The organism is Brucella anthropi, from assembly GCF_046630315.1.
GTDB classification, from domain to species: Bacteria; Pseudomonadota; Alphaproteobacteria; order Rhizobiales; family Rhizobiaceae; genus Brucella; species Brucella anthropi_A.
This window is the reverse complement of record NZ_LQBD01000001.1, coordinates 1-57,671: the sequence shown is the minus strand read 5'-3', so window position 1 is coordinate 57,671 and position 57,671 is coordinate 1. Positions and strand designations below refer to the sequence as shown.

The window sequence follows — 57,671 nt, the reverse complement described above, 5'->3', positions numbered from 1 at the left end:
TATGGATCGGGGTATTCTCCTTTGTTTATCTGTTGGGAGTTATGGGATGAGCGCACAAAGCCAACACCAGGCGGCACAGCCGGGCGCGCACGACACCCACGGTTCCGGTGCGGATGAGATTCACGCCACTTTCGGCGGCTACATGACAGGTTTCGTCCTGTCGGTCATACTCACGGCTATTCCATTCTGGCTTGTCATGGGCGATGTCCTGGCCAGCAAGCAGCTGACCGCCGTGCTCGTCATGGGCATCGGTGCTGTGCAGATCGTGGTTCACATGATCTATTTCCTGCATATGAATCCGCGTTCCGAAAGCGGCTGGACGCTGATGGCGTTGATCTTCACGCTCATCATCGTCGGCATCGCGCTCGCGGGTTCGCTCTGGGTCATGCATCATCTTAACGAGAACATGATGCCCATGTCACCCGAGATGATGAAAAACATGCCTTAGGTGTTCAGTCCCGGCCTCTGATGGATTGGATCGATGATGAATCGATCTGGCTCTGAAGTCCGTGTTTCGGATGAACTCGTAGGGTATGAGCCACTCGCGGCGCTCGTCGCGACTGATGATGATCTGGACACCGCAACCATCGGCCTAGAATATCAAATGGATCACCTACAGCTTTTCGAGCCGAAAGTGCGAAGCGCCTACGCGGGGAAATCAGTCCATTGGACTGATTTCCGGTCCCGCTTCGATGCGTCGAATAATGCGTTAAAACAAATAGATAGAGCGGTTCCGACGATACCGCTTAAACCGGAACCGCTCTAAGGAACAGCGGATAACCCGAAATGGGCACCACCATTATTTCGATTTACGTCAAAGAAGAGTACCCAAGAACGGACATTTCGATCCCGCGCAAGGAAAGCAGGCAGGCATGCTTTCAGAAAGGCAAGCACCAGAGCCTTGACCGAAGTTGACATCGATCTAGTTAGCAATGGATTGCCATTCATTTTCTATTGATCCTTATCTGTAGTCCCGGAGGCTAAAATGCACCTGACACCGCGCGAGTTCGACAAACTCGTCATTCATATGCTGGCCGACGTCGCTCTCAAACGTAAGAACAAGGGCCTTAAACTCAATCATCCGGAGGCAGTCTCCATCCTCAGCGCCTATGTTCTGGATGGTGCCCGCGAGGGCAAGACGGTCGAAGAGGTCATGGATGGCGCGCGCAAGGTTTTGAGCGCCAATGATGTGATGGAAGGCGTTCCCGAACTCGTGCCGCTCATCCAGGTGGAGGCCGTGTTCAACGATGGAAGCCGCCTCGTCAGCCTCCATAATCCTATTACCTGATTTCCGACGTTCCAGATCAATCCGCCGCGGCATTTGCAGGAGAGCATCATGGCCAAGGAACCCACGAAAGCTGCCCATCCCCAGCCGGAACAAACAAAAAACAGCCTCAAGGCGCCTCAGCCCGTTGGCGGCTATGTTCTGGCGAAAGACCCCATCGAGATCAATCCGGGCCGCCCGCGCACGACGCTCACAGTGCGCAATACCGGCGACCGCCCCATTCAGATCGGGTCGCATTTCCATTTCTTTGAAGTCAATCGCTATCTCGAATTCGATCGCGCCGCAGCCTTTGGCCTGCGTCTGGACATTCCCGCCAACACCGCGGTTCGTTTCGAGCCCGGCGACGAGAAGGAAGTGACACTGGTTCCTTACGCGGGCAAGCGCTTCATCTTCGGCTTCAACAATCTGGTCGATGGCTGGAGCGGCGATGGCCCCACGCCCGACTATCAGCCGAACCGCGAAACCGCCATCGAGCGCGCCGAAAGGCTTGGCTTCAAGTCGCGCAAATCAGATGTCAAAAACGCCAAATAGGGCTCAACCCGGAACATATTTCGAGGCATCAGGAACATGACAAAGATTTCCCGCCAGCAATATGCCGACCTTTACGGCCCGACAATTGGGGACAAGATAAGGCTTGGCGATTCCGATCTTTATGTTGAAATCGAAAAGGATTTGCGCGCCATCTATGGCGACGAACTGCAATATGGCGGCGGCAAGACGCTGCGCGACGGCATGGGTTCGGAAAACTTCCTCACCCAGGAAGCCGGGTGCCTTGATCTGGTCATCACCAATGTCACGGTCATCGATGCGATACAGGGCGTTGTGAAAGCCGATGTGGGCATTCGCAACGGAAGAATCGTTGGCCTCGGCAAAGCCGGCAACCCCTCCACGATGGATGGCGTCACACGCGGCCTCGTCACCGGCGCGTCCACCGACGCGATATCGGGCGAGCATCTTATCCTTACCGCTGGCGGCATGGATACCCATGTTCACTATATCGCACCGCAGCAGGTGGAGGCGGCTCTCTCGAACGGCATTACCACGCTCTGGGGCGGCGGCATCGGGCCAGTGGACGGCACGAACGGCGTGACCACGACCAACGGGCCGTGGAACCTCGAAATGATGCTGCGCTCCATCGAGGGCCTGCCGATCAATTTCGGCATCCAGGGCAAGGGAAACTCCACCGGCATCGCGCCGCTGGTCGAACAGCTGGAGGCCGGTGCTGCCGGTTTCAAGGTTCATGAAGACTATGGCGCGACCCCGGCCGCCATCCGTGCCTGTCTTTCGGTTGCCGATGAATATGATGTGTCGGTGGCCGTCCACACGGATACGCTCAACGAATCCGGCTATGTCGAGGACACCATCGCCGCCTTCGACGGGCGTTCCATCCACACCTATCACAGTGAAGGCGCCGGCGGCGGCCATGCGCCCGATCTGCTGAAAGTGGTCGGCCAGAGCAATATCCTGCCAAGCTCCACAAATCCGACGCTGCCCTGCGGCCAGAACTCGGTTGCCGAGCTTTTCGACATGATCATGGTCTGCCATAATCTCAATCCGAAGATCCCGTCGGATGTTGCCTTTGCCGAAAGCCGTGTGCGCTCCGAAACGATCGTCGCCGAAAGCGTGCTGCACGACATGGGTGCCATCTCGATGATCGGCTCGGATTCGCAGGCCATGGGCCGCATCGGTGAAACCTTCCTTCGCGCCATACAGACCGCAGACGCCATGAAAAAGGCGCGCGGCCCGTTGCCGGAGGATGCACCCGGAAACGATAATTTCCGCGTGCTGCGCTATATTGCGAAAGTGACCATCAATCCGGCGCTCACTGCCGGCGTCAGCGATGTGATCGGCTCGATTGAACCTGGAAAATTCGCCGATCTGGTGCTTTGGGAGCCCGCCTTCTTCGGCGTCAAGCCCAAGCTCGTTCTCAAGGGCGGACTGGTGGCCTGGGCCAATATGGGCGATCCGAATGCATCATTGCCGACGCCGCAGCCCATGTATTACCGCCCGATGTTCGCGGCCTATGGCTCCGCGCTCCAGAAGACATCGATCACCTTCGTTTCGCGCGCGGCCTACGACAAGGGCGTTGCCGAACGCTTCGGCCTGCAACGGCTGGTGATGCCCGTCTCCGGCACCCGCGTCATCGGCAAGGCCCACATGGTCCGCAACAGCTATTTGCCGAACATCGAGGTCGATCCGCAGACCTTCGCGGTCAAGGTCGATGGGGTCCATGCGACCGTGAAGCCACCACAGTCGATTTCGCTCAACCAGCTCTATTTCTTCAGTTGATATTGAGGCCGGTGTTTTGGCCAAACGCATTGAGGAGAACCGCATGATTATCATTGAGGACATTGTCGGCAATTCGCGCGATCCACATTGGCGCGACCGGCTCGCCGGGGCCGAAATAGACTGGCTGGTGCTTGACCAGTGGGAGGCGCAGAAGAGCCGGTTGCGCAAGGCGACATCCGGCGAGATGGAGCTTGCGCTCTCGCTCGATCGCAACACGCATCTGCATGACGGCGATATCCTGTTGTGGAATGAAGATGACAGGCGTGCCGTTGTCGCTCGCGTTCATCTCAAGGAAGTCATGGTCATCGACCTTGCCTCCGTGATCGGCGAAGACGGCAATGCCGTCGTGCGCACCGTCTTCGAGCTTGGCCACGCGCTCGGCAACCAGCATTGGCCTGCGGTGGTGAAGGAAACGAAGGTGTTCGTGCCGCTGACCGTCGACCGCAAGGTCATGGCATCGGTGATGAAAACCCACAATCTCCCCGGCGTGACCTATGAGTTCATGCCTGGCGCGGATGTGATCCCCTATATGGCCCCGCACGAAGCGCGGCGGCTTTTCGGCGGCGCGGATTCCATGCCGCATTCGCATGGTCATCAGCATGGGCAGGAGCATCACGACCATGACCACGCACACGGCCACGATCACTGAGTTCAGTTCATCCTATCGCAGCCTGCCGGCTCTCCTGCATCTGTTGCAATTCGGGGATTCCGCCCTGCCGATTGGCGGGTTCTCGTTTTCCAACGGTCTGGAATCGGCAATCCAGCAAAATCTGGTTCGCGACAGGGAAACCTTGCGTGAATTCACGCTGACCGCGATGAACCAGGCCGCGACATCGGACGGGATTGCCCTTCTGTCGGCCCATCGCGCCGCCAGGACAGATGACCGGCCAGCATTGCAAATGATCGACAAGGCTGTTTTCGAACGCAAGCTCAACGAAGAAACGAGGCTCATGACCGTGCGCATGGGCCGCAAGCTCTGCGAGCTTTCGGCGGCGATCATCGATGACGAATTGAACCGCCACTGGCTGGAGCGCATCAAAAAGGCAGAAACGCCGGGCACCCATCCGGTGAGCCTCGGGCTTGCTTTCGCGGCACTCAACGTCGATGGCCGGGATGCCTTCGGCGCCCAGCAATATGGCGTCGCCACCACCATTCTCGGCGCGGCCCTGCGGCTGATGCGTGTTTCCTTCATGGATACGCAGAAAATACTGCTGGAGGCGACCGCCACCGTTGCCTCCGCTTACGAGGAAATCGCCGATGCCGGCATCGAGGACATGGCAAGCTTCGCCCCGATGGTCGACATCCTGGCGGCAGTTCACGTCAAGGGCCATGTCCGCATGTTCATGAATTAACGAGGGACCGAGATTATGAAGAAAATTCCACGTATCGGGGTCGGCGGGCCGGTTGGCTCCGGCAAGACGGCCATCATCGAAGCCGTCGTGCCGATCCTTATCAAGCTCGGCTATCGCATTCTCGTCATCACCAATGACATCGTAACCACCGAGGATGCCAAGCATGTGCAGCGCACGCTCAAGGGCGTTCTGATCGAAGACCGCATCATCGGCGTTGAAACCGGCGGCTGCCCGCATACTGCGGTTCGCGAGGACCCGAGCATGAACCTTGCCGCCGTCGAGGAAATGGAAGCCAAATTTCCCGACACCGATCTAGTTCTGCTGGAAAGCGGCGGCGATAATCTGACGCTCACCTTCAGCCCCGCGCTCATCGATTTCTTCATCTATGTGATCGACGTCGCCGCAGGCGACAAGATTCCGCGCAAGAACGGTCCCGGCATCAGCCAGTCGGATATTCTGGTCATCAACAAGACCGATCTCGCGCCCTATGTCGGCGCCAGCCTGCAAGTGATGGACGACGATTCCCGCATGATGCGCGGCAAGAAGCCGTTCGTCTTCACCAATTGCAAGACGAATGAAGGCATCGATGATCTGGTGCACCTGATCCGTGAAAACGTCCTGTTCGACACCGAGGTCCGCAAGGAGAGCGCATGATGCTTGGCAAGGCGCGGGAACTGGCAAATTATCAGGACGAGCCGGAACAATTGCCAAGCGGCTCGTTCGGCAAGAACGCCTTCCTGCGCCTTGGCTTTGAACCCCGGCCCGAGCGCACCGTGCTTGCTACGCTGCATCGCCGCGCGCCGCTGATCGTGCAGCAGGCGCTTTATTGGGATGAGGGAATGCCGAAGCTTCCCTGTGTCAGCATCATTTCCAATGCGGGCGGCATCCTGCAAGGCGACCGCTACGACATCGAAATCGACCTGGAGCCTGATACACAGGCCCATGTCACCACGCAATCGGCCACCCGCATTCAGGAAATGGACGCGAATTTCGCAACGCAGACCCAGACCATAACGCTCGGTGCGAACGCCTATCTCGAATATATCCCCCACCCCATCATTCCGCACAAACATTCCCGCTTCGTGCAGCAAACCGAAGTCAGCATCGACCCGACGGCGACGCTGATCTATTCCGAAGTCCTGATGGCGGGCCGCAAATATTACGGCAGCGGAGAACTGTTCCATTACGACCTGTTCTCATCCAGATTTCATGCCGCGCACCCGGACGGAACGTCGCTCTTCACGGAAAAATTCATCGTCGAGCCGTTTCGCGGAAATGTTTCCCGCCTTGGCGCGATGGGTTCCTTCCATGTTTTCGGCAATCTCGTTCTGCTCACGCCGAAGGTTCATGCCGACCGCCTTTTCGAGACGATCGATCCCGTATTCGACATGGAGCGGGGAATTGCCTGGGGGGCGAGCCGCCTTCCCAATGATGCCGGGCTTCTGTTCAAGGTGCTGGGCATGGAAAGCGCGCCCGTGCGCGAAGCGATCCGCAATATCTGGGGTCTCGCGCGCCAGGAAGTCACAGGCGCGAGATTGCCCGAAAATTTCCTCTGGGCCTAGGAGGCCTCCATGGCAAATGCGCCGTCAAGCTGGTCTGAAATCGTCGAAGGCAATGCCCTTATCCGCTTCATCGACATGAATCTGCGCGGTGCGGGACAGGTCATCTTTCAGAACAACCCACTGACAGGGCTGTTCTTTCTTGCCGCGATCGTCTGGGGCGCCATCGGCGCGGGACAGGCTGCCATCGCCATCGGCGCGGTGATCGCCCTTGTCGTGGCAACCGTCGTCGCCATGCTGCTGGACGCCGACAGGCTATCGCTGCGGCAGGGCATGTTTGGCTTCAACGGGGTTCTGGTGGGAGCGGCCGTGCCGACTTTCCTCGCACCTGGCCCCGCCATGTGGTTCATCCTCGTGATCGGCGCCGCGGTTTCGACGGTGGTTATGCTTGCCGTTTCCAGAGTCATGAAGACATGGGATACGCCCGCCCTCACCTTCCCCTTCGTCCTCACGACATGGTTTCTCGTCCTCGCAGCCTATTCCTTCGGGCATCTGCCGATTGCCGCGATGGGGCCACCCGCCTTGCCGCACGGCGCCGCCGCAGCACCCGTGGAATTTTCGGCAAACTGGCTCCAACTGGTTGAAGCATGGCTGAAAGGCCCGGCACAGGTCTTCCTCATCAACAATGCCGTGAGCGGCATTCTGGTGGTTGTCGGCCTGCTGGTCAGCTCCGTCTGGGCGGGCATCTTCGCCCTTCTCGGTTCAGCCGTGGCGCTTTTCCTGTCGCTGGCGCTGGGCGCAAGCCTGTCGGATATCGAAGCCGGTCTTTTCGGCTTCAGCCCCGGTCTCACCGCCGTCGGCCTCGGTTGCGTCTTCTTCCAGCCTTCCTGGCGCGTGACCCTGTTCGCCCTGCTGGGCACGGTCTTCACCGTCATCGTGCAAGGAGCAATGGACGTGGCGCTGACCCCGATCGGCATTCCCACATTCACCGCCCCGTTCGTTTTCGTCACCTGGCTTTTCCTTCTGCCTAAAGCCGAACTGGAGCCGCCCCCCCACGCCCGGGTCCCAAGCGGTGTTGTGGGCAAGCGCAAAGTCAAGCCGAACAAGACCAAGCCTGCATCCTGAACCTCTCTGTTCCTGGAGACATTCGATTGATGAAAAAACTCATTTGTTCCACCCTTTGCATGATGTGGTTTTCGACCGCCGCCTTTGCCCATTTTCAGGAACTCATTCCGTCCGAAGACGTCGTGACCGATGGCGGTCCGGTGACGCTCGACCTCATATTCACTCATCCCATGGATCGCGGTCCGGCGATGGATATGGAAAAACCGAAGCGTTTCGGTGTCAAACGCGGCGACAAGATCACCGATCTCAGCGATCGGCTTGAGGAGCGAAAGATTGACGGCAAGCGCGCATGGCGGGCAAAGGATGAGATCACCGAACCCGGCGCGTCGCTCTATTTCGTGGAACCGCAACCCTATTGGGAACCGGCTGAAAAGAAATACATCATCCATTATGCAAAGGTTCTGGTCGATGGCTTCGCCTCGGGCGAAGACTGGGATTCCATGGTCGGCCTGCCGGTCGAGATAGAGCCGCTCACGCGGCCGACCGGGCTGTGGACCGGCAATATTTTCACAGGCATCGTCCGCAAGAATGGCGAGCCGGTGCCGAATGCCGAAATCGAGGTGGAATATGTCAATGACGGCTCGGTCGAGGCTCCAAACCCGGCCTTTGTCACGCAGGTCCTGAAAGCCGATGCCGACGGCAAATTCTCCTATGCCATGCCGCGGGCCGGATGGTGGGGCTTCGCGGCGCTGACCGAGAGCGACGAGAAGATGAAGCGACCGGATGGAAGCCTTGCCCCCGTCGAGGCGGGCGGGCTGATCTGGGTCAAGGCGACCGATATGAAATAAGGCTTCCGCGGAGAGATCGATGGCGCATATACCGGACGGCCTTCTTTCCCTTCCCGTGGTGGTGGGCGGCGGCATTGCCGCCGCTGCCGCCGTGGCGGTGGCGCTTGGCCGCCTGGAAGAAGAACGCATTGCGCAAACCGCCATCCTGTCCGCCATGTTTTTCGTTGCCTCGCTTTTTGCGGTGCCGGTCGGTCCCTCCAGTGTCCATCTTCTCCTGTCGGGATTGATGGGCCTCACCATCGGGCTTGCCACATTTCCCGCCGTCATGGTCGGGCTCTTGTTGCAGACGCTGCTTTTCGGCTTCGGCGGCCTCACCACACTCGGCGTCAACACGATCAATATCGCCCTGCCGGGTGTCGTTTTCGGCTGGCTGTTCCTGCCTTTCGTGCGGCGCCTCCCGCCCTTTTCCGCAGGCGTGGTGGGCTTCGTCTGCGCCGTGCTTTCCGTGGCCGGAACAGGCTGCGGCGTGGTGCTCGCATTGGTGCTGTCTTCATCGGATTTCGTTCCCTCGGCCAGGATCATCAGCATCACCTATCTGCCGCTCATGATCGGCGAAGGTCTCATTACCGGCTTCGCCGTCGCCTTCCTGAAGCGGGTCCGGCCAGAAACTTTCGGCAGTCAGCGCCTCAACAGGAGGAACCCGACGCCATGAAAACCCTGCGTTTGCTCCTGTCGCTGATCGTCGCGACAATGTGCTTTGCCACCGCTGCCGAGGCACATAGGCTGAAGCTCTTCGCAACGGTCGAAGGTGGCACGGTTCACGGCTACGGTTTTTTCATCGGTGGAGGACGTCTCAGCGAAGCGCAACTTACCATCCGCAATGCGCAAGGTGTGGAGCTTTTCAAGGGACCTGCCAACGCGGACGGCAGTTTCAGCTTTACGCCCGCAGTGCCCTCCGATCTCGTTTTGACCATAGACGCGGGCGATGGCCACGTGGCCGAGACCCATATCGCAGCCGACCGTTTCCCCCGCGACGGCGTGCCGGGCGTGATCGGTTCTGCCAGGGCGGAAACACCCCCTGCCGCCGCGAGGGAAGCGGCTGCGCCGCCTTCACCGGAAGAACTGAGCGTCATGATTGACCGGAGCGTTGATCGCGCCGTCTCGCGCCAGATCGCGCCGCTTCTGGAAGCCTATGCCGAGGCCGACGGCCGCGCCCGCTTTTCCGATATTGTGAGCGGCATTGCCGTCATCATCGGCCTTGCAGGGCTGCTGCTCTGGGCCAAGTCACGCAGGCACACCGGCCATTCCGATCGGCAGCGTGAACCATGACGCCGGGCACGGACTTTTTTGGCCATGGTGAGGCGGACAATCCGATCGATCGTCTCCATCCGAAAACACGACTGGTAACGACGCTTGCCATCCTTATCTTTGCAACCGTCATCCACAATCCCTTCGTGCTGGCCATGTCGATGGCTGCGGCAATCGCTCTGGTCCGCACAGCCAAGGCGCCGTGGCACAGGCTGCGCCATCGGCTCCTGCATCTGGAAGGCTTCATGATTGTGCTTCTGGTTCTGCTGCCGTTTACCATGCCCGGCAGGCCGCTTCTTGAACTTGGGCCCCTCGTCGCCACGATGGAAGGCACGGTCCGCGCGCTGACTGTCGCGATCAAGGTCAATATCTGCGTTCTCTGCGTCTATGCGCTGCTTGGTTCCCTCGATCCGGTCCGCATCGGTCAGGCTGCCGAAAGCCTTGGCGTGTCGTCGAAATTCGTCCGGCTGTTTCTCGTCACCGTGCGTTATGTCGCGGTCTTCCGCGCGGAAACCAGTCGCCTGGGCGAAGCCATGCGCGTGCGCGGTTTCCGCCCGAAATCCAACATGCACACCTGGCGCACATTCGGCAATCTTGCCGGAACCATGGTGGTCCGCTCGATGGAACGTGCCGAACGGGTGGATGAGGCCATGCGCTGCCGTGGCTTTTCAGGAGCCCTGCATGGCGCGCCGGCGGGGGCGACGCAACGCTACGATGCCATTTTCGCTTCCCTGTTCTTTTGCGCCATGCTTGGCCTGCTGCTCGTGGAGTTCATCGCATGACACCCCTCCTCAGCCTTGATCAGGTGAGCGTGACGCGGGACGGCAGAAACGTCCTCGACAGGCTTTCCCTGTCGCTTGCTGCCGGCGAACGCCTTGCCCTGATCGGTGACAACGGGGTGGGGAAGACCACGCTTCTGCGGACCATCGTCGGGCTTGAACCGGCGACAGGAGAGATCACCGCCTTTGGCGTGACCTGCCGGAATGAAAATGATTTCCGCAAGATCCGCACCCGGGCCGCCTATCTGTTCCAGGACCCAGACGACCAGCTTTTTTGCCCGACCGTCATTGACGATGTGGCCTTCGGCCCGCTCAATCTGGGTCTAAGCCGGGAAGAAGCGATGGACCGCTCGCAAGCCTTGCTGCATGATCTCGGCCTCGGTCATCTGGCCAGCCGCATCACCCACCATCTTTCCGGCGGGGAAAAGCGGCTGGTGTCGCTTGCCGCCGTCCTGGCCATGCAGCCGCAGGTGCTGCTTCTCGACGAGCCCACAAATGCGCTGGACGAAACGCACCTTGAGCGAATGCTCGCCATTCTCTCCGCGCAGAAGATCGCGATGATAATCGTCTCGCACGATTGGGAAATTCTCGAGCGGCTTACCGATCGCGCGGTGGTGTTGCGCAACGGGAAACTCCTTCCCGCCATGCTGCACCGCCATTCGCAATGGACAGAACAGGTCCACCTGCACTATGTCGAGCCGGAGGGAAGCGTCCCTTGACAAGCCGCCTCACAGTCCGTTCAGTCCCCGGTGGCGTATTTCGTCACGGCGCTGGTTCGCGTCTCCAGCGCCTTGACAGCATCGGCGCTGGAGACATTCAGGCTGTGGCGCTGCGCGAGCCAGGCCGGATCATTGAGCGTCAGCCACACCTTGCCGTTTTCGTCTTCCCAGGCAAGCGCGCGAATGGGAAGATCGAGGCCGATGGTTCGCTTGTCCTGCATCAGGACCGTGCCGTTTTTCGGATTCCCGAAAATGACCAGTTCCGTCGGCTGCAAGCCCAGTCCTGCCTCCCTGGCGCCGACCGCATGATCGACACGGGTGAAAACATTCATCCCCAACGATGTCGCCTTTGCCGCCAGACGTTCGATGGTTTCAGCAACGGAGTGGCGGCTCTCAACCGTTACAAGACCGCTATCGACGATGCTTGCCATCCGGGGGTATCGCCGCAGAAAGTCTGCACTTTTTTCGCCGAACCGCATTCCGCCCAGAACCGCGACATAGCCGGCAACCACGCTCACCACGACATAGACGGCGGCGGTGAGAAAAGCCGATGCCGACGCGGAGGCCAGCACGACCGATCCGTAGGCAAAGCTGGAAAAGGTGGAGACGCCGCCCATCATGCCCGTACCGATCATGGTATGGACGTCGCCGGAATGAATGCGTCTGGCGTGAAGCGCCGTCACCAGGCCGAGGAGAAAACAGGCCACCACATTGGCCACGAGAATATCGAGCGGGAAACCGTCCGCCAGCGCCGGCACCATGAGCATGATGAATTCGCGCGTCATTGCGCCGAAAGCGCCGCCGATGAAAACCAGTACGATGATATCGAGCATGGTTTTTTCTCCCTAACCCTGCAAGCGGGCGAGCATTGCGCCCAGCCAGGCGGCAAAGAGGCCGGAGACCACCGACGCCACGAGATAGAAAACGGCCAGACCGCGCTGCCCCTTGCGGGAAAGCTTGACCGCGTCGAGCTGCATGCTGCTGAAGGTCGTATAGCCCCCAAGTATGCCGGTGAGGATACCGGCATTGAGCATCGTGCCGTAGCGGTCACGCCAGTCGATGCCGAACAGCACCGACAGATAACCGATGACGAAAGCGCCAGAAACATTGATGAGAAATGTAGCGAGGGGAAAAGCGCCGTGATGATGTTCACCGACGACCCGACCGATCCACCATCGCCCGAGAGAGCCGACACCCCCGCCCAGACCGACCCACATAACATCCAAGGGCGTCATTCCTGTCCTCTCCGATCCTGCGCGAAAACTATCGTGGAGGGGGAAGTTAGGTCAGCGCGGTCATCTCTCAAGGCCCACATCCATGGATTTGTTGCAAAATCCACACAAACAAAGCGAGCAGAAAACAGGGGTTTTTCTGGAATGTGGAACCGGATGCCTGGTGAAACATTCCCCTTCAGATTTTTCCATCGTCAGATCGCCTTATGACAATCGCTTCTGCTCGAAATATCCAGTCGCCACGGTTCAGTTAATCATTTCAGGAGAAACGGGTTGGACACATTGCTTCGCATCATTGCCGTTCTGATCGGTCTTGTCGGTCTCGTCGTCTATTTCCGCTCGATCATCCGGGTCATGCTGCTGAACTGGCGGGAGCGGGACATCGTTTCCCACTTTGCGGCTACCGCAGCAGTCACCATGATACGCCGGTTCACCGATATTGGAGCGACCTACGAACGCATCCAGCGATCGCAGGCATGGATATTCCCCGTCTTCGTGATTCTCTCGGTGGCGTTCTGGTTTCTGCTGGTCCAGATCTGCTTCACCTTCATCCTGTGGGGAACCGGCGCTGAACCGAGCATCTTCTATGCATTTACCGCCAGCGGGTCGGCGCTGAGCACGCTCGGTTTCAAAACTCCGCCCAGCTGGCTTGGCGAGTTCCTGGCCATTGTGGAAGGTGCAATGGGCCTTGCAATCGTCGTATTGCTGTTCAGCTTCGTTCCGGGCTATCTGGCGGCGGTCCAGGCGCGCGAACGCAATGTGGGCCGGCTTCATGACCGCACCCACGGGCAGCCCACATATGAAAATGTTCTGCAGGCAATGCACAGCACCGGGAAAGACCTCAATGATGCCGATACATGGGAAGAATGGGAAGAGTGGTTCCGCGGTATCTACGAAACCCATACTACAGCGCCGATATTGGTCTTCGTGCCGTCTATTTATCGCGGCGCAAACTGGGTAAGAACCTCCGCCTCCATTCTGGACACCGCATCCTTATTGATGAGCGTGCTCGATGAGAAAGAGACCTACGCCATCCGCATGTGTCGCAAGACGGGTATCGCCGCCCTTCACACCCTCTCGGAAGAATTGAGGCATTCCCTGACCCCGTCATCGCAGGCATCCGTGCAACAAACGCAAATGCTGGAGGATTCGTTCTATGCAGTCTACGAACAGCTGATTGCGATGAAAGTGAAGGTAAAGGCAGACAAGGAAACCTGCCTACGCCAGTTCATCAGCCTTAGAGATGAATATGCGACCAGCGTGAACAATATTGCCCGAATAACACTATCAGCCCCATGAAAAGTAAATCAAAGTCCATTCCGGTCTGATCCGCTCAAGGCCGCGTCTGATCAATTGCGGAATGCGTAATGGAGTTGCGTCCAGCCGCAAGCCGGGCTCCGTCCTGAATAATGACCAAAAACATTTGGGTTTCTTTTCAGAATGCTATAGCGTTTCCGCAGCTCCGTGGGAGGACGTTACGAAGCGCGGTGGGGGAAGCAGTCCATAAAAACTCCCCACCTGGCTATGGTATACGCACCATGGCAATTTTACTGGAGTGAGGAGGAAACATGCAGATCTTTAATCGGAAAACCACCGTTTCGCTGGCCGCCGCATTGGGGCTGGCCTTCGGCGCGGCGCAAGCCAAGGCCGAGGAATTTGTAAATATTCTGACCGGCGGCACCAGCGGGGTCTATTATCCGCTGGGTGTGGCGATGGAAAAAATCTATTCCGGCATTCCCGATGTGCGCCCCTCGGTCCAGGCGACGAAAGCTTCCATTGAAAATATCAATCTCATCAATAGCGGCCGCGGCGAAGTGGCCTTCACGCTGGGCGATTCCTTGCGCGATGCCTATGAAGGCAACGAAGCAGCCGGTTTCAAGAAGAAGCTCACCAATCTGAGCACGCTTGCTGCAATCTATCCGAATTACGTCCAGATCGTCGCCTCCAAGGAATCCGGCATCAAGACATTGGCCGATCTCAAGGGAAAGCGCCTTTCTGTCGGCGCTCCGAAATCGGGCACCGAACTGAATGCCCGCACCATTCTGGAGGCCGCCGGACTGTCCTATGACGATCTCGGCAAGATCGAATATCTGCCCTTTGCGGAATCCGTCGAACTGATGAAGAACCGCCAGCTGGATGCAACCCTGCAATCATCGGGGCTTGGCGTCGCCTCGCTGCGCGATCTTGCCAATTCCGTGGACATCAATGTTGTCGAGGTTCCGGCAGATGTCATCGAAAAGATTGGCGCGCCATATCAGGTCAACACGATCCCGGCCAATACCTATAGCGGACAAGACAAGGATGTCGTGACGGCCTCCGTGATCAATTACCTGATCGTCCGGCCCGACCTGGACGAAGAGCTGGTCTACCAGATGACCAAGCGGCTTTTCGAAAATCTTGACCAGCTGGCAGCCGCCCATGCGTCCGCAAAGGCGATCAAGCTCGACAAGAATACCATTGTGTCGCCTGTTCCGGTTCATCCGGGTGCGCTGCGTTACTACAAGGAAAAGGGCATCGAATAGGCTGGCGGGAAACCTGTCCGGCGATCGGCATCCGGGGCGATATTCCCGGATGCCTGCCCATTTTTCCGACAGTCGATGCCTGATCCCTCTCGATTGGATCGTTCCTGCGGCTGTTGTTTCCAAAACGCATAATCTGATGAAGGTCCGTTCATGACGCAGAACGAGAACAGCGCCGTAGAATCGGCCGAGCATATTCCCGCCTGGGGTGCTGGCGCAGGTGCAAAAATCCTGTTTGCCATTGCCGTGGCTTTTTCGGTTTTCCAGCTTTGGACTTCCGCTTATTCACCGCTGCCAAGTCAGGTGGTCCGCTCCGTTCACGTCGGATTTCTGCTTCTGCTTCTCTTCGGCCTTTACGCCAATGCAAGCACGGCCGCGGCAAAACGGGCGGCGTTCTGGCTGGCGGCCGTCGTTGCTTTCGCACTCAGCCTCTATCACTGGATTTTCTACGAAGATCTGGTGATCCGGGCGGGCGAGCCGAATACGCTCGATATCGTGATCGGCATTCTCATGGTCGCCCTCGTTTTCTGGGCCGGGAAAAAGATGATGGGCTGGACCCTGCCGCTCATCTGCGCGATCTTTCTGGCCTATGGCCTGTTCGGGCAATATCTGCCGCACCCGTTCAATCACCGCGGATATGATTTCGAGCAGGTGGTCGAGGTTCTTTTCCTGGGAACGGAGGGAATTTACGGCACGCCGATCTATGTCTCGTCGAGCTATATTTTCCTTTTCATCCTGTTCGGCGCATTTCTCGAACGCGCCGGCATGATCCAGCTCTTCAACGATATTGCCATGGGCACGGTCGGCGCGTCGCGTGGCGGTCCGGCAAAGGTGTCGGTGATCTCCTCGGCCCTGATGGGAACGATCAACGGTTCCGGCGTCGCCAATGTCGTGACGACGGGCGCCTTTACCATCCCGCTCATGAAACGGTCCGGTTTTCGCCCGGCCTTCGCGGGCGGCGTCGAAGCCGTGGCGTCGATGGGCGGCCAGATCATGCCCCCGGTCATGGGGGCCGTCGCCTTCATCATGGCGGAAACGCTTGGCCTGCCCTATGTCGAAATCGTCAAGGCGGCTATCGTTCCCGCCATTCTCTACTTCATAACCGTCTTCGTGATGGTTGATCTTGAAGCACGCCGCCTCAGGATGAAAGGGCTCAACAAGAGCGAAATGCCAAGCGCCCTCGATGCCATCAGAAAGCGCTGGTTTCTGGTTCTGCCGCTCGCCGCTTTGGTATGGCTCCTTTTCTCCGGCTATACGCCGCTTTTTGCCGGCACGGTCGGCCTCAGCCTGACCGCGCTCATCATCCTCGGCGTGCCGGTTTCCGGCTCCATGTCGATGCCGCTGCGGGTGCTGTTCTGGGTTGTGCTCGGCATCATGTCGGCGGCGGCTTTCGGCACGACGTTCAATATTTTCGGCTACAGCCTGCGCGGCATTACGCTCATCATCGGTCTTGTCGCCGTGCTGGTTGCGATAAATTTTCTGGTGCGCGGCGGCCGCGAGACATTGAATCTCTGCCTCCAAAGCCTCGCGGAAGGCGCCAAGAATGCACTGCCCGTGGGTATTGCCTGTGCCCTGGTCGGCGTCATCATCGGTGTCCTGGCGCTGACCGGCGCCGGCTCGACTTTCGCCCGTGTGATCGTCAGCGTCGGTGAGAATTCTCTGTTCTTCTCATTGATACTGACCATGCTGGCTTGTCTCGTACTCGGCATGGGCATCCCGACCATCCCAAACTACATCATCACATCCTCGATCGCCGGCCCGGCCCTTCTTCATCTCGAAGTGCCGCTTCTGGTGTCGCATATGTTCGTCTTCTATTTCGGCATCATGGCCGATCTCACACCGCCCGTTGCGCTTGCAGCTTTCGCGGCAGCGCCAATCGCGCGGGAATCCGGCATGAAGATCGGCATGCAGGCGATCCGGATCGCGGTTGCGGGGTTCGCCGTGCCCTTCATGGCGGTGTATGAGCCGGTTATCATGCTTCAGGAGGGCGGCCCGCTTGCAGAACAACTCGGCTTCTGGCCTGCCTTCGTCTATATGCTCGTCAAGGCGCTGCTCAGCATCCTTCTTTGGGGGGCTGCCGCTATCGGCCATCTTCGAACGCCGCTCAACATATGGGAACGCCTATGGGCTTTCATTGCCATCGCCCTGATGCTCGCCACCTATCCCTATAGCGATGAGCTTGGCTTTGCGGCCTGCGCCGCCTTCCTTGCCTGGCACTTCTGGAGATCGCGGCCTTCCGTCGTCGCGTCATCCAGTTGATGGCTGTCTGCATTGCAACGGCTGGCGGCGTTCTGAAAATCGCCGCCACGAGCTTTCTTCTCTCGTGGACGCACAGCGTTGAAAAAGTGCCGTGGCAGGAATTCTGGACGGTCACGGCGCAGGGGCTGGTCTTGTCCGAAGCCCGCATCAAGGGTTCCGGTGCGGGGATGGACCCGCCCGCCGACGCGGTTCTCAAGGATGGGTGGTATATCTACCATCCAAACATCCCTCCGCGCCGTGAAATTGTCCTTGCAGCCTCCGGCAAGACGACTGGAGGCTGGACTTTCTGCTCGGACCAAAAATCGGACCAAAAATGCATGGAACTGGGCAAAACGGAAGAAAAACCAATCCGCATCCTCCCGTGCAACGAGAAGAGTTCCGGTTAGAACGGCATAGCTTTATCTATTCGCATTTACGTATGTCATTATTCCTGCACAGGCAGCCCCCACCTTCAGGAAAGGGCTTCAGCTGGCATCAAGATAACGTTCTGCAATCCGCGCCCATAGTGCCGCCCCGACGGGCAGATTGTCATCGTGGAAATCATATCGCGGATTATGCAGGAAGGCGGACCCGACACCATTTCCAAGACGCAAGAAGCAACCCGGCTTGTGCTCCAGAAAATATGCAAAGTCCTCGCTTCCGGGAATAAGCGGGCAGGTCGAAACCTTGTCCTCGCCTACAAGCTCCTGTGCAACCTGCGTGGCAAAGATGGTTTCCACTTCCGAGTTCACCACCACGGGGTATCCGTGCTGATAATCGATCTGTGCCGTCGCACCGTAGGACGCGACGTGGTTTGCGACCAGATCGCATATCCGGCTTTCAAGTTGCGCGCGTACCCCAGGTGAGAAAGAGCGAATACTGACACCGAGCGTCACCTCTTCCGGAATGACATTGCTCGCCTCCCCGCCGTGGATCGTGCCGACGGTAACAACGGCAGTTTCCGTGGGGTCGATATTTCGCGAAACAACCGTCTGCAAGGCCATAACCAGAGAGGCAGCCACCATCACAGGGTCAATCGTCAGATGCGGGCGGGAAGCATGGCCGCCCTTGCCGATGACCTTGATGATTGCAGTGTCCGCCGCCGCCATCATCGGGCCGGCACGCGTGAGAAATGTCCCTTCCGGCGCCCCCGGATGATTGTGCAGGCCGAAAATCGCGTCGCATGAAAAGCGTTCGAACAGGCCGTCGGCAATCATCGCCTGGGCGCCGCTGATTTCTCCCGCCTCTTCCGCAGGCTGGAAAATGAGGTTGACCGTACCGTTGAAATTGCGCGTTCGCGCCAGATATTCCGCGGCTCCAAGCAGCATGGTTGTGTGACCATCATGCCCGCATGCATGCATCTTGCCCGGAAAGCGGCTGGCATAAGGCAGTCCCGTCGCCTCCATGATGGGCAGCGCATCCATATCGGCGCGGATCGCGATACTCCTTGATCCCTCGCCAACACGCAGCCGGCCAACGACACCGTGACCGCCGATATTGCGCGTGACCTCATAGCCCCACTGCTCCAGCTTTTCCGCTACGAATGCAGCAGTTCTCGCTTCTTCGAACGACAGTTCCGGGTTGGAATGCAGATGATGACGTATCTTGCGCAGCTCCTCGCTTCGCGGTGCGAGATCTGCAATTTGGGCCAGACTGGATGATTGGGTCATTTTATTCGCGTCCCGCCCTGAAGAGCAGAACCTCCGGACAATAATGGTTGCGGTTTCGGGCGAGACTGACCGACGGGTCAGCAGGCCATCAGATAAATCGGCTCAGGAAGCTGCGTGTTCTGGCGTTTTGCGGATTCTCCAGAACCTGCTTCGGGGTTCCCTCTTCGATCACTTTACCCCCGTCCATGAAGACGACACGGTCGGCGGCTTCCTTTGCGAAGCCGATCTCGTGCGTGACGACGATCATCGTCAGGCCCTGTTCGGCAAGTCCCCGCATTGTCGACAAGACTTCCCCGACCAGTTCGGGGTCGAGCGCGGAGGTTGGCTCGTCAAACAGCATGAGCTTCGGCCTGATGGCCAGAGCGCGGGCTATCGCGACACGTTGCTGCTGCCCGCCAGAAAGCTGGCGTGGATAGGCATTGATCTTGTGCAGCATCCCGACCTTGCCCAGCAGATCTTCCGCTGTCGCAATCGCCTCATCACGGTTATGCCCGTGCACGCCGATCGGAGCCTCGATAACATTCTGGAGGACGGTCATGTGCGGATATAGATTGAACTGCTGGAACACCATGCCGATCCGGCTGCGCTGCAAGGCGACGGCCTTGTTCGACAGCGCGATCAGACGGTCACGCCGCAGCTGATAGCCAATCTGCTCATCGTCGACGAATATCGATCCCTTATCGATGGTTTCCAGTCGATTTATGCAACGCAGGAAAGTTGACTTCCCCGATCCGGAAGGACCGAGCACCACAACAACCTCCCCCGATTGTACTTCCAGATCGATGCCTTTCAGCACCTCGATGTTGGAGAAGGCTTTGTGAACGTTGTGCGCGCGCACCAAAGCCTTTGCGCCATTGGTTGCTTGGGACATCAGGCGTTCTCCTTCGCAAGCGTTTGTGCCGCAGCACCGTCGTTTTGCACCGCTTCACCCCGCTCACCGCGGCTGTAATGGCGCTCAATCGCACTCTGGACAACATTGAGAACCGAGGTGATCAGCAAGTACCAGAGAACGGCAACGAGCAGCATCGGCACGACTTCGAAGGTGCGGTTGTAGATCGACTGGACCGAATAGAGCAGATCGGCCATGGCAATGACGCTGACCAGCGACGTTGCCTTGATCATGCTGATGAGCTGGTTTCCTGTTGGAGGAACGATCGATCGCATCGCTTGCGGGATGATGATGCGACGCAGTGCGCGCGAGCGTGTCATGCCGAAGGCGGCGGCGGTTTCCGCCTGGCCCTTGTCCACGGAAAGCAGGCCCCCGCGAATGATCTCCGCCATGTAGGCAGCCTCATTGAGCGCCAGACCCACAATTGCTGCCGTCACCGGCGTAATCAGATCATTCGTATTCCAGCTTGCAAGCGTGGGGCCGAAAGGTATCGACAACTCCACCTTCGGGAACAGCGTGGACATGTTGTACCAGAAGATCAGCTGCACCAGCAGCGGCGTTCCCCGGAAGAACCAGATGAACAGGCCGGCAAGCGAACTGGCCAATCGATCGTCGGACATGCGGGCAATGGCCAGCAGAAGGCCAAGGACCACACCGATAATCATTGCCACCACTGTCAGCCCCAACGTGATGTAGAGCCCCTGCATCACGGTCGGATCGAAGAAATAAGCGGCGACGACAGGCCACCCGAAATTGGGATTATTGGCGACTATATAGGCAAAGTTTGCCGCAATTGCGATGACAATCGCCCACAAGAACGCGCGTCCGATGGGGAAGGGTTGATGTGCGTGCGCGACGTCATGGACATCGGCCCGATCCGTGCGAAGAGGAGCCGTGCTCATTGCGGGCCCTTCCCGGCGAGATTGATGCCGACCGCGCCAATCATGTTATTCTCAAGGCCCCATTTTTTCATGATCGACGCATAGGTGCCGTTGTCTATCAGGATCTGCAACCCGTCACGCAGCACTTCACCAAGCGGCGAGCCTTTCGGCACCACGGCACCCTGGTAAAGATCGTCAAAACCGTTCTTCTGACCGACAGCCGCCAGCTCAAGCTGGCCCTTTGACTGCTGGATGAAGTAGGTCAATGGCGCCTGAGACGAGAAGAAGGCATCGGCCCGGTTGGAGCGGACCGCAAGGATCGAGGTGGGCTGGTCGGTGTAGGATTGCACCTGGATGGCATCCTTGCCTCCGGCGCTGCACTTTTCCGCCTGTTCCTTGATGACTTTTTCAGCCGATCCGCCTGCCATCACCGCGATGCGCTTTCCACAGGCAGCATCCAGCGAAACGATGCCTTCCGGATTGCCCGCCTTGACGGCAAAGACCACATATTCCCGGACCCAATCGACGAAATCATTTGCTTTCTGCCGGGATGGAAAATCTCCAATCGGACCGAAGCCAAATTGATAGCGACCGGCATTGATGCCACTGAGCAGGGCTGGCAGGCCGCCAACCGTTGCATGTTCGATCTTGATTCCCAGAAGCTGGCCCAGCGCCTCCGACATATCGGCACTTGCGCCTGACATGCTCGCCCCATCGATGATCTCGTAAGGTGGAAACGAGCCATTGTTCACAGCCACCATTTTACCCGCCTTGGCGATATCCTCAGGCAAGCGCGCCTTCAATGCTTCGTTCACCGTCTGCTGCGGAACTTTCACGTCCTCCGCCAGAGCAGCCTGTACAAAAGTACCGCAAAGCATGGCAATTGCCATTGTTACCGTTTTCATATCAACCTCCCAGATGGTTTCCGTCTTGAGTTTCAGATTTTGCTCGAGAAAAACGGAAACAATTCTTCAATAGTCAGCTTTCGCGATAGAATACCTTGAATGTACAGTTCTTCAGCGAAATCATTGATCATGTTCTTGTTCGCCGAAATGCCGCTTTCGTTCCAACTGTCCGGCAAATCACGCGAAACCCTCAGCAATTCTTCGATGATCCACGGCGTTGTTTCTGCATATTTGCGCCGCTTGGCAGTCCAGACCCGCTGGCTTTCGTCGATAAGCGCACCAAGCTCATCGGCAATCCACGGATGCTCGCGAAGAATATCAGGTTTGAGGCCGACAAGATGCATGCCGGGAACATATCCAGTCTCATGGAAATAGGAGAGTTCGGCACCGCGGAAATCAGTCAGTACCTGACGGAAGGGCGAATTTTCGGCAAAATAACCGTCCGGCATGAAAGGCGTGAACACCGCATCGAGAAACCCTTCCTGCAACATGTCCATCATGGGGCGTTCACCGGGCATCGCTTCAATGCGACCGGGACGGCCAAAACCATCGAGACGGTCGGTGACAGGGTGCGCATCGGTCAGACGGCCCGCATACCAATAGGCATCGTCGACACCCACGCCTTCCCGCCGCAGGGCAGCACGCGTCCAGGTATTGCCGGAATCGCGCCACCCCGTAACGCCAATCCTTTTTCCCTTCAAATCTGAAAAAGTTCGGATCGGGCTGTCGCGCCGGGTAATCACGCAACGATGGCGAAAGCCCCGCATGATGAAGTTTGGAATGCCGACGATGCTGTTGTCCCTATCGAAACGCATGGAGGCATAGCGGCTAAAGGACATTTCAAAAGCATCATGCGTATCGTCCCTGCCGGGATCGGAAACCAGCGTTCCAACACGGTTCATAACAATATGCAGTTCAGGCGAATGTACGTCGCCCAGAGCGATGGGCGTCAAATAATCCCAATCCCTCACGGCAAGGCGCAGCGTAACCGGCATTTTATGTCCTCAAGTTTCATCACTTGCACGATATTAAATGTTCATTTTTTCCCGATCAAATGCTATTACGTTACTGAACATTAAATAAGGCGGAAAGCATGTCACAGGATTTCACCCCGGCCTGGTTCTCGGAAAAACTGCCGGACACAACCACAAGGGGTCTTGCGCGCGATACGGCAGCCCTCATTCGCAAGGGCATCCTTCCAATCGGCACCAAGCTGCCGCCCGTCCGCGATCTTGCATTTGCCCTGGGGGTCAGCCCTGCCACACTTTCGGAAGCGTGGAGTGAACTCAGGCGGCAAAAAATCCTTACTGGCCGTGGACGCAATGGAACCTGGGTCAGCGGCGACCGGTTTGTCGCCAAACCCGAGCGTCTTGCAAGCTTCGGTGATTACGGCCCGGACGTCCTCGACCTGTCAAAGGCGGTGCCGGACCCCATGTTGCTTCCCTCGCTGGAACAGGCATTGCTGCACGGCACCCGGGCTGAAAACCTCAACAGCTACGAACGAACGCGCATCCTGCCAGAACTTGAAGAAGCCGTGCGGCTGGATTGGCCATATGAACCGGAAGCCTTTCTGGCGACGAATGGCGGATACAATGCCGTCTACACGCTGCTCCACGCCCTGTTGCCACCGGACGCGCCAGTCGCAATCGAGGACCCAACCGCCATGCGGCTGCTTGATATTCTGGAAGATCTGGGGGTGCCCATCATTCCTGTGCATTGCGATCATGAGGGGCCGCTGCCGGGCTCTCTCGCGGCGGCATTGCAAGAAAAGCCTTCCGCATTTCTCTTTCAACCACGCCTGCATTCGGTTACGAGCAATTGCGTCAGCGCGGCACGGTTGAAGGCGCTGGGAGACATCCTTGAAAACAGCGATGCGCTCATCATTGAAGATGACGGCGTTGGTGATGTTGCCATGGCCCCTCGCCATACGCTCGGAAGCCGCTTTCCGGACCGTGTCATTCACGTCCTGTCTTATTCCAAGTCTCATGGACCTGATCTGCGCCTTGCTGTGCTGTCGAGTTCCAGGGGGATCATCGAGCAGATACAGGGTTATCGCAGCTTCAGTGCAGGCTGGACGAGCCGCATTCTTCAGGGGGCGGTCGCCTGGCTGCTGAAGGACGAACGAACGCAAATGCTGATGAAACATGCACGCCAGACCTATTTTGAACGCGCGGCCAAATTCAAGATGGCCTTGATGGCCAATGGCGTGTCGGCGACCGGAACCGGGGGGCTTTGCTGTCTCGTGCCGGTGACTTCAGAACCCTATGCCATGGTGACAATGGCAGCGCGACGCATTGCAGTGGCACCCGGCGCCAAGTTTTCGGTTCAACCTACCAGCACTATTCGCATAGCAACCAGCATACTGGCTGATTCAGAAATCGAATCTGTGGCTAGCGCTGTATGCGTCGCCGCCAAGGCACGGTGAAGCTATTTCATGAAACAGGCCGCGATGGCACCAAGCTGTGAACCGACACCCTTAACTGGACAGACGGGCCATAACAGGCCCGTTTGTCCGAACTTTGAGATAACTCATTCGTTCAGCAAGGTGGTCTTGATGCTCTTGGTGGGATCCTGACCGAAAGCAAAAGCCTGAACTGCATCTATCAGAGCATAATCATGCGTCTGGAGGTTCTGTTGCAAAATCCGATTGGGACGGAGAGCGGCTTATCGCTGGACGCAGTTATGCTACGAGTTTGGCGAATTGAATAGCCGTTTAATTGATGGGGCTCTCGTTGTTGCAAAGATGCCCTGCTGCTTGCGCATCATGTGAACCAGTCCGATACCGGCAAGCGTGATCCGGGCGGCGGCTTCGGACTTGAAGCCCAGCATCGACCGGATCCGGCGCTTGACACGGCGGTGATCCTGCCCGATGGCGTTGTTCATGTATTTGCTGGATCGGATAGCGATGGGTCCTCCGGCCTGCCGTAACCGGTTCTCCGCATCGCACTGCATGATGGCCATGCGGTTGGTCTGGCTGCCGTCAATGGTGATCCGCTCCGACTTGCCATGGCGCGCCAGAGCCTTGCGCAGAAAGCGCTTCGTAGCCTGGAGATCGCGGCTTGCGGTGAAGTAGAACTCGACAGTATCGCCATAGTTGTTGATGGCGCGGTACAGATAAAACCACGCGCCTTTGACTTTTACATAAGTCTCGTCGAGGTTCCATTTCCGCTTGATCTCGCGTTCTCTCCGATTGAAGCGATCAAGCAGCTTGGGGCTGAAATGCAAAACCCAACGATGCACCGTCGAATGATCCAGCGCAATGCCGCGCTCGGCCATCATCTCCTTCAGATCGCGCTGGCTCAGATTATAAGCCAGATACCATCGTACACATAAAAGAATAACGGATTTATCGAAATGACGGTCTTTAAACATTCTAAATTCTCAGCTTCCGAAACGCTGGAATATTACCACCCGCGTCCTTGACGAAAAGTTTGCAACAGAACCCTTCTCATCACTGCCCCATGCCCGATCAGCGCTTTTAAACTGGCGCAGCGATTACAACGATCATCGACCGCACTTTGGCCTCGGTTGGCTGACACCCGCCGAGTTCGCTCTGTCCACTAACCCGCGACGTGATGCGGTGCTGCGCAGCCTGAATGGCTCTGCACCGCAACCCGCCGCTACCACCCCAAACACAGTAACCCAAAACCGCTGAAGCGAACTCAAAACTGGATAAAACGTGGGGCACGTCAGTTCTCAGCCTCGCAGATGCGACACTTAAATATATTTGTATATTACCTGGGGCTAAAACAAACTATAGCATCAAATTCTCTTAGTTCATCTTCTGTAATATTATGCACTTCTATAAGATTTTGGTTTTTTGCGCCTCCTAGCCTATTAAAATCGATTGATTCTCGTCTTTCTCTGCCCCTTGCTGGCCATTTATTAATAAATTCTAGAGATTTATTTAATTCGTTTTTATTTCTATTTAGGAAATTATTCTGAAGGCGTTCAAGGACTGAATTTCTAGGTACTCTTCTTCTACTTGTGGGTCGTCGGCCCTCATCTCTCGATGACGAGGGGTGGTTTTCAGGTGAGCGTTTGCGTGGCGGACTTTTTTCAGTCCGGGACCGTTTCGGTGCGGGCTCATAATTTGGCCCTGGTTGTTCAGGGGCAAAGTCAGGCTTCAAACGTTGCGCCCGTTCTGCCACCTGATTATCGTTTGTGTCTACATTTGCTGCGTCAAATTCATCAAAGACCGCGGATCTACGTTCATGAAATCTGAAATCATCTTCGATTCTTCGAGATTCTGAGCAGCAATTACCACTTGTGCTCCTCCGGCTGCTGCTTCTTCTATACCAGCGGCGGCGGCGTCAGCTGCGACTTCTCCACCGGCTGCGACGGCAGCCCCTGCTTCTGCTCCCATTGCAACTTCGCCAACACCCGGAACTGCATCCAACGCCATGAGGCCGATACCGATAAACAAACTCAGAATCGGAAAATGCCCCGTCGGGTCGGTATTGTTGATGGGGTCACCCTCGCAATAGGCATAGGGATTGATGCCGCCCTTGCCAAAGGGGCTCATACTGTCCGGCGATGTGAACCGTCGCAGCGATGGCTTATAGAGGCGATAGCCATTTCCGAGTTGATAGCCATTGAGAAGATCGCTTTTGCGTTCGCCATTATAGCCGAGAATACTTGGTGTCTGGCCGCTATTCGTCGACTGTTCACCATAGGAACCATAGGCCATGTCGTAATGTTGCCACGGACTCTCTGAACCCTCGGTGCTTAAGATGGAACCGGTGAGACCGGCACCGTTCAGCCAGACTGTCTTTTCATTATTGACCTGGGCGATCAATCCGGACGGTCCATGAATGAGGCGCACCGTGTCATTGCCGTGTTTCTGAACAGCCAGAGTGGAGCCGCGGTAGAAGAGCGAAGTTCCGTTCTCGTTGATGAGACGGTTGAACGCATCATACTGGAATGAGCCGATCTCGCCCTTGAAATCCACCGACGTTATGTAACCGCAATTGACACCCTGATCATATGTGAAGTTACGCCCTTCATCATCCGTTTTAAGACCTCCGAACTCATCGTAGGTCAGGCTCATAGAGGCGCCCAAATCCTGCCGCGTATGGCTGATGGATATCAGTTGGGTGGGATCTGTCGTATCATAGGCAAAGTTTGCAGTATCGGGGTCGCCTTGAGCGAAGGTGGTCGTCAACTGCACGATGTTGTTGTAGACATCGTACTGGTCATAGGCTTCACCCATGATGGTGTTGCCCTTCCCATCCTTGATGAAATCCCGCCCGTCTGGATAGGAAATCGTATAGGTGGACAGGCGATTGCGCGCATCATAGACATATGCTTCCGTGCGAGTAACAGTAAAGGTTGTGTCTAAAGCCCATTCTTGGCCCCGCTTGAGCGTACGCTTGCTGCACTGGTTGTTTGGATAATACTCTTGTTCAACGAGCCAACCGCCGGTTGCACTATCAAAACGGCGCGTATACTCCCGGTCCAACGCGTCCCAGGTCAAAGTCGTGGTGAGAGTGTTTTTCGTAGGCAGGTCGGTTGTTGTCCATGTCGATGTCCGCCCCAGCGCATCATAAGATAAAGTGAGCTGAACGCAGTTTTCGTCAGAAAGTTTGGTTGGGCGGCCATAGGAATCTGTTTCCTTTACCTCCCATTTGGCGTGTGTAACGTTGTCCTTGTAGCTCCACACCTTTCCCGCGACTGTATACTGGTACATAGCCGTCAGTCCCCCGGAAAATTCCTCCTTCAGCAGGCGTCCCGCCACATCGTAGGTTTTCTTTATATAGTTCGAATTCGAACCGACCGAGCTCAAAGCCGTATCGACGAGCCCGACCTGCATGTTGTCGCTCTTTGTAGAGTATACAAATACCACCCCCTCGGATGCGAAACTTCGCTTTTTCAACTTGCCCCCCAGTTGCGGCTCATACTGGAACTTGACAGTCCTTTTATAGGGCGAGGTGACTGTGGAGGGGGACGTCAGACTACCTGAGCTTTTATCATAGGTTGCCGTCCAGGTTCGGCCGCCCGACATTTGCCGCGAAATCCGTCCGAGCCCATCTACTGTTCGTGTGCCCATGGAAACACCACCAACCTGAATGCCGACGAGCACTTTGGCTGCTGTGTAACGACTATAGGTATGCGTCAGGACCGTATCTATCGAACCAAAAGTGAAGTCATGCTTTGCAGGCTGAGCGTTCATCCCGTAAGCAGTAAGAGTAACCGTCTCTCCGGCAGGGTTGTTGTCACTGAAATAGACGGTCGGTGCTTTGGTACCTCCGGACGCCCCTGTTGACGTCAAAACCGTTCTCATGTCGCCGGAGAACGTTGCATTCGAATCGTCAATTTTCGTAAATTCCGCTTTGCTATCGGCAGGAAGCACATATTTTACCGTTCTTTCCGATGCGTTCCCTGTAAACTGCGCGTAGGCCGAATGTTGTGAACTTCCATCAGCCGGTACGTCATATCCGCCGCCGGTTGCCGCGCTGGTCAAATTTGTCGTGACGACGCATGCAAAATCTTCATGGCCGCTATCTGCTGCAACGGACGGTTTCGTGCGAATGTCGGCCATAGAGGAAGATACCGGATCAAACGTGAACGCTTTGGTCACTGGCCGGGCACCCTTCCCATAAACAGTCAACGTAACCGTTTCACCGGATGGGTTGCTATTGCTGAAATAGACCGTCGGTGCCCAATTGCTTCCTCCTGCAGTCCCAGTGCACCCAGTAACGGTTTTCCCATCAGGCGAAATGATGACGGAGTGTCTGAAACTATCGAAAACCCTTGTAAATATCGCATTGCTATCCGCAGGGAGGCAATACTTTACCGGTCGCCCTGGATCATCCCCCAACAAAAGGGCGTAGGCGGAATATTCTGACGATCCGTCAGCCGGGACAGCATTTTCATCAGATGCTGGAGTATGAATAGATAGAATAGAAGATCCGGCTATGAAGTCAAATTGTGCAGTGCCAACAAATGATGACGCCGTAGCGATCAGTGCTACTTTGCCGGTCTCACCGCTCACAAAACTGACAGGTGGTGTTTCACCTTGGTCATTTGTTTGAGCAGTCGCTGTTCTGCCGTCGGGACCCACGACGACGCTATCCCCTTCAAACACCACGAAGCTGGCGAATTCGCTATCGGTCGTGAACTGAACAGTTTGATTGCCGGGAGAGCCTGTTGGAAGTGTTAGATTTGCGGTAGCCTGGCACCATGAAACGCCATCGGCGATCGGGGTGCTGTCTCCTGTGGGGACAATGGTCAATTTTCCGGTTTCCAATTCCGGCAATATCGTTTTAGTGACACGTCCAAAATAGTCATAACTATATTTCGTCACGCGCCCCAGCTCGTCGCGGGCTTCACGCAGTTGCTTCCAGCCATCGAATATATCGGTGGATATGCTGTACAAACTATTTGAATCTGTTGGCGCGGTCGCCGAAGTGTAATGAAGCGTGTTGATAGAACAGCGCGCTACATCTGCCTGTTGCACCACTCGCCCAGTTTCCGGGCTGCCGTTCTTGCCCTGACTATAAATCGTTTTGGTCAAGAGGATCGGATTTATTATATTAAAATGCTTGATGCCGTCTATTCCTGTGACATAGTCGACCCTTCCCCAATCATCATAATGCGGCGTTGATGTCACGGTGCTGTAAGGCGTTTCCTGTTTGCAATCCTTGTAATCATAGTTCGTCGTTGTTTTCAGCCGACCGGAACTGTCATATTGCCGCTCCTGCATTGTCTGCCATATGGCACCGGTTTCATTCAGCTTGAGTGAACCGGCCAGTCCCTTTCCCACACCGTCGAATGAGGTTTTCGCCTGATTGCTTAAAATGTCCGTTACCGTGATGGTATATGGTATGGTCGCTGCCGTCCCGAACGCGTAGGTCAATGTATGGCTGTCCTCATAATTACTGCCGACGGCCGTTGTTACTTTTGTTACACGTCCAAGTGCATCATATGTCGCCTGGGTTTTGACACCCATTTCGTCAGCTTCTTCCGTCACACGACCCGTGAAACGCGAGGCTGTGCTTGATGTGGATGTTGTAATTTGATCCCATGTCGTGGTTGTGATTCTGGTTGTAAGTGCGTCGTCGGTCAACGTCAGAGAACTTGTTGTCGTGGTCGCAAAACTTTCCTTTGTCTCGGGTTTGCCCGGCTGATACTCCACCCCGTCATTGGGATAATGAGTATCTACAGTAGCCAGCAACTGACCGAACTCACTCATGCTGGTCCCCGCAAGAACTGCGGCGTTGTTGGCGTAGCTATAGGTTGTCGTCTCCTGGAGCGCCTCGGCGGCATGATAAATGCGTTCTTCCGATTTGAAGACCGCGTATGTGCCATGGTCAGGATCGGTGTTTGCAAGCAGATTCGTCACCGCCTGAGGCACATTGTACAAAGTATAACTATATCGGGTTTGTTTTGGCTGCTCATCGCCATAAAACTGATGCGGCGTTATTGTTAAAGACTTGATGAATCGCGGAATATTGTTTGTACGGTTAAAGCTGTTTGGATCAAGCGGACAACCAAACCCCGTGGATGCATCATACGATGTTTCCACATTCGCCGGGTAGTAAACGTATTCTACCTTACCTATATCGGTTTTATTTCCATTTACGTCGACATACGAACCAGACTTACTGTTTATATTTCCAAAAACATCATAGTCAGTATTCTCAATAGCCCGGCTTTCTATTGCAGAGTTCGTATCGCTCAAGGTCATTGTTTGCGATTTCCGACATTGGAAATTGCCAGGCTGGGCTTCAAATCCAATGCCCGGAATGGAGTAGTATTCAATTGATCTTACGACAGAGCAGTTTTGCTTTACGCGCTTTTGTTCCACAAGTTGGTGAAAACAGTTATAGCTGCGCTCGATCCGGGTTTCGACATTATGGTCGTCAAAATGGGTTTCAAGCGTATGATACCGATAGCTTCCATCTGAACAATTATACAGCGCATCCAGGGTAGGATTACGCGCAAAAATGCCTGGAGCCGCGTAACCCAGAAAATTATGGCTATTTATCAGATCATATTTGTAATTCACGCGGACCATTGGCTGGCCAGCACCGGGGACTTTTGTGAAAGTGCGCACATAGGGATATAGCTTGCCCTGCATGTCAGCGCGCATGGCCGGAAATCTGTGTCCTTTGCACTTAGCGTAATCGGCAAATTCAGTGAACCCGCCTGGATAGGTCACGCTTGACGCTATCTGCCCCCATGATCCGAGGCAATCCAGGTTTGTATATCCGATGCCCCATTCCAATCCTTCGTCCGCATCGCACCTGATTTTGGTCAAGTGACGGTTGTCGCCATAAAACAGATAGACATTATAGCCCTCAGGATTTGGCGAGTTTGCGGTAGCTGTTTGACGATCAGGAAGAACAGCAATCTTTGCAGTCGCGTTCAGTGCTCCGGGATAGGTGATCGAAACAAGTTTACTGCCATTTTCGTCGACGATAGAAAGCAGCCGCCACTGGTTTTCAGTGTAGGCCCAGTTCAACGTAATAAAATGCCCCTGTGCGGAAACGATTTTATACGGCACCTTCAGGGTATTCGCCGTATCCGATTTGGTAAGCAGCTCAAAGCTGCCGTCTCGGTACATGACCTTGTAATATTCACCCTTGATCTTTTCGAAAGAAACTTCCTTGAGCTTTGCATCAAGCGGGACGACACTATCGTCACTCTCAAGAACTTTATATTGCGACCCGCTGGAAAGAGACAATATCGTCGAACGCTGGTCATAATTGGTAAAACCAAACCCAAATCCGGCGCCAAAGCCCAAGTCTGTCTGGTTCATGGGCGAATAGCTGAGATTCAGCGGTACATGCGGGCCGAGACCGTTATTGGCAATCAACATTCCCAAGCTGATACTGATTGTAAACTGACCGGTGCGCGGATCGACATTGCCTTTGACCGACCCGATGAAATCAGTAGCTTTGGTATAGATTTGAGAATATGCATTCATAAAAATGGCTCCGTAATTTCATTAAAAGCACAAAATGCCCTTGAGATGCGTATGCTCTCTTGCGCATTACAGTTTATCGCTTTGAAGTATCCCTTGGGCCGACATGAACGCACCGGAACCGCTCTCTGCGTCATGGGCTTCATCCATTTTCAGATGAAGCCCATGTGCATCCCGGTTAACCGGGAACATCTGCCTTCCTTTACGTCGAGACCAAACGCAGACGTAGCCCTTCTGGTGTGATTGGGAGCAGCTTTTTCTTGCCCTCGGCCTTTGCCCCGAAAGCGCTACTTTTTCGACTACAACAACATCAGGAGCGTTTTCTGTAATTTATATATTTATTTACTTGGAGGCGTATTAAATACACTGGCAATATCACGCCCATAATCAAAAACCCCAGCAGAAACCTTTATTCTGCTGCCATCTGGGGTTAAACTGAATAAACCACTATTTCCATATTGGTCAAATAAAGTTATACATACAGAATTTGCGTATGCTCCAGTATCGCTACTATATACAAGGTCAAATACACTAAAACTTAGACAATTTGATTCTACAGAAGGGGATATAGGGTAATTTGACGGCCACCATACTGTTGGTATTATAGCTGTACTTGTACCTGGCTGCCATACATAATAATAAAAGGAATGATTACCGGCATGACTCCATTTACTAAAAAAATCATTTACCGCAGACCCATCTACTTTATTATCACTTTTATTGTTTGCCCACATAAATATACTTTTATGAGGTCCATACGAGCTTTTAAACCCAGGAATACTTTCATTAACCAAATAGTCTGTTAAATGTAAATTATCTATATTAATTCTAAGACGATAATTCCAATAAAAATGATTTTTATCTGCCTGTCCACTATTGACATCTTCAAAAACCATCTTTGACTGGTCAGCTAGTGAAAATGGGGGGATTACCCTGAGTGTTACAGTATCGCTTTGCGACAGAGTGCCATTGGCCGGCGAATACGGCCTCAAATTTCCGTATGTAGGCTGGATCATAACTCCTAGCAATATGTCATTAGTGGCAAGGCTGGATGCACAAACATATGCCATTACTTGACTTTTGCTTATACTAGTAGCAACTTTGCTTCCGCTGTCAGTATTCGTGAAGTTATTCGAATTTGACTTGCCTGTCGTAAATGCAGGAACTGACCCCTTATAAGGAGAAGCCGCTCGCGGAACATAGGATAATTTGGTGAAGGGTTTATTAGATTTATCCTGTCCGAAAATTAATGTAACAGATGCGTCCAGTTCAGCTTGCGGAACATCTATATTTTGATTGTTCTCATCCAATGGAGTAAAACTTATGATAACGGGAATCATATTCAAACCGTTTCCATATATCATTCCCATTGATTGCCCGGAAATGAGGGATATAGATACTGATGATGGATTTACATTTTTCCAAACATTGCTCATTACTACGCTCCATATTGAAATATTTGATATCGAATCATTTTCAAGAAGATTTTCTAAAGTATTTTCGTCTATATATTTGCACATAAATTAAGAGCTTATATATACTAATTCGCACTATCCTCTCTGTTATTAGAGCATTCCAGCAAAGATGCAGAGCGGTTTTGTGCAAGATAGCGCGGCATAATAAACACTTAAATACCGTCCGGAAGATTCCATTTTATCTGGAATATCTTTAAAACTTTCAATTACGTCAATGTATATCGTCTGAAAGGCGGTACTTTAATTCTGGATTTACTTTGACGAAAACGATTGAATGGCAATATAATTTTGAGCGCCACGAGACGCCGCACTGATCGCTTCCCCCGTATAGACACTGTCACTGAGAGTAATTTTATAGCCAATCGTCAAGGATTTCAGAGAAACATCATTGCCACCTGAAACTGTAAATACTTTATAATATGAACCATTTAAATTACCGTCCGGCACCTTATCTGATTTTTGAACTATATTTAGTCCATTATAATCGTCTTCTTGCGTGTAATAATTAATTACACTTACTTCGATGTTTTTATTTTGTGGAGAGACGATGGCTCCGGTATTATCGCATATAGAGAAAGATATATATATGTTAACTTCATTTCCTCTCTCAAATGAAACACTGTTTCCAGAAACTCCTTCTATCGAGAAATCATATACTATAATATTGCATGGAGTGGCAGTCATATTAAAATCCTATTTTAGGGAAATATAATTACTCAATATCTATCATTCGCATGGGAAAAGAAATTGGCACTTATTACAGGATAAGTAATGGGCATTATCGCTGTTCGTTTGGTAACTCCGTATCACTCCGACTTCGAAACTAACTCGCATTTTCGTGATCGTCCGCTCAATCACTTGGTCTGGCCCCAGAAAGCATAACAAAGGCGATTATCGCTTTTCCTATGTGGGTGATTATGGATAGGGTGGAAGCGCATGCTGAGCCCCACGTCCTGTTATAGGCCCGACTGTCTCATTGGGGTTTCGCGATAATCACTGAATTGCTCGCCATTTCAACCGGACAGTCGGCATAAGCAGAAATGTTCAAGCACAGGCTGGCGTCTAACGAGTATCAACACGCCAAATTGATGATGGGAGATATTCGTCGCAAGCCGCATCAAGAGACATATGTTTATCGCCGTGCCGAGGGGAGAACGCCAAGCTCTCCACGATATCGTGGGCTTTTCGTCCGCATCAGCGAGATTGGCTTCGTAACGCCGCCTGCATAGATCACATACGCTTTCGACCTTCGATCCAATCCGGTAGCTTCTGGTCCAGCCCCGTATAGGAAAACGTCGGATTGGGCGTCGGTCGAGCCGCGACAACAATCTGCACTTGACGAATTTCTCCAGTCTTTGGGTTGATGAGAGGCACGATCTGGTCAGCACCGTCCATCCGCATCGTCACCCAGCCTTGCGCCGATTGCTATAGATCGACGAAGCTTTACGCTCAACGACCGCGAAACACACGCAAATCATGTGCAGCCATAACCATCCGGGTGCGCGGGGCGATACTCCGGTCACGGCAACGTCAGCGCCTCTGCGCTATGCTTCAGTTACCGCGTAACATCGTTGGAATCCGGCCCTGCATGTCTTTCGGTCGTCGGTCGCCCCTTGAATAACAGCTTCTCAAGCTTGCCGTCCGCATCATGGGCCATCGGAATCAGCCAAATGAAAAGGCCAACTCGGCGCGCCCGGTGCGAGTGTGGGGCAACCCCGCCTTTCCTATTCGAAGGCGCCCTGAAACCGCACGAACTCTACCAGATCCTTTCGCCGACCTTCCGCGTATTACCGAAAATCCTACCCACGGATTACCGAAGAACGCAATCGACTACCTCCCAAGGCCGCGGCTTGCCATGGAAGCAGATGATTTTTGCGGTCTTCGGTGTTTTTAACTGGCAATCAACCTTATGGGACACAATTTCCCCAGGCAATACATTCTGCCAACGGTCCATATCCGTCCAGATTCCTTCCAGGAAGCCCTGATCGCCCCATCGGGCGCGCGTTACGCATTCGCGCATATGCATTTGAGGAGAAGCGATCCACGCCTGCCATGCGCGTTTCGCGGCGTCCGGCGTTACAAGCATCAGACCGCTGCCAATATGCTGGGGGCAATAGAAATCTGACAGGACTGTTAATCGCTGTCTGGCACTGATATTGGCTAACGATCCAATTATCGTGCTGTCGAGATCAAGATAGAGGAATGGTTTATCAAATAGTCCGGGCCGGAACATTTCCATCTTTGACCACCAACCCGGCCATCCATATAGGAGTTTGACGTATTCAATGTCCAACTCGACGTCGGCGAGGCAAACAAATTTTAAATCTGGTGCGTGCTTTTGGGCCTGAGCGCACAGCCTGTAAACATGTTCGGGCTTATATTCCCCTCCACTTTTAAGAACAGTAACCAGAAACAATGATGAATCCTATCGGAGATATTTGAAAATGATTATTATTCAATAAACATTGATATAATTATTGATAGATATTTATATTAAGAGATGTATCATTTTAAATTTATTTTGATATTCGTTTAATAGCGTCATTGAAATCTATCTTCTCATAGGCTGATAGCGTCGAAATTGAACTGCAATTGAAAACTGTAACATTCGCTTGTCGCAATACGCTGCTGGCATTGTCGATGCTGTTACCCCAATGAATAAGTTGCGATTCCGTTGGATTTGCTAATGAATCTGGATGGGCGCCATGCCAGTGAAATCCGTGACTGAGTGTAAAATCATACCCGACAAGCAGTATTGTCGCGCACCCCAGGCGCGCAGCTACATTCAACGCCGCAAACCCGCTATTGCCACCCCATCCAATGTATTTTCCATCAAGTTGCATTTGATTGCTTTGAAAGTGACACGGTACATATCTGATCCGCCACTCTCTATTTCGGGTTACCTGCCAATCAGTAGACATTTTATAACCAGAAAACTCACCGCATCCTTCGTAATGTTTCCACCACTCCTCGTCTGCTGCAAACAAAGCGTCCGCCCAAGGCGCCAATTGCCATGAGTTGTTAATTGCAATGAAACGGGCTTGATCCTTTGCAAGCTCCAGAGGGACATCTTTGGCCGAAGGTCCCGACGCTACAATTACACAAGTGGTACCCGACCAATTCTCCATACAGGCAAGCCTCATCATCTACCTGTGTGAGTTTTCTCACCATTCCGTGGCTTCTGGAACTGGGAAGGAGCACAGTGTAACCACCGCTTTTCAACGGCTTACCGTAGCTCGACAGTGCTTCTTCGACCGCCTCGACACAGAACGCCGTCTCCAGCGTAATCGACAGCTTCCAAGACAGAACGCGGCGGCTGAACCAATCGACGACGGCGCAGAGATAAACGAAACCCCGTGCCATCGGTATATAACTGATATCCATCGCCCAGACCTGATTGGGCCGGGTGATGGCGAGATTTTTCAGAAGATAGGGATAGACCTTGTGTCCAGGCGCAGGCTTGGACGTATACGGGCGACGATAGATCGCCTCAATGCCCATCTTCCGCATCAGGGTCCGAACATGCAGGCGGCCGACGTCATGGCCTTCTGCCTTCAAAAGCCCTTGCAGCATCCGGCTCCCGGCAAAGGGATAATCCAGATGCAACTCGTCGATCCGGCGCATCATAACAAGATCGGCCGCACAGGCCATTCGCGGCAGGTAGTAGACGCTGCCACGGCTGATGCCGAGTATCCTGGCCTGGCGGGAGACGGAAAGTTGTGGTTCCGGTCGATCATCGCTTTCCGCTCAACAGTCCGGCCTTGCCGAGCGCGCCTGCTAAAAAATCGTTCTCCAGTGTCAGTTCGCCGATCTTGGCATGCAGGCTTTTGACATCGACAACTGGCTCAGCGGCTTCTTTCCGACCGTCATCGAAGACATCGGCTGCGCAATCGAGCAACTGATCTTTCCACTGCTTGATCTGGTTCGCATGCACGTCGAACTGCCGCGCGAGTTCGACCATTGTCTTCTCGCCCCTGATCGGGGCGAGAGCGACTTTCGCCTTAAAGCCCGGGCTATGATTGCGGCGGGGTCGTTTCGTCATCTTGGCTCCTGTCCCCGGCATACTGCCGTGTTCAAAAGCCGAAAGCCACTTATCTCAACTGTTCAATTTTCCCGAACCACCTCTCACCTCAATAAATTCTGCCCACTATCGCAATAGAACTCAGAAGAAGCGAATTCTTTGCGACAAAGCCACGAGGCATGCACCTGCCGAAAACGCCGAGCCCGCGCGACCTTAACGGCTTTTGTTAACGTCGCGCCCGGAATTGTCACTGGATGAGGCGACCGCCGTCAATGACAAGATCGGCTCCATGAATCATGCGGGCATCGCTTGAGCCGAGGAACGCAATCGCCGCCGCCACGTCGCACGGTTCGACGATGCGCCCGGACGGGTTCATTTTTGAGAAGGCTTCACGCGCTGCGTCTTCCGTTCCGAACTGCCCGGCTGCTTTGGCGGCCACAAGCGGTGTCCAGACATAGCCCGGATGCACAACATTGATGCGCACATCATGACCATTGCGCGCGGCCGAAAGCGCTGCATGTTTGGTGAGAGAGCGAACCGCACCTTTCGACACGCCATAAGTGCCGTTATCAGCAGATCCGGTATAGGCGGCCAGTGAACCCAGATTGACGATTGCCGCCCCTGCCCCTTGCTTCATTGCTTTCAATGCGGCCTGTGTTCCGAGTAGAACCCCGTCCAGATTGACCTTCAGCACGCGGTGAAACTCGTCGAGCGGAATATCGGTAATGGGCTGTGGTACGGGCGTTATCACGCCTGCATTATTGACGAGCAGGTGTAAGGCGCCACTTTCAGCGAGGATGGTATTAATCGCCTCGTCCCAGCTTTCCGCCGAACTGACGTCAAGCGTAAGTACCTTCGGAAGTGTCACGCCCTGATAGGTTTGCGCAATCCGCCCCGCGTCATCGGCAGTCAGATCGGCTAGATAAACAATTGCACCCTCTTCGGTCAATCGCCGACCGATGGCCAATCCCATGGCGCCAAGCCCACCGGTTACCAAAACCACCCTACCATGGTAGCGCGCGAGTTCTGTCGTCTTTGACACTTGCTTCATCCTTGAGCATGAGAAATCTTTCATGGGGCGCGTCTTGCCGCCCCATGTCCGCCCGCCTTAACTGGCAAGTCTGTTGGGTTACGATGTGTGGCCGAGATAAATTTCCCGGATGACTGGACTGGTGGCTATTTCTTTGGCGCTGCCCGTATGCACCACGCGTCCGGTATCCATCACGCTTGCCGTATCGGCATGGAGCAGCGCCTTTTCCACCAACTGCTCTACCAGAATGATCGCAGCACCTTCCTTGGCGAGCTGCGCCGCAACGTCGAGAATGCGATCCACGACGATTGGGGCCAATCCGCCCGAGGGCTCGTCAAGAACGAGCAATTGCGGCTCGGCAAGAATGCCCTGACCAACCGCCAGAATCTGCTGCTGACCACCGGAGAGCGAAGACGCAGGATCGTTCTTCTTGGATGCCAGTTCAGGAAAAAAATGGTAGATGCGCTCATAATCGGGCTTTTTACCGCGTTTTTTACCGGGATATGCGGCAACCTCAAGATTGTCCTGCACCGTCAGCGAAGGAAAAATGCGGTGGCCTTCCAATACCTGGATCAGCCCAAGCTCGACGATCCTTTCAGGGCTGGCGTTCGTAATATCCTCGCCACCAAAACGAACCTGGCCGCTACGCTTGCCGATCAAACCGGAAACCGCGTGAAGCATGGTGCTTTTTCCGGCACCATTGCGCCCGAGAATGGCGTGGAACTCACCGGCATGGACCCTGAGCGACGCGCCGGTGACCACGGGCGCCTTGCCATAAGCCACGCTCAGATCTGTGATTTCGAGCAACGGCGTGCCGTTATGCATCATTGCCATGCTCTTAACTCCCCAAATAAACGCGGACGACTTCCGCGTCGTTGCGCACTTGATCAGGCGCACCTTCCGCCAGAACCGCGCCCAGATTGAGCACGGTGACGTGATGGCTCAAACGGAAGACAAAATCCGTGTGGTGTTCGACCAGGAGCACGCCAATGCCCGCCTCTGCCACCGACTGGATAATCTGTCCCAGATATTCGATCTCACGACCCGTCAGCCCCCCCGCGGGCTCGTCGAGAAGCAGCAGCTTGGGCCGGATCATCAAAGCGCGGACGATTTCAAGAAAGCGCCGCTCGGCATGTTCAAGATGTTCGCACCGCCTTCCTGCAAGATGCCCAAGACCCGACGCATCAAGCAGCGCCTGGGCGCGTTCGCGCATCTCACGTTCCTCACGTTTGGGACGCGGCATATGCAGCGCTGTTTCAATGAAACCGGCCTGAACTGCGCCCCAGCCACCGAGCATGACGTTGTCGATAACGCTTAAAGAGGGCAACAGCCGCGGTTTCTGAAAGGTTCGCGCGATGCCGACGAGTGCACGGGCGCGCACGTCAAGGCGGCTGATATCCTGGCCGTCAAGCACCACGGCGCCGTCATCAATCATATAGTAACCGCTGATGAGGTTGAGCATGGTGGTCTTACCCGATCCATTTGGACCGATCAGCCCGTGAATCTGGCCAGCCTGAATGGAAAGCGACACAGTGTTGACGGCTTTCAATCCCCCGAAACTTTTGGAGATATTGCGCGCTTGCAGGATGTCCGGGCCCAGAATGCCGGTGCTTTTTCTTATTGTAGGATTGATCATGTTCATATCAGGCATTCTCCTGCAAAAGGGCCGTCAATGCAGGCATGTTGGGCTCTTGGGCGCCGCGCTGATCATCTGATGCGCTCTTTCCGAAGATATTGCCGAGATGATCGTTGGCCCAGACACCGAGCCCCTGCGGTATTGCGAGAACAACGGCGAGCAAAATGCCACCATAAAAGAACGCAGTGTAGCGCTGCATCGAAGCGAATACATCGGGGATCACGGCGAGCAGCAGAGTGCCCACCATTGGACCGATGATCGATCCGCGCCCCCCAATGATAATCGCCGTGAAGAACATCAATGAGACATCGAAATTGAAGGCTTCGGGCGTGATGTGGCTTTGAGCTCGGGCGAAAAGTCCGCCTGCAACACCTGCACAAAAACCGGAGAAGAGGAAAACCGTAAGCTTTGTACGGAAGATAGACACCGCAACGCTTTGGGCAGCCACTTCACTGTCTCGAATGGAAATCATCGCGCGGCCCCACATGCTGCGAACCAGGTTCCAGGTCATAACCGTCACGACTGCAGCGATGCCGAGCGCCAGCCAGTATTCCCCGATTGTGCGCTTGAATGGCGCGGGAAAGGCCGGAACCGCAAGCCCCACCGTGCCGCCGGTAAGACTGGAGAAGCCGAGCGCCAGTTCCACCATGATAAGTGCAAAGGCAATCGTTGCGAGCGCGAAATAAAAGCCCGGAAGCCGCAGCGATGGTAGGCACAAAAGGCCTGCTGCAAGTGCTGTCACGCCACCAGAAGCAATCAGCGCCGCATAGGGGTGAAGCCCCAATTTGCCAGCGAGAATAGCGAACGCATAGCCGCCAATGGACAGAAGACCGACATGGCCGATGGACATCAGGCCGACATAACCGACGAGCAGGTTCAGACCGGCAACGATAATCCAGTAGATCAGAACCATTTCTCCAATGCGGAGCAGATAGCGATCATTGGTGAGAAAGGGGAAGGCGACGGCGAGGCCGAGGCCGATGAGGGCGAAGAGAAGGCCCTGATGTGATTTCACGTTCATACCTGGCGTACCCGCTTCTTGCCGAACAATCCCGAAGGGATAAAGGTCAGGAGGATGACAAGCGTCCCGACTGCGATGGTTTGCTGGAATTCCGAGCCGAAGACATAAGCGACGCAGGTGGTGACTACGCCGAAGATGATACCGCCCGTCAGCGCGCCGATGTTGGAACCGATCCCGCCAATTGCGAGCGCGATGAAGCCGTTGAGCGTCAGCGTCAGGCCAAGAGCAAAATAGGCATAGGTGAGCTGTCCGGTCATGAACCCCGCCAGCGCGCCAAGCGCACCAGCAATGGCATAGGAAAGCGAGCGCATGCGGGTTGCCGAAATGCCACGTGCGCTGACCGCAAAAGTATCGTCTGCAAGCGCCACGAAGATTTTGCCGATAGCCGTCTTGCGATAGAACAACGCAAGCCCACCCGCCATGAGAAATGCCGTCACAATCGGAAGCCAGTATTTCTGGTCCAAAATGCCCGCATAGTCTTGTGGAATCAGCCGAGGGAACGGTCTCGGCTCTGTTCCCCACCAAAGCGCCATGCCTTGCTGGACAATCGTTGCAACGGCAAGCGTGGAAAGAATCCAGAGGTGGTCATCTCCGCCATTCATTGTACGGCGAATGGCGACAAGTTCCGTCAGCCAGCCAAAGATAAGGCCAACGACGATAACCAGCGGCAGCGATGCCCAGATCGGCCAGCCGAGATCGCCGAGTGTCCAGGCGCCAACAATGCCGCCGACCATGGCGAACTGTCCAGCGCCCATACTGAGCACCTTGGAGGTCGAGTACATCACGTTGTAGCTTAAGGCCACCGTGGCGTAGAGGCACCCCAGGGCGAGCCCCGAGATCAGAACGAGAAACATGGTTTAGTCCTTTTGGTGACAGGCTCCGCGCACTGCGCGGGAGTCCGCCGAATCGATCAGGCCAGTGTGAAGCCGCCGTTCTGGAACGAAGAAATCGTGAAGAGTGCGTATTCGTCCATCGACAGTCCTTCCCGGCTGCCCGGACCGAAACCGACCTTGCCGAACACCGTTTCCGTCGTTCCCATGGTTTCGAGAGCCGCGATTACGGCATCGGTCTCAACGCTGCCGGCTTTCTCGACGGCAGCAGCCCAAAGCTTGGTCGACGCATAGCCAAGAAGTATCCAGGTGATCCCGTTCTTGAGCTGCGGTACGACAATCGGAGCCTGCTCGGTCAGCAGGGCTTCAATTCCGGCGGCAAACTTGCCATTGCCATCCACCGCAAGATGACGGAAGCCCACCCCGACCGCACCGTCGAGATATTCTTTCTTCACGAGATCAGTGATCTGAGCATTCAGCGCAATCGGTGCGCAGATGGCAGGAATATCCCACTTCTGCTCACCGCGCGCCGTCAGCACGCGGGCCATAAAGGACGACGCAGCCGACCAGACCAGAAGCACATCAGCGCCGCTGTTGCGCGCCTTGATGATGTCGTCGCCCAAGTCCACCTTGTTGGCGTCCAGCGTGCCGACATAGACTGGCTCAATGTTGCGCGCCTTCATCTTTTCAAGCGCGAGATCGCGGCAGAGAACGCCATAAGAAAGATTATCGACGAACAGCGCGATCTTCTGTTTCTTGTAGTGATCGAGAGCGAAGGTGATACCTGCCTCGATCTGCTGTCCAGCAGACCCGCCAACGCGGAAAATCGTGGGATAGACTTCCGGGTCGATCACGTGATCGATCAGCGCCGTCGGCATATTGATCGTATTGGCTTCGGCGATGAAGTCGCGGATCGGCATCGCTTCCCCGGAGGTGTTCGGCCCGAAGAGCACATTCACCTTCTCGGAAAACAGAAGCTCCTGCACGAAATTCACTGCCTTGCCCGGATCGGCAACCGTGTCGCGAGCAACCAGCTCCAGCGGACGTCCAAGCACACCACCCTTGGCATTCAGTTCAGCAATGGCCGCCTTATGGCCGGCGTCCTGCGCCAAGGCGCCAGTTGAATAAGGACCGGAAAGCGCGGCGAACCAGCCGATTTTCAATGGATCGGCCGTAGCCGCACGGACAGCAGACTGGAAACCAGGCAACAGTCCAGCAGCCATGAACCCCGCGCTGGACAGCAGCAGGTTGCGTCGATTGATCTGCATAATTATCTCCCATATAAACTCCCGGCGGGTTTGGGATATTGAACCTTCAACTTCAACCTATTTTCGATTAGAGTTCACCTGTCGAACGCAATTTGCCGCACCGCCGAGCGCTAGTGCCTATGGAACCAACCAACAAAAGAAACTTTGCCCCCGTTCGCGCTCTGGAGCGCGGTCTGGCCCTGCTTCAAGACCTTTCTCTCTATAAGGGCGCACATCCACAGCAGATTGCGCGGCGGCTGGAATTGCCGCGTCCAACTGTGGTTCGACTTCTCGAAACGCTGGAAGGGCTGGGTTTTGTTGAACGCAGTCCATCGGATGGCAGCTGGTATCCGACGCTCTACGTGCGGTCGCTTTCCGATGGCTATAATGATGAAGCATGGGTGCGCGAATGTGCAGCGCCGGAAATCGAGCGGCTTGGCAAGCAAATCCTCTGGCCAGTCGATCTGCACACATTGCAGAACGATATGATGCTGGTGCGGGAATCGACGCACCGCACCAGCCCCTTTTCCATTCAACATGGCCTTGTTGGCACGAGATTGCCCATTCTGCATACGTCTTCCGGGCGAGCCTATCTAGCCTTCTGCCCGGATGAAGAGCGGGAAGCCATTTTGGACCGGCTTGCGCAAAACCCCGCCAATCAGGCGGCGCTTGCGGGCGACCGCCGCCATATCACGCAGCAGATCGCCTTTACTCGCCAGCAAGGATACGGGCTGCGGAGCGGGGAACTGATCCGCGCAACCAACAGCCTCTCCGTGCCCGTGCACGCCAAAGGCCGAGTACAGGCGGTAGTCACAGTGGTCTGGTTCGTGTCAGCGCTTCCGGTGGCGAAAGGTGTTCGGCGTTTTCTCGAACCGGCGCGGGAATGTGCGGCGCGGATTGCTCAAAAATGCGAAGCTTTCCCCGACATGACCATGCGTTATCGGCGCGAAAACTCCGATCCCGCAGAATAAGTCCCTCTTCCGGAACGTCGTTCATCTGGTGAACGCAACTCCAATTCGATCTGGCCTTGGACCGCTCGCCGCAGCATAAGCCCAGCGAATGCGCGGCCCCGATCGGGCCGCGTTCGAAGAATCGAAGGGAGTTACAACGGTGCGACTAGTTTCATTTACGACAGCGGATCAAGGTGCGGGTTATGGATTCATTACCGAAGCGGGGCTGCACAAGGCTTCTGCCGCTTTCAAGGCTCGGTACGGCGATCTGCGGGCTGTTTTGAACGCCGATGCCGTGGCCGAACTGTCTGCAAATGCGGAAGCGCCGGTTCCCGTATCGGATGTCACCCTGGTTTCTCCAATTCCAAACCCCGACAAAATTCTCTGCGTCGGTCTGAATTATGCCGCGCATATCAAGGAAACCGGTCGCGAAAAGCCCAAATATCCTTCGATCTTCACGCGCTATTCGTCGTCTGTTCTCGGACATGAAAATCCACTGTTACGGCCAGCCGTTTCCCAGGAATTCGACTATGAGGGCGAACTCGCCGTCATTATCGGCAAACCGGGTCGAAATATCCGCGCCGAAGACGCCGCGGATTACATCGCAGGCTATTCCTGCTTCAACGACGGCTCGATCCGCGATTTCCAGCGTCACACGACCCAGTTCTGGCCGGGCAAGAGCTTCGACGATACGGGCGCCATGGGGCCTTGGCTGGTCACGAAGGACGAACTGCCAAATCCGGAAGAACAGCATCTGCGCACCCGGGTGAACGGTCAGGAAGTGCAAACGACGCCGATTTCGGATCTGGCTTTCTCCATTGGCGAAATTATCGCCTATGTTTCGACAGTGACGAAACTGCTTCCGGGCGACGTCATCGCCACCGGAACGCCCGGTGGCGTCGGCAAGTTCCGCGAACCGCAGCTCTATATGTTCGCTGGTGACCGCGTTGAAGTTGAAATCACCGGCATTGGCACGCTGTCGAACCCAATCGCTGACGCAGCCTGATCACGCAAGGCCCCGCCGAAAGCGGGGCCAATCAAAGTTTATGAGGAGGAAAAGGCCATGGCCATCAATGCTCTGGGTTATATCGGCGTGCGCTCCGACAAGCTTGATGACTGGGCCGGCTTTGCATCCGGCCTGCTTGGCATGCAGAAAATTGACCGTGCCGCCGGTCAGCTGGCTTTCCGTATGGATGATCGCATGCAGCGGTTGATTGTGCTTGACGAGCCGGGAGAAACACTGGCCTGCATGGGCTGGGAAGTCGAGTTTCAACGCGACCTTGATCAATATGCATCACGCCTGGAAGCGGTTGGCACCCGCGTTTATCCCGCCAATGCTGCCCTTTGCGATCAGCGCTTTTGTGCGGACATGGTCTGGTTCGACGATCCGATGGGCAATCGCATCGAGCTGGTCTGGCAGCCGATGATTGCCTCCGATCCTTTTGTCCCGGGTCGCCCCATATCAGGGTTCAATACCGGCCCGCTCGGTATGGGACATGCAGTGCTGCATGTGAAAAATATCGAGATCATGATGCCCTTCTATCGGGACAATCTGGATTTTCGTGTAACCGATTATGGACTGAAACCCTATGGGCTTTATTTCTTCCATGTGAATGACCGCCACCACAGTTTTGCAATGGTCGGATCTGGTCAGCAGGGGTTCCATCATTTCATGGTGGAGTTCAAGAACCTTGACGATGTTGGACAGGGATATGATCTCGCTGGGCTGGAAGACGGTCGGGTGGCTTATACACTTGGACGACACACCAACGATTACATGACATCATTCTATGCAAACACACCTTCGGGTTTCTTTGTAGAAAACGGCTGGGGTGGAAGACAAATCGACCCTGCAAATTGGGAACCACATGAAACTACGGACGGACCTTCCTTCTGGGGACATGAGCGTCTCTATCTGACGGAAGAAGGAGGTCGAAAGCGCCTGCGCGACATGCGGCTCGACGCCGCCGCACGGGGTATTCGCGCACCAGCAGTCGCGGATTGCCCCTGGCTCTATGAAGCTGTCAAGAAAGAGCTTTCATAAGCCTAAAGACGTTTATCTGGACCGACTGCAAGCTATGGCTGCGCGGGGATTACGCACTGAAGAGACAATAGCCCCGCAAACGGGATCGGGCGCTTCCATTGAGCCGGTACGCAGCCATTACCACTTGACCTTGAAGCCGGCGGTTGCCTTTAGGCTGTAGCTGTTTGCGAATTGGTTGAGGGATGTGTTGATGGTTCCCTGACCGTAGATGAGATATTTGGTGTCGGCCCATGCATAGGTTCCGCCGGCGCCGACGCCGGCCCAGGTGCGGTCGTTGTCGGTGTTGAAGCCGACGCCGGAGACATTGATGCGGGTACCGCCGAGGAACTCCTGGTAGAGATTGGCGATGCCATAGACGGAGGTATTGACCTTCCGTCCGTCGGTTCCCTGCCAGTTTGCGTCATAGCTGGCGGCAAGGCCGATGCGGCCGGTCAGGCTGTTGCCCTGGGTGACGGCGACATCGGCCTGCCAGACATCCTGGAAGTCATCGGCATTGATCGCCGACCACATGAGCTGGGCCTGCGGGGTCAGCGACCAACGATCGTCGATCGCCACGCGCTGGCCCGCTTCCACGCTCAGGGCATAACCAAAGGCCTTGGCGCCATCCTTCAGGCCGGTATTGGCCGTATCGGAGTTGAGGTCGTTGTCAAACCAGCTCAGCTGTCCCTGCGTATCGACATACAAGCCATTATTGCCGTACCAGGTGGCGGTGGCGCCGAGGCTCCAGGCACTGGTGGCGATGCTGCCATCGCCATCCCGCGCCGATATATCGCTGTGGCCGGTGCCATATTGACCGGTAATGCCAGCGATGAACTTTCCGTTCTCGTCCTCATAGAACTGACCATCGACGCCCGCCTGCATGAGGAAGGTGTTGATGTCCTGCTTCATGCCCGTGGCGGTGTGCGGGTCCAGACGATTATGCGCCCCTTCGATGCGCGCCCAGATGCCACGTTCGTCGACCACCGCCCCATTGGTCCGGCCATCGCCGTTCTCGCCGGTCCAGTAGCGCTTGCCGACACGTTCCTGCAATGTCGGCAGCTTGTTCAGGGCCTGCATGGTCTGCACATATCCCTGATAGACTGGCACATTGGCGCCATAGCGCGGATCGGGATTGTCCGGATGGTCGGGATTGGTCGAGTTGTTGAACTGGCTGGTCAGATACCAGTTGCCGTCATTGCTGCCCTTGGCCGGGCCCTGATGCAGCGTATAGGCATAGGCACCGGCCACCACCGCCGGCTGGCCATCCTTGGTCAAATAATCTCTGGTGAGCGAGAAGGTGCCATTCGACTGGCCGCTGACCTCGACCACTTCGATACCGTTGGCGGTCTGTGCGCCAAGCCCGCCGCGATTGACCACCTTGAGTTGGGTATTGCCCGATGTGTCGCCACCGACCTTCAGCCTGTCGGTCCTGGAATTGTCGCCGCCAAGAACCGTGTTGATGGTGATTGTGCCACCATTGCCGGCATAATTGCCGTTGACCGTCAGCGTGGTGCCGGGCGCACCGGCATTCATGTTGATGGCGCCGCCATTGGAAAGGGCTGCCAATGTCGTATCGAAGCCGCCCAGATCGAGCGTGCCGCCGGAGGCCACGTCATAGCTGGACGAGGCCGTGTTGAACGCGCCTGCCGCCCCTTGCGCCAGTGTGCCGCCCGACACCGTTGTCTGGCCTGTATAGCTGTTGGCTCCCAGAAGCGTCTCGGTGCCCGTTCCGCTCTTGGTCAGTCCGCCCGTTCCCTCGATCACGCCGGAGAAGCTTGCGCTCTGATCGGTTGCAAGAGTGAGCGTGCCGCTGCCAAGCCTGACCATGCCCGCACCCGAAAGCGCGCCCGATGTCACCTGATGGTTGGCAAGATCGAGCGTCGTACCCGCAGAAAGCGTCACGGTGCCGGTCCCGAACACGGTGCCATCGACACCGGCTGCAACCCCGCCGCTCTTGACGGTCAGCCCGCCGGTGAACGTGTTCTGCCCGGAAAGCGTCAGCACGTCGCTGCCCTGCTGGATCACTTCGCCTATGCCGGAGATAGCCCCGGCAAAGGTCGAATGGACACCCTGACTGTGATCGAAGACCAGTCGGCCATGATCGCGATGGCTTGGGTCCTCTGTCAGCACGACATCGCCGGTGATGCTGCCGCCCGTGCCGCCATTGCCAAGCTGCAAAATGCCGCCGGTGACGGTCGTGCCGCCGCTATAGCTGCTGTCGCCCGTCAGGATCAGCGTGCCGTAATCCGTCTTGTTTATCCCACCGGTTCCCTCCAGTTCATTGTCGATGGTTGCCGTGATCGGCGCAGCGTGTTGCAGGCTGTCACCGACGCGGATGATCGGCTGGGTGGAATGGGCAAGCGTCAGCGCTCCGCCCGTCAGATGGTAGCCATCGCTTGCAAACTGCATGCCCGCCGCGGTTATCTGGCCGGAGGCATTGTCCACCTTTACCTGTCCGGCCGTGCCGCCGAAGACGGCAAACGAACCATTGGTGTAGCGAGCATTGAAGAGCTTGTCCTTTTGCGGTGAATTCGGCCCGTTACTCTCGGTCCAGTTGTCCTTCTCCAAATTCCATGTCCCGGAACCGCCCACAATCTCGTTGGTCTGGTTGTTGTGGTCGCGATTGCCTGCGGCATTCCAGTAATTGACCGTGACGCCGTTCTGATTGACCAGATTGACCTGACCGGGATAATCGGTCTGCACCCACATGCCTGCTGCTTCCGACCCGGCGGGAACCGATCCCACCGTCATGGTGCCAAAGCGACTGCCGGTATAGTCGAAGATGCGATAGGTGCCGGCGCCAAAGCCGCCTATGTCCCCGGTTATGTTCAGGGTCGAGTTGCCCAGATCAAGGTCGCCATTGACCTGGAAGAGGGCATACAACGATGGGGTGGCGAGCGAGACATTGACATAGCTCGCGCCAAGGGTGAGTTTGCCATCCACCGTCAGTATCCGATCGGCGCTGCCGATGAGCGTGCCGTTATCGGCGACAGTGACATCGCCATGGATGGTGCCGGTACCACTCAGTGTAGCCCCGCCTTTGACGTTGATTGCGGTTTGCTGGGCAAACTCCTCCGTGCCAAGCGTGCCATCGACCCGCAGAGAACCTGCATCGATCGTAGCCATGCCGGTCCAGTCGTTATTATCCGCTGCAAGCGTCAGCTGCCCGGTTCCCGTCTTGGCGAAGTCTCCGTTGCCCCCCAGACTTCCTCGAAGCTCGAGATCCTGGTCGGTCTGGAGGGTGCTGCCATTGGCGTCCATCTCTATATTGCGCTGCATGGCGTTCTGGCCGGTAAAGGCTGCCATGTTCTCGAATATGCCGCCATTCAGTGTGAGATCGCCCGAGATCGCGCCCAGCTTCTTGTCGCTGGCCACCTTGAGCGTGCCGCCGGCGATGGAGGTACCGCCGGAATAATCATTGTCTTCCGTCAGGGTCAGGGTTCCGCTGCCCCTTTGTTCCACGCTGCCAGCCCCGCTGATCTTGTGCTGGAAGGCATAGGTGTCGCGGTCAAAGGCAAGGGTTGCCCCCGCATCCACCGTGACAGCGCCGGCAAGATCGCCACTCGCCCCGCCATCGCCCACTTGCAGCGTGCCTTTCTCCACCCTGGTCATGCCCGTATAAGTGTTGTTGGCCGTCAGGGTCAGCGTGTTGGCGCCAGCCTTGGTGAGGCTGCCCACGCCGCTGATAGCACCGCTCACCGTCACATTATGCCCGTTCGTATCAAGCGTCGCGATATTGCCCGGCGTCGTCCCCAGTTGCAGGTTATGGGTGAAGCTTCCCGCGACATTGATGTTCTGGTTGAAACGCAAGGTCGCGCCATTATCGATCGCCACATTGCTGCCTGTCACACCCAGATTGTCATCCTCAGTGACGATGGTGATGCCGCCGGCAAGCGTGGTGCCGCCGCTATAGGAGTTGTGGCCGGAGAAAGTAACCGTGCCGCCCTGAACCAGGACACTGCCCATGCCGCTGATCGTATTGTCGATCGTGGCCGGGGTCGCCCCCGCATGGACGGCAAGCACCCCTTTATCCGTGGCGCTCGTGCTGGTGCTGATATCCCCCAGCACGCTGCCATTGGTCGTGCCGTCGCCAAGCTGCAATGTGCCGCCGCTGATATCGGTGCCGCCCGTATAGGTGTTGATGCCGGTCAGGACCAGCGTGCCGGCGTCGGACTTCATCATGCCGTTCGTGCCGGTGAGCACCGTCGCGATGGTGGCGGTGGGCACGCCGTCACCGCCGCCGCCGCCAACCCTGATGTTCGGCTTCATCGATGGGGTACCTTGCGGTGAAACAAGCTCTAGACTACCGCCGACAAGCTTGTAGCCGGAGACCATGAACTGCATGCCCGATGCGGTGATCTCCCCCTCGCCTGGATCGACCGTGACCGTACCGCTGTTACCGCTGAACACGGCAAAGTCGCTATTAGTCCAGGAGCCGTTGATGTCGTATTCGGGGGAGTCCGTCCAGTTGAGGCTTGTCGAAGCCGCCGTCCAGGTGCCATCGCCGCCATACAGATGACCATCGCCCACCGAACCGGTCTGGGTGCCGTTCCAGTAGTTGAGATGGGTGCCAGTGGAATTGACGATATAGATATCGTTGGGCCCTTGGGTATCGATGGACACCTTGGTTCTATCCACCCCGCTCGGCAGCGTGCCGATCGTCAGCGTACCCGACTTGGAGCCATCATAATGGAACAGATGATAAAGGCCGGGGGTGGCCGTGCCGAACGACGTGACACTGACCACTCCGCCAAGCGCGAGATTGCCCTTCACGTCGAAGATGCCATCCGGGTCGTTGGGTCCATCGAAGGACGCGCTGATGACGCTGTTCGTACCCAGCGTCAGGTTGCCATTGAAGGTGAGCCCCTGGCCGGAGGTTCCCTCAAGGGTGCCATTGACCGTCGTATCGCCGCCGATGGTGCCGCCGCCGCCAAGCGTTGCACCGCTATTCACCGTCACCGTGCCGCCGAGCGAATTGTTAACCTCAAGCGAGCCGTTCGCCACCGTGGTGACACCGGTAAAGCCACTGCTGTCGCCGGTCAGCGTCAGCGATGCCGTACCGCTCTGGATCAGGGTGCCATCGCCGCTGATCACGCCATCGAAGGTCAGGGCCGCGCTGCGCTTGAAGTCGAGTGTGCCATGATTGGTCACATTGCCCTTGATCTTGCCCGTCGCGCCGCCGGCGCCCACTTGCAGCGTGCTGCCGCTTTCAATCGTCGTGCCGCCCTTGTAGTTGTTATCGCCGGTCAGGATCAGCGTGCCCGTGCCGTTCTGCACCAGCGCGCCATCGCCGCTGATGACGCCTGCGAAGATCGTCTCATTCTGGTTGTGGAAGATCAATGTGCCGCCATTGGCCACATTGTGCATGATGCTGCCATCCGCAGTTGCATTGCCAAGCTGCAATGTGCTGCCGCTTGCAATCGCCGTGCCGCCATTATAGTCATTGGTCGCAGCCAGCACCAGCGTGCCATCCCCGGTGACGTTGAGTTTGCCCGCGCCGGTCAGCGTGTTCAGGAAGGTGGCTGTCTTGTTGGTGTCGGTGTTGATGGTCGCGGTTCCCGCCTCCAGCGTCACCATGCGGCTGGTGCTGAAATCATCCGTCAATTGCAAGGTGGCGCCGCCGGCGATGGAAAGTGTACCCGCAGTCGCGCCCAGATTGGCGTCGGAACTGACCGCAAGTGTCCCCCCCGCCACCACCGTGCCACCGCCATAAAGGTTGGTGTTCGAAAGGGTGAGCGTGCCCGTACCCTGCTTGGTGAACGTGCCGGCACCGTTGATGACACCGCCAAGCATGGCATCGTGACCATTCGTGTCGACCGTGCCCGCACCGGTCAGATACACGAAGCGATTGCTGCTGAAGGCATCCCTATCGATCTGGAGCGTGCCATTGTTCAGCGTCAGCGCGCCGACTGTTCCCGTGGTTGCACCCAGATTGCCATCCTGCGCCACCACGAGCGTGCTTGCCCCCGTCACCGTCGTATCGCCGGAATAGGTGTTGACGCTTGAAAGCGTCAGCGTGCCGCCGCCCTGCACCACCAGGCCATACGCCCCGGTAACCAGGCCCGACAGCGTGCCGCTATGGCTATTGGTATCGATGGTGCCGTCATAGGACAGCGTGACCGCGCGCCCGCTTGCAAAATCATCGGCCAGAAGTTGCAGCGTGCCGCCATTGAAGGTGAGCCCGCCTGCCCTATCGCCCAGATTGTCATCCGTGCTGACCGCCAGAGTGCCGCTATCGATCTCGGTGCCGCCACTATAGCTGTTGTGGGCGTTTGCCAGCGTCGTCGTGCCCACGCCCGACTTCACCAACCGGCCGTCCCCGCTGATCAGCCCGTAGAACGTATAGGTGTTGCTGCGCGCCAATTCCAGCGTCGCGCCGCCAGCCACCGTGACATCGCCTGTAATATCGCCGGCCGTGCCGCCGATCCTGAGCGTGCCGCCCAAAACATCCGTGCCGCCGCCATAGCTGTTGGCCGCCGTCAGCGTCAGCATGCCCGTGCCCTGTTTGGTGAGCTTGCCGTCACCGTCAATCACCGCGTCGAATCTTGCATCGAATGTGCCGGTGTCGATCGTGTCATTGCCCGTCAGATGCACCTGCCGGCTCGTGCTGAAGCTGGCAGCGCCGATCCGCAACGTGGCGTCATCCAGCGTCAGCGCACCGACCGCACCATTCTGCGCGTCCGTATTGCCCAGATTGGTGTCCGAGGTCACCATGAGCGTGCTGCCGCTCACCGTCGTATCGCCGGAATAGCTGTTGGTGCCCGAAAGCGTCAGCGTGCCGCCGCCCTGCATGGTGAGCCCGCCCGTGCCGGAGATCGTCCCGGCCAGCGTGATCGTGCCCGCGCGGTCAACGACAAGCGCGCCATTGTTGACGATATCGCCCGCAAGGCTGCCAACAGTCCCCCCCGTGCCGATGTGAAGAGCTGCCCCCGCATCGATCGTTGTCGCCCCCCCGCCGGTATTGGCGCCCGTAAGCACGAGCGTGCCCGCCGATACCGACGTCGCGCCTCCATAGCTGTTATTGCCCGACAAGGTCAGCGTGCCCGAACCACTCTTCGTCAGGAAACCAGTGCCGCTGATCTTCTGCGACAGGATGAACGAATTGGATCGGTCAACGGTGAGCGTGCCGTCGTTCCAGACATCGCCGCTGCCCAGCGTTCCGGTTGTGCCGCCATCGCCAACCTGCAAGGTGCTGCCAGTGGCAATTGTGGTTGTCCCGCTATAGCTGTTATCCGCACCCAGCGTCAGCGTACCTGAACCGTTTTGAACCACATTGCCGCTGCCGGTTATCGCGTTATCGAATTTATAGCTGTCGCTGCGGTTGAAAACGAGCGATCCATGGTTGGCTGCCGTACCGGTATCCACATCCGACGCCAGACTGCCATGTGTACCACCATTGCCGATTTGCAGCGTTCCGCCACGGATCGTCGTCGTTCCGGAAAAACTATTGTCATTGGACAAAATCGTTATCCCGGCGATCTGGCTGATCGTCCCCGTACCGCTGACGGCTGAGGAAAACTCATAGGCGGTGCCCGTATGATTGAAGATGATTTCTCCGGCTGCATTGACCGTGATGCCGTTGGTCGCGACAACATGCCCTGGCGCGGCAGCGGCATCGGATACGCCTCCGCCAATATTCAGCACTCCCGTAAAGTCGCCACCCGTACCATCCCCGCCGATCACCATCGCATCGGCATTGAGGCTTCCTCCGTCGGACAGGGTCGCAATCCCTCCACCGGCCTGACTGCCGATCGTAACCTGTCCGGCAGCAGTGAGATGACTTCCGGCGCCTTCAATGGTGAGGGTGGGCGTGGACAAGGCACCGCTCAGCGAAACAGTCGAACTGCCGGTTACAACGGCGCCCGCTTCAATGTTGAGACTGGCCCCCTTGTCGGCATAGGAACCGGTCAAGAAGATGTAGCCCAATGTCGCAGTCGTTCCGCCCCCTGTTAGGGTTGTATCACCACGATTGGAGGTGAACCCCACACTCGCGACAATCGCCCCGCCATCACTGACATTCAGGGTTCCGTCACCGTCTTTGCCGACGGTGACAGTCCAATCAGAATTCAATTGCGAGTGTAGCCCGCTGACGATTACCGTTCCTGTTGCTTGCTTACTGCCCCCAATTAAAAAATAGGAGGCTGATACGCTAGCGCCGTCCAACACTTGCAACGTGCCTGACGATACGCCTGAATATCCGCCATCACCGACAGAGAACGTTCCGAGGTAAAGTGGATCGTTCAGAATCGAGCCCGCGCCCATTACGGTGACAACAGAGCCTTGTCCGCCGATCGTGGGATTACCTGCGTCCAGTTCCCCGCCACCTTGTATGGTGAGCCAACCCGTTCCGCTCTGGCTACCTACAGTCAGAATGCCTGAAACTGCTTTCCGCCCGTCAATCACAGGGGCTCTGGCTTGGCTATCCGCAATGATTGTCGTTTCCGCCCCTTTTGTCGGCACTTCCCCATTCGACCAGTTGGATGTCGTGAACCAATCCGTATTGGTGGCTCCGGTCCAATCACTCCCGGTAGCCCGACTTACCGTGACCATAGATCCCATGACCAAGGCCAGACCGGTCACACAGCACCGGCCTGCATATTTTCCGCATATCGATCGCAGCACTGGCCAGATCAATTTAGATTCACCTAATAATAATCAAATCATGGTGCGCGTGAATTAACATAATTCGCGAATCACCTTAACAATTCGTGGTCAATCATAAAAGTATACCAACTCAAAGCCATAAAAATACCTATATTAATACTTTATAATATTACGATATACTTAATTTAATGAAGCCAGGCATCCAAGTTTATTCTATCTCATCAACGGCTGGTTTACCCACGCGAAAAGCAGCTAATCCCGCCGGATCAATCCGACCTCTTTTCAAAGCCGAAATGCAGGGCTTCTGCTACAGAATTGAGCGCCCGCTTCTCCGCGGCACGCAAACCGTGCTAGAAGAACCTCATGACCGTGTTCTCCGCCGTTGCTCCCATCTATCATCCGCCGCTCGAACCCTATGTCTCGATCCTGCATCGCGATGAGGGTTTTCTGGTGCTGGACAAGCCAAGCGGCCTTCTATCCGTGCCGGGACGTCATCCGGCCCTGTCGGACAGTCTTGCAACGCGCGTTCAAAAACAGTTTCCGCATGCCCAGATGATCAACCGCCTCGACAAGGATACGTCCGGCCTTGTGCTCATGTCGCTCAACCGCAAGGCCCATGCCGCCATCGCGGCGCAATTCGAAGCGCGCACGGCGCAAAAATCCTATGTCGCCATGGTCTTGGGGCGCGTCGAAGCGGATGAAGGGTTGATCGATCTGCCCTTGGCACTCGACGCAGACAACAAGCCGCGCCATCGTGTCGATCACGATCATGGCAAGCCTGCGCAGACGCGCTGGCAGGTTCTGGATCGGGACGAGCGCGTTACCCGGTTGCAGCTTTTTCCCCTCACGGGCCGCACCCATCAGCTGCGCGTCCATATGAAAGCACTCGGCCATGTGATCCTCGGCGACGAATTCTATGCCGAAGGCGAAGCGCTCGCCGCCGCGGACCGGCTGCTGCTGCATGCCGAACAACTGTCCTTCCGCCATCCCGATGGAGGCGACGTGACGTTCACCGCCCCCTGCCCGTTCTGAGAGCATCCATGTCGCAGAAGATCGATACATCCGAGCTGGTCGTTGATTTCGTCGGCGGCGCTGTCGGGCACCGGTTTCGCTCCGGCGAAGGTCGCGGACAGGCTCTCGCCAAGGCTGCCGGATTGACGCGCGACGTGACGCCGGAGATCGTCGATGCGACGGCAGGGCTTGGACGGGATGCGTTTCTGCTGGCCTCGCTCGGTGCGAAGGTGACTTTGATCGAACGCTCCGAAAAGATGCATGACCTTCTGGCCGATGGCTTGGCGCGCGCAGCGGCGGAAGGCGGCCGCTATGCGCAGACTGTCGCGCGCATGACGCTTTTGCACGGCGATTCCTGCCTGCTCCTGCCTGGGCTCAAACCGCAGGTCGTGCTGGTTGACCCCATGCATCCGCCACGCGGCAACAGTGCGCTCGTCAAGAAGGAAATGCGCCAGATCCGCGAGATTGTCGGCACCGATCCGGATGCCGAAAGGCTGATGCAAATCGCGCTGGAAGCCGCGCAGAACCGTGTGGTGTTGAAATGGCCGCTGCGCGCCGAGCCACTGGCCGGACTACGCAAGCCTTCCCACCAGATACTCGGGAAAAGCACGCGCTACGATGTGTTCGTGAAGGCAAGGCTCACTTGAAATCAGGCGGCTTCTATGACGTTTCGCCCGCGCGCGGGACGAGGCCGCGCGACATTTCATCGGAATAGATACGGACACCGTTGCGGCCATTGGCCTTGGCGGCATACATGGCGGCATCGGCGGCTGCGAACAGCTCGGCAGCCGACCGGCCGTGTTTCGGAAAACAGGCAACGCCAATACTGCATGTGACTTCCAGGGATGTTCCGTTCAGCTCGACCGGCTCGCTGATCCGACGCCTGATCTCATCCAGCCTGGAGCCGAAATCGCCGTCATCGGCCCACAGGACAAGGATGAACTCATCACCGCCCATCCGACCGGCGAGTTCACCGTCCCGCAGCAGAAGCGAAATCCGTCCAGCAATCTGTTGCAGGAGCTTGTCTCCGGCCGCATGCCCGAGCGTATCGTTGACCGGCTTGAACTGATCGAGATCGAGAAAACCGATGGCCACCCGCCGGGATCGGGAGGTTGCCTGTTGCAGGAGATGCTCAAGCTTCCGCTCCAGAAAAGCCCTGTTCGCCAGTCCCGTCAGCGTATCGTGTTCAGCCAGATAGCGGATGCGCTCATCGGCGATGCGCCTGTCGATGGCAATTCCGGTCATACGCGCGGCAGTGGTGAAAAACTCCCGGAGGCCGCGATCATCGGAGGCATCGCCATCGACCACAAAACCCAGAACGCCATGCCCCGCACCGTCGGCAGACGGGATTTCCATTGCGAATGTCTCGCTGTCGGGAACCAATGTCTTGAGCGCCGCTTCAAGCCCATCTTCAAGGCTCCCGTCAAGACTCAATGACGAAAGCTGTTCGAGCCGCTTGCGCAAATCCGTCGCCAGCAAAGGCAGGGACGGTGCGGAAACGGCCACATCTTTCGCCGCCTCACTGCCAACAACCGCGACACAGCGAACGCCCGCAGCCAACCCTTCCAGCAAGCGCGTCAACTGATCGATGAACTCCGGTATGGCGACCGCGCTCACCGTCATTTCAAGGATGCGGGCCTGAACCTGCATGAAGCGCTCGGCCTTTTTCTTGATGGAGATATCCCGCGACACCCCAACGACACCGATGATGTTGCCGCTTCTGTCGCGCAGGGGCACGCGCGAGATCATGAGCCAGCGGTCCGCGCCACCGCGCATGGCGCGCTCTTCATAGCCAAGATCAGGCTGGCCGCTTTGCATGACCCGGTTTTCGATTTCCGAAATGCGCGCTGCAATCGCAGCTTCACCGTGAATATCGAAATCCGTCAGCCCAATGAGTTCATTGATATCCGAAAGGCCATTGTTGCGAACCACCGCGTCATTGGCAAACAGGAACCGTCCCTGCAAGTCCTTGGCATAGATGAAATCCGGTACGTGATTGATCATCGCGACAAGCCAGTCAAGCGGCTCCGTCCCGGCAGGCTCATGACCGGCGGGCTTTTGCTGTGACAACTGGCCAGCTCCATCGTCAGGGCGCGGATCAGTCTTCGTCTCATCGGCGCCTTGCGCCGTCATGTCTGCCGGGCTTTTCATGGATAGAGCCCCTCCATGCTTCCAGAGCTATATTAGCAATCTTTTGATTGCAAGGAATGGCATAAAACCGACTGTCCCCGCTTGCGTTGCCGACACTTGATGTCGCGCGGATTCTGGATTGGATTTGTTGTCAGTTGGTCGGCTGGAGTGTCTTTAAACGCGGAAAGCCCCGCTGGCTGAGCGGGGCTTTGATATTGTTTGGTTGCGGGGGCAGGATTTGAACCTGCGGCCTTCAGGTTATGAGCCTGACGAGCTACCGGGCTGCTCCACCCCGCGTTAATGCATTTGATTATATACCGGTAAGGATCTTGTATGGGCGTTTTGCG

47 protein-coding genes, 1 tRNA gene and 1 pseudogene (1 of these 49 running past the window's edge) are annotated in these 57,671 nt (G+C 56.3%); 26 read left to right on the top strand and 23 right to left on the bottom strand.

Annotation, left to right across the window (positions count from 1 at the left end; translation table 11 throughout):
* The 15 genes from cyoC to AVM02_RS00175 form a co-directional block, all read left to right on the top strand.
* Window positions 1-50, top strand: partial view of a cytochrome o ubiquinol oxidase subunit III gene (cyoC, locus tag AVM02_RS00245; RefSeq protein WP_411505015.1) — the 3' portion only. The gene continues 571 nt to the left of window position 1, outside the view; only the last 50 of its 621 coding nucleotides appear in the window; the start codon falls outside the window, past its left edge; it ends in the stop codon at window positions 48-50.
* Entirely contained in the window at window positions 47-448 is a 402-nt protein-coding gene (cyoD, locus tag AVM02_RS00240) for a cytochrome o ubiquinol oxidase subunit IV (RefSeq protein WP_411505014.1), read from the top strand. The genes cyoC and cyoD overlap by 4 nt, the downstream gene beginning before the upstream one ends.
* A 537-nt stretch (window positions 449-985) precedes the next feature.
* A complete protein-coding gene (locus AVM02_RS00235) occupies window positions 986-1,288 on the top strand; it encodes an urease subunit gamma (protein ID WP_411505013.1) in 303 nt (100 codons plus the stop codon).
* Between the two features lie 48 nt (window positions 1,289-1,336).
* A complete protein-coding gene (locus tag AVM02_RS00230) occupies window positions 1,337-1,816 on the top strand; it encodes an urease subunit beta (protein WP_411505012.1) in 480 nt (159 codons plus the stop codon).
* A 36-nt stretch (window positions 1,817-1,852) separates the two neighbouring features.
* The gene (locus AVM02_RS00225; RefSeq protein ID WP_411505011.1) at window positions 1,853-3,574 is read left to right on the top strand and encodes an urease subunit alpha; all 1,722 of its coding nucleotides are present in this window, start codon (window positions 1,853-1,855) and stop codon (window positions 3,572-3,574) included.
* Window positions 3,575-3,617: 43 nt separating this feature from the next.
* The gene (gene ureE, locus AVM02_RS00220; RefSeq protein ID WP_411505010.1) at window positions 3,618-4,223 is read left to right on the top strand and encodes an urease accessory protein UreE; all 606 of its coding nucleotides are present in this window, start codon (window positions 3,618-3,620) and stop codon (window positions 4,221-4,223) included.
* Complete coding sequence (locus AVM02_RS00215; RefSeq protein ID WP_411505009.1) at window positions 4,195-4,926, top strand: urease accessory protein UreF; 732 nt, start codon at window positions 4,195-4,197, stop codon at window positions 4,924-4,926. Before ureE ends, AVM02_RS00215 begins: the two co-directional genes overlap by 29 nt.
* Window positions 4,927-4,941: 15 nt before the next feature.
* The gene (gene ureG / locus AVM02_RS00210; protein ID WP_411505008.1) at window positions 4,942-5,580 is read left to right on the top strand and encodes an urease accessory protein UreG; all 639 of its coding nucleotides are present in this window, start codon (window positions 4,942-4,944) and stop codon (window positions 5,578-5,580) included.
* Window positions 5,580-6,488 (top strand): urease accessory protein UreD, encoded by a 909-nt coding sequence (locus AVM02_RS00205; RefSeq protein ID WP_411505291.1) that lies wholly within the window; start codon window positions 5,580-5,582, stop codon window positions 6,486-6,488. Before ureG ends, AVM02_RS00205 begins: the two co-directional genes overlap by 1 nt.
* Window positions 6,489-6,497: 9 nt before the next feature.
* On the top strand, window positions 6,498-7,550 hold the full coding sequence (yut, locus tag AVM02_RS00200) for an urea transporter (RefSeq protein WP_411505007.1): 1,053 nt from the start codon (window positions 6,498-6,500) through the stop codon (window positions 7,548-7,550).
* Between the two features lie 29 nt (window positions 7,551-7,579).
* A complete protein-coding gene (locus AVM02_RS00195; protein WP_411505006.1) occupies window positions 7,580-8,338 on the top strand; it encodes a DUF4198 domain-containing protein in 759 nt (252 codons plus the stop codon).
* Between the two features lie 19 nt (window positions 8,339-8,357).
* Window positions 8,358-8,990, top strand: a complete 633-nt coding sequence (cbiM, locus tag AVM02_RS00190) for a cobalt transporter CbiM (protein WP_411505005.1) — start codon at window positions 8,358-8,360, stop codon at window positions 8,988-8,990.
* Window positions 8,987-9,607, top strand: a complete 621-nt coding sequence (locus AVM02_RS00185; RefSeq protein ID WP_411505004.1) for a cobalamin biosynthesis protein CbiM — start codon at window positions 8,987-8,989, stop codon at window positions 9,605-9,607. Before cbiM ends, AVM02_RS00185 begins: the two co-directional genes overlap by 4 nt.
* Entirely contained in the window at window positions 9,604-10,368 is a 765-nt protein-coding gene (gene cbiQ, locus AVM02_RS00180) for a cobalt ECF transporter T component CbiQ (protein ID WP_411505003.1), read from the top strand. The genes AVM02_RS00185 and cbiQ overlap by 4 nt, the downstream gene beginning before the upstream one ends.
* Complete coding sequence (locus AVM02_RS00175; protein WP_411505002.1) at window positions 10,365-11,084, top strand: energy-coupling factor ABC transporter ATP-binding protein; 720 nt, start codon at window positions 10,365-10,367, stop codon at window positions 11,082-11,084. Before cbiQ ends, AVM02_RS00175 begins: the two co-directional genes overlap by 4 nt.
* 20 nt (window positions 11,085-11,104) lie before the next feature.
* Here AVM02_RS00175 and crcB (AVM02_RS00170) read toward each other — a convergent pair whose 3' ends face one another.
* Window positions 11,105-11,917 carry a fluoride efflux transporter CrcB gene (gene crcB, locus AVM02_RS00170; RefSeq protein WP_411505001.1) on the bottom strand — a complete coding sequence of 271 codons (813 nt, stop codon included), beginning with the start codon at window positions 11,915-11,917 and terminating at the stop codon, window positions 11,105-11,107.
* Window positions 11,918-11,929: 12 nt separating this feature from the next.
* Entirely contained in the window at window positions 11,930-12,319 is a 390-nt protein-coding gene (gene crcB / locus AVM02_RS00165; RefSeq protein ID WP_411505000.1) for a fluoride efflux transporter CrcB, read from the bottom strand.
* Window positions 12,320-12,589: 270 nt separating this feature from the next.
* On the opposite strand from crcB (AVM02_RS00165), the gene AVM02_RS00160 reads away from it, so the two are divergent.
* The 4 genes from AVM02_RS00160 to AVM02_RS00145 all read left to right on the top strand — a co-directional run bounded on the left by AVM02_RS00160 (window position 12,590) and on the right by AVM02_RS00145 (window position 17,480).
* On the top strand, window positions 12,590-13,615 hold the full coding sequence (locus AVM02_RS00160) for a hypothetical protein (RefSeq protein WP_411504999.1): 1,026 nt from the start codon (window positions 12,590-12,592) through the stop codon (window positions 13,613-13,615).
* A gap of 269 nt (window positions 13,616-13,884) precedes the next feature.
* On the top strand, window positions 13,885-14,838 hold the full coding sequence (locus tag AVM02_RS00155) for a TAXI family TRAP transporter solute-binding subunit (protein WP_411504998.1): 954 nt from the start codon (window positions 13,885-13,887) through the stop codon (window positions 14,836-14,838).
* Window positions 14,839-14,988: 150 nt separating this feature from the next.
* On the top strand, window positions 14,989-17,094 hold the full coding sequence (locus AVM02_RS00150) for a TRAP transporter permease (protein ID WP_411504997.1): 2,106 nt from the start codon (window positions 14,989-14,991) through the stop codon (window positions 17,092-17,094).
* Window positions 17,094-17,480 carry a DUF1850 domain-containing protein gene (locus AVM02_RS00145; RefSeq protein ID WP_411504996.1) on the top strand — a complete coding sequence of 129 codons (387 nt, stop codon included), beginning with the start codon at window positions 17,094-17,096 and terminating at the stop codon, window positions 17,478-17,480. The genes AVM02_RS00150 and AVM02_RS00145 overlap by 1 nt, the downstream gene beginning before the upstream one ends.
* 78 nt (window positions 17,481-17,558) lie before the next feature.
* On the opposite strand, the gene AVM02_RS00140 is transcribed toward AVM02_RS00145, so the two are convergent.
* The 5 genes from AVM02_RS00140 to AVM02_RS00120 form a co-directional block, all read right to left on the bottom strand.
* Window positions 17,559-18,743, bottom strand: coding sequence for a M20 aminoacylase family protein (locus AVM02_RS00140; RefSeq protein WP_411504995.1), 1,185 nt, complete (start codon window positions 18,741-18,743; stop codon window positions 17,559-17,561).
* Window positions 18,744-18,831: 88 nt separating this feature from the next.
* Complete coding sequence (locus tag AVM02_RS00135) at window positions 18,832-19,614, bottom strand: amino acid ABC transporter ATP-binding protein (protein ID WP_411504994.1); 783 nt, start codon at window positions 19,612-19,614, stop codon at window positions 18,832-18,834.
* Window positions 19,614-20,534: an amino acid ABC transporter permease gene (locus tag AVM02_RS00130; RefSeq protein WP_411504993.1), complete on the bottom strand. Its 921-nt coding sequence runs from the start codon at window positions 20,532-20,534 to the stop codon at window positions 19,614-19,616. The genes AVM02_RS00135 and AVM02_RS00130 overlap by 1 nt, the downstream gene beginning before the upstream one ends.
* Window positions 20,531-21,418, bottom strand: a complete 888-nt coding sequence (locus AVM02_RS00125) for an ABC transporter substrate-binding protein (protein ID WP_411504992.1) — start codon at window positions 21,416-21,418, stop codon at window positions 20,531-20,533. The genes AVM02_RS00130 and AVM02_RS00125 overlap by 4 nt, the downstream gene beginning before the upstream one ends.
* Before the next feature lie 32 nt (window positions 21,419-21,450).
* A complete protein-coding gene (locus AVM02_RS00120) occupies window positions 21,451-22,413 on the bottom strand; it encodes an ABC transporter substrate-binding protein (protein WP_411504991.1) in 963 nt (320 codons plus the stop codon).
* A gap of 98 nt (window positions 22,414-22,511) precedes the next feature.
* Between AVM02_RS00120 and AVM02_RS00115 the strand changes: the two genes are divergently transcribed.
* Window positions 22,512-23,843, top strand: coding sequence for a PLP-dependent aminotransferase family protein (locus AVM02_RS00115; protein ID WP_411504990.1), 1,332 nt, complete (start codon window positions 22,512-22,514; stop codon window positions 23,841-23,843).
* A 260-nt stretch (window positions 23,844-24,103) separates the two neighbouring features.
* Here AVM02_RS00115 and AVM02_RS00110 read toward each other — a convergent pair whose 3' ends face one another.
* On the bottom strand, window positions 24,104-24,790 hold the full coding sequence (locus AVM02_RS00110; RefSeq protein ID WP_411504989.1) for an IS6 family transposase: 687 nt from the start codon (window positions 24,788-24,790) through the stop codon (window positions 24,104-24,106).
* Here AVM02_RS00110 and AVM02_RS00105 point away from each other — a divergent pair.
* Window positions 24,789-25,073: an integrase core domain-containing protein gene (locus AVM02_RS00105; protein ID WP_411505290.1), complete on the top strand. Its 285-nt coding sequence runs from the start codon at window positions 24,789-24,791 to the stop codon at window positions 25,071-25,073. The genes AVM02_RS00110 and AVM02_RS00105 overlap by 2 nt on opposite strands.
* Before the next feature lie 513 nt (window positions 25,074-25,586).
* Here AVM02_RS00105 and AVM02_RS00100 read toward each other — a convergent pair.
* The 12 genes and pseudogenes from AVM02_RS00100 to AVM02_RS00045 all read right to left on the bottom strand — a co-directional run bounded on the left by AVM02_RS00100 (window position 25,587) and on the right by AVM02_RS00045 (window position 42,627).
* A complete protein-coding gene (locus AVM02_RS00100) occupies window positions 25,587-31,349 on the bottom strand; it encodes an RHS repeat-associated core domain-containing protein (protein ID WP_411504988.1) in 5,763 nt (1,920 codons plus the stop codon).
* Window positions 31,350-31,684: 335 nt separating this feature from the next.
* Complete coding sequence (locus AVM02_RS00095) at window positions 31,685-32,782, bottom strand: hypothetical protein (RefSeq protein ID WP_411504987.1); 1,098 nt, start codon at window positions 32,780-32,782, stop codon at window positions 31,685-31,687.
* A 291-nt stretch (window positions 32,783-33,073) separates the two neighbouring features.
* Window positions 33,074-33,505 carry a hypothetical protein gene (locus AVM02_RS00090; RefSeq protein ID WP_411504986.1) on the bottom strand — a complete coding sequence of 144 codons (432 nt, stop codon included), beginning with the start codon at window positions 33,503-33,505 and terminating at the stop codon, window positions 33,074-33,076.
* A 1,126-nt stretch (window positions 33,506-34,631) separates the two neighbouring features.
* Window positions 34,632-35,237 carry a hypothetical protein gene (locus AVM02_RS00085; RefSeq protein ID WP_411504985.1) on the bottom strand — a complete coding sequence of 202 codons (606 nt, stop codon included), beginning with the start codon at window positions 35,235-35,237 and terminating at the stop codon, window positions 34,632-34,634.
* A gap of 100 nt (window positions 35,238-35,337) precedes the next feature.
* Window positions 35,338-35,808, bottom strand: a complete 471-nt coding sequence (locus AVM02_RS00080) for a hypothetical protein (protein ID WP_411504984.1) — start codon at window positions 35,806-35,808, stop codon at window positions 35,338-35,340.
* A gap of 235 nt (window positions 35,809-36,043) precedes the next feature.
* Window positions 36,044-36,863, bottom strand: a pseudogene (locus AVM02_RS00075) (IS3 family transposase); the annotation flags it as partial.
* Window positions 36,864-37,089: 226 nt separating this feature from the next.
* A complete protein-coding gene (locus AVM02_RS00070; protein ID WP_411504983.1) occupies window positions 37,090-37,884 on the bottom strand; it encodes an SDR family NAD(P)-dependent oxidoreductase in 795 nt (264 codons plus the stop codon).
* 87 nt (window positions 37,885-37,971) lie between these two features.
* Window positions 37,972-38,697 (bottom strand): ABC transporter ATP-binding protein, encoded by a 726-nt coding sequence (locus AVM02_RS00065; RefSeq protein WP_411504982.1) that lies wholly within the window; start codon window positions 38,695-38,697, stop codon window positions 37,972-37,974.
* A gap of 13 nt (window positions 38,698-38,710) precedes the next feature.
* Complete coding sequence (locus AVM02_RS00060) at window positions 38,711-39,514, bottom strand: ABC transporter ATP-binding protein (RefSeq protein ID WP_411504981.1); 804 nt, start codon at window positions 39,512-39,514, stop codon at window positions 38,711-38,713.
* A gap of 1 nt (window position 39,515) precedes the next feature.
* Window positions 39,516-40,529: a branched-chain amino acid ABC transporter permease gene (locus tag AVM02_RS00055; RefSeq protein WP_411504980.1), complete on the bottom strand. Its 1,014-nt coding sequence runs from the start codon at window positions 40,527-40,529 to the stop codon at window positions 39,516-39,518.
* A complete protein-coding gene (locus tag AVM02_RS00050; protein WP_411504979.1) occupies window positions 40,526-41,383 on the bottom strand; it encodes a branched-chain amino acid ABC transporter permease in 858 nt (285 codons plus the stop codon). The genes AVM02_RS00055 and AVM02_RS00050 overlap by 4 nt, the downstream gene beginning before the upstream one ends.
* A gap of 56 nt (window positions 41,384-41,439) precedes the next feature.
* Window positions 41,440-42,627 (bottom strand): ABC transporter substrate-binding protein, encoded by a 1,188-nt coding sequence (locus AVM02_RS00045; protein WP_411504978.1) that lies wholly within the window; start codon window positions 42,625-42,627, stop codon window positions 41,440-41,442.
* 119 nt (window positions 42,628-42,746) lie between these two features.
* Between AVM02_RS00045 and AVM02_RS00040 the strand changes: the two genes are divergently transcribed.
* From AVM02_RS00040 to AVM02_RS00030, 3 genes are all read left to right on the top strand, one after another.
* Entirely contained in the window at window positions 42,747-43,577 is an 831-nt protein-coding gene (locus tag AVM02_RS00040) for an IclR family transcriptional regulator C-terminal domain-containing protein (protein ID WP_411504977.1), read from the top strand.
* A gap of 139 nt (window positions 43,578-43,716) precedes the next feature.
* Entirely contained in the window at window positions 43,717-44,562 is an 846-nt protein-coding gene (locus AVM02_RS00035; RefSeq protein WP_411504976.1) for a fumarylacetoacetate hydrolase family protein, read from the top strand.
* A gap of 57 nt (window positions 44,563-44,619) precedes the next feature.
* Window positions 44,620-45,600 carry a VOC family protein gene (locus AVM02_RS00030; protein WP_411504975.1) on the top strand — a complete coding sequence of 327 codons (981 nt, stop codon included), beginning with the start codon at window positions 44,620-44,622 and terminating at the stop codon, window positions 45,598-45,600.
* Window positions 45,601-45,717: 117 nt separating this feature from the next.
* On the opposite strand, the gene AVM02_RS00025 is transcribed toward AVM02_RS00030, so the two are convergent.
* Window positions 45,718-53,490: an autotransporter-associated beta strand repeat-containing protein gene (locus AVM02_RS00025; RefSeq protein ID WP_411504974.1), complete on the bottom strand. Its 7,773-nt coding sequence runs from the start codon at window positions 53,488-53,490 to the stop codon at window positions 45,718-45,720.
* Between the two features lie 1,056 nt (window positions 53,491-54,546).
* On the opposite strand from AVM02_RS00025, the gene AVM02_RS00020 reads away from it, so the two are divergent.
* Complete coding sequence (locus tag AVM02_RS00020) at window positions 54,547-55,215, top strand: pseudouridine synthase (RefSeq protein WP_411504973.1); 669 nt, start codon at window positions 54,547-54,549, stop codon at window positions 55,213-55,215.
* Window positions 55,216-55,223: 8 nt separating this feature from the next.
* A complete protein-coding gene (locus tag AVM02_RS00015; protein WP_411504972.1) occupies window positions 55,224-55,841 on the top strand; it encodes a class I SAM-dependent methyltransferase in 618 nt (205 codons plus the stop codon).
* 13 nt (window positions 55,842-55,854) lie between these two features.
* Here AVM02_RS00015 and AVM02_RS00010 read toward each other — a convergent pair whose 3' ends face one another.
* Together AVM02_RS00010 and AVM02_RS00005 are read right to left on the bottom strand one after the other, a co-directional pair.
* Window positions 55,855-57,345: a diguanylate cyclase domain-containing protein gene (locus AVM02_RS00010; protein ID WP_411504971.1), complete on the bottom strand. Its 1,491-nt coding sequence runs from the start codon at window positions 57,343-57,345 to the stop codon at window positions 55,855-55,857.
* Between the two features lie 199 nt (window positions 57,346-57,544).
* Window positions 57,545-57,621 (bottom strand) — tRNA-Met (locus AVM02_RS00005).
* Between the last annotated feature and the right edge of the window lie 50 nt (window positions 57,622-57,671).

Bases quoted from the DNA above. Each gene is read 5' to 3' on its own strand.
- AVM02_RS00125 (WP_411504992.1), bottom strand. From the start codon at position 21,418: ATGAAAACGGTAACAATGGCAATTGCCATGCTTTGCGGTACTTTTGTA.
- crcB (WP_411505001.1), bottom strand. From the start codon at position 11,917: ATGCTCGATATCATCGTACTGGTTTTCATCGGCGGCGCTTTCGGCGCA.
- AVM02_RS00100 (WP_411504988.1), bottom strand. From the start codon at position 31,349: ATGAATGCATATTCTCAAATCTATACCAAAGCTACTGATTTCATCGGG.
- ureG (WP_411505008.1), top strand. From the start codon at position 4,942: ATGAAGAAAATTCCACGTATCGGGGTCGGCGGGCCGGTTGGCTCCGGC.
- AVM02_RS00095 (WP_411504987.1), bottom strand. From the start codon at position 32,782: ATGAGCAATGTTTGGAAAAATGTAAATCCATCATCAGTATCTATATCC.
- yut (WP_411505007.1), top strand. From the start codon at position 6,498: ATGGCAAATGCGCCGTCAAGCTGGTCTGAAATCGTCGAAGGCAATGCC.
- AVM02_RS00175 (WP_411505002.1), top strand. From the start codon at position 10,365: ATGACACCCCTCCTCAGCCTTGATCAGGTGAGCGTGACGCGGGACGGC.
- AVM02_RS00090 (WP_411504986.1), bottom strand. From the start codon at position 33,505: ATGACTGCCACTCCATGCAATATTATAGTATATGATTTCTCGATAGAA.
- AVM02_RS00205 (WP_411505291.1), top strand. From the start codon at position 5,580: ATGCTTGGCAAGGCGCGGGAACTGGCAAATTATCAGGACGAGCCGGAA.
- AVM02_RS00045 (WP_411504978.1), bottom strand. From the start codon at position 42,627: ATGCAGATCAATCGACGCAACCTGCTGCTGTCCAGCGCGGGGTTCATG.
- AVM02_RS00015 (WP_411504972.1), top strand. From the start codon at position 55,224: ATGTCGCAGAAGATCGATACATCCGAGCTGGTCGTTGATTTCGTCGGC.
- cbiQ (WP_411505003.1), top strand. From the start codon at position 9,604: ATGACGCCGGGCACGGACTTTTTTGGCCATGGTGAGGCGGACAATCCG.
- AVM02_RS00185 (WP_411505004.1), top strand. From the start codon at position 8,987: ATGAAAACCCTGCGTTTGCTCCTGTCGCTGATCGTCGCGACAATGTGC.
- AVM02_RS00140 (WP_411504995.1), bottom strand. From the start codon at position 18,743: ATGACCCAATCATCCAGTCTGGCCCAAATTGCAGATCTCGCACCGCGA.
- AVM02_RS00115 (WP_411504990.1), top strand. From the start codon at position 22,512: ATGTCACAGGATTTCACCCCGGCCTGGTTCTCGGAAAAACTGCCGGAC.
- AVM02_RS00065 (WP_411504982.1), bottom strand. From the start codon at position 38,697: ATGCATAACGGCACGCCGTTGCTCGAAATCACAGATCTGAGCGTGGCT.
- AVM02_RS00040 (WP_411504977.1), top strand. From the start codon at position 42,747: ATGGAACCAACCAACAAAAGAAACTTTGCCCCCGTTCGCGCTCTGGAG.
- AVM02_RS00230 (WP_411505012.1), top strand. From the start codon at position 1,337: ATGGCCAAGGAACCCACGAAAGCTGCCCATCCCCAGCCGGAACAAACA.
- AVM02_RS00010 (WP_411504971.1), bottom strand. From the start codon at position 57,345: ATGAAAAGCCCGGCAGACATGACGGCGCAAGGCGCCGATGAGACGAAG.
- ureE (WP_411505010.1), top strand. From the start codon at position 3,618: ATGATTATCATTGAGGACATTGTCGGCAATTCGCGCGATCCACATTGG.
- AVM02_RS00155 (WP_411504998.1), top strand. From the start codon at position 13,885: ATGCAGATCTTTAATCGGAAAACCACCGTTTCGCTGGCCGCCGCATTG.
- cbiM (WP_411505005.1), top strand. From the start codon at position 8,358: ATGGCGCATATACCGGACGGCCTTCTTTCCCTTCCCGTGGTGGTGGGC.
- AVM02_RS00050 (WP_411504979.1), bottom strand. From the start codon at position 41,383: ATGTTTCTCGTTCTGATCTCGGGGCTCGCCCTGGGGTGCCTCTACGCC.
- AVM02_RS00120 (WP_411504991.1), bottom strand. From the start codon at position 22,413: ATGCCGGTTACGCTGCGCCTTGCCGTGAGGGATTGGGATTATTTGACG.
- AVM02_RS00060 (WP_411504981.1), bottom strand. From the start codon at position 39,514: ATGAACATGATCAATCCTACAATAAGAAAAAGCACCGGCATTCTGGGC.
- AVM02_RS00215 (WP_411505009.1), top strand. From the start codon at position 4,195: ATGACCACGCACACGGCCACGATCACTGAGTTCAGTTCATCCTATCGC.
- AVM02_RS00150 (WP_411504997.1), top strand. From the start codon at position 14,989: ATGACGCAGAACGAGAACAGCGCCGTAGAATCGGCCGAGCATATTCCC.
- AVM02_RS00110 (WP_411504989.1), bottom strand. From the start codon at position 24,790: ATGTTTAAAGACCGTCATTTCGATAAATCCGTTATTCTTTTATGTGTA.
- AVM02_RS00145 (WP_411504996.1), top strand. From the start codon at position 17,094: ATGGCTGTCTGCATTGCAACGGCTGGCGGCGTTCTGAAAATCGCCGCC.
- crcB (WP_411505000.1), bottom strand. From the start codon at position 12,319: ATGACGCCCTTGGATGTTATGTGGGTCGGTCTGGGCGGGGGTGTCGGC.
- AVM02_RS00030 (WP_411504975.1), top strand. From the start codon at position 44,620: ATGGCCATCAATGCTCTGGGTTATATCGGCGTGCGCTCCGACAAGCTT.
- AVM02_RS00020 (WP_411504973.1), top strand. From the start codon at position 54,547: ATGACCGTGTTCTCCGCCGTTGCTCCCATCTATCATCCGCCGCTCGAA.
- AVM02_RS00055 (WP_411504980.1), bottom strand. From the start codon at position 40,529: ATGAACGTGAAATCACATCAGGGCCTTCTCTTCGCCCTCATCGGCCTC.
- cyoD (WP_411505014.1), top strand. From the start codon at position 47: ATGAGCGCACAAAGCCAACACCAGGCGGCACAGCCGGGCGCGCACGAC.
- AVM02_RS00130 (WP_411504993.1), bottom strand. From the start codon at position 20,534: ATGAGCACGGCTCCTCTTCGCACGGATCGGGCCGATGTCCATGACGTC.
- AVM02_RS00235 (WP_411505013.1), top strand. From the start codon at position 986: ATGCACCTGACACCGCGCGAGTTCGACAAACTCGTCATTCATATGCTG.
- AVM02_RS00135 (WP_411504994.1), bottom strand. From the start codon at position 19,614: ATGTCCCAAGCAACCAATGGCGCAAAGGCTTTGGTGCGCGCGCACAAC.
- AVM02_RS00225 (WP_411505011.1), top strand. From the start codon at position 1,853: ATGACAAAGATTTCCCGCCAGCAATATGCCGACCTTTACGGCCCGACA.
- AVM02_RS00195 (WP_411505006.1), top strand. From the start codon at position 7,580: ATGAAAAAACTCATTTGTTCCACCCTTTGCATGATGTGGTTTTCGACC.